Consider the following 57,671-nt stretch of genomic DNA (forward strand, 5'->3'; position numbering starts at 1 on the left):
CCACTTCTCCACATGCCCCAAGTCGGCCGGGATACCGCAGCGTTCACGCCGGGCCACCTTGTCCGGGTCGGCCTGCGGCGAGGCCGGGTCCCAGGACACGGGTAGGAACAGGCGCCAGTTCACGGGCGTGGAGGCGTGGTCGCGGGCCAGGTGCACCGAGACCCCGACCTGGCAGTTGGTCACCTTGCCCGCGGTGCCGGTGTACTGCCGCGACACACACGCGGACGCGTCGCCGTCCTTCAGGAAACCGGTGTCGTCCACGATCAGCGCGCTCGGTTTGATGGCCTCGTGCATCCGCCACGCCAGCCGGGCCCTCACCTGCGCGGGACTCCACGGACTGGAGGTCACGAAGTGCGCCAGCGCCTGCCGGTTGCCGTCCTTGCCCAGCCGGGCCGCCATCGGCTCCACCGACTTGCGCCGCCCGTCCAGCAGCAGCCCACGCACGTACGCCTGACCCCAGCGATGCTGATCCGCGCGCGTGAACGCCTCGAACATCTCCGCCGTGAACGCCTCCAGATCCGCCCGGACCTGATCCATCTCCCCAGGTGTCACACACCATCAACGCGCCAACCGGCAGCAAGACACGCCACCGGCGAGTACACCTGACCAAGCCCTACTAGTGCCTCCCCCGGCAAGGTTTGCCCCGTCGCGCCGCCCGGCGCGCACTCTCGCCGCACCGGAGCAAGACCCGAGTAGCTCCGCTACGAGGGCCTTTCTCCGGCACGCCGAGAGCACGCGCCCTCCTTGCCCGCCATCGGGCAGGAGGGGCCCTGAACGACGCTCCTCATGGGGCAAACCTTGCCGGGGGAGGCACTAGGTTGGGTGGTTTCTGTCCGCACGAAGGGCCGCCGGGGCCCGCACGGGGTGATTTCGCAGTGGAGCTGGTCTGCCGGAACTTCGGTGCGCCGGATCTGACGCGCCGTGGACTTACCGCCGGCACGGCCCCCTTGCCGGTGCTGTTGCTGGACATCGAGGCGGACTTGACCCTCGGTGACGACGGCCGCGTGCTGTGGAGCGAGGACCGCTTTCCGGTGGGCGAACTGGCCCGCGAGCTGGCGCTCTGGCTCCGCCTCCCGGACGCGGTGCGAAGCGATTTCACGTTCGACTCGATGACGTACGACGTGCCCGGCGCAGTCCGGATCACCTCGACCGAAGAAGGTTGGCGGGTCGGCTCGCTCTTTGCCGAGGGCGACCCGAGCAGCCCGGCGGCCTGGGAGACCCTGGTCCGGGACCTCGCCGCATTCATCGAACAGGTCCGGCACGAAGTCGCTGCCCTCGGGATCGACCCCGGCTTCATCCCGGCATTCTGACACCCGGACACCGTGGTCATCCCGGCTCCGCGACGTCGCAGCCCTCCTTCCTGCGCACGATGCTCCCGCAGCCGGCTCAGTACTCCACCGCCGCCGACGAAGGCCGCGACTTCAACGCGGCGGTCGGCAACTACACGTCGGCAGCCACCGACGCGGCACTGCCGACGGTCGGCCCCGAGCTCGCCGTGACCCGCAGCTACAACTCCCTCGACCCGCGCACCGACGGTGCGTTCGGGGCCGGCTGGAGCAGTCGCTGGGACATGCGCATCGAGGTGGAGTCCAGTTCCTGGCTGACGCTCCCGGGCAACGTCCTGCTCACCTCGTCGAACGGTTCCCGGGCACGGTTCGGCTGGGAGCCCGCCACCAACGGCTACGTCACGGGCGGCGGCATGGCCGCCGACCTCCGCAAGGCGGACGGTGGCGGCTGGACCCTGACCGACCGGACCGGGAAGGTGCACACCTTCAACGCGTCCGGCCGGTTGACCAAGGTCACCGACAACGCCGGGCACAGCCAGGAGCTGAACTACACGGACGGGAAGCTGAGCAGTGTCAAGGACGTGCCTTCGGGCCGCTCGCTGACGTTCGGCTGGACCGGTGGCCACGTCACCTCGGTCCGGGCGTCCGGCGCCACCGGGGCGTGGACCTACGTCTACGCGGGTGACAGGCTGGCCCGGGTCTGCCCGCCGGGTGTGGCGGTCACCGCTGTCACCGGGTGCACCGTCTACGACTACGGCACCGGTTCCCGCTACCGCACCGCCGTCCTGGACGCCAACCCCTCGGGGTACTGGCGGCTCGGCGGGGCCGAAGGCTCGGCGGTGCCCAACGAGGCCCAGGGCGACCAGCGTTCGCCGGCCATCACCTCGAACGTCGCCTGGGGCGCCGGTGCGCCGACCGGCAGCACTGACCGGTCGGCCGTGCTCGACGGCTCCGGCCACCTCGAGCTCCCGCGCGCCACGATCAGCTCCTCCGCGTCCCGCTCGGTCGAGTTGTGGTTCAAGACCTCGGGCTCCGGTGTCCTGATGTCGGCTCAGAACCGGCCGGTCGACCAGGGGCCCTGGGTCTTCACCCCGGTCCTGTACGTGGGCTCGGACGGCAAGCTGCGCGGACAGTTCTGGCAGGGCGGTGGCAACCCGATCACCACGGCCAACGCGGTCAACGACAACCAGTGGCACCACGTGGTGCTGTCCGGTGCCGTGACCACCCAGGCGCTGTTCCTGGACGGCGTGCAGATCGGCACCCTGTCCGGGACGGTCGATCACCTCGGTGCCGAGTACACCTACGTCGGCGCGGGCGAGATGCTCGGTTCGTGGCCGCTGTCCGGCAGCACCCCGAAGCGCTTCACCGGACAGATCGACGAGGTCGCGGTCTACGACTACCCGCTCACCGAGGGCGTCGCCGCCTCGCACTTCGCGCTGCGCACCGGCACCGCACAGCTGACCTCCGTCACCCTGCCCTCCGGCCGCACCAGCACGAAGATCGCCTACGACGGCGGCACCGAGCGGGTCACCACCCTCACCGACGGCGCAGGCAAGGACTGGACGCTCTCCGCGCCCTCCTTCACCGGCGGCTCCTTCCTCTACAACAACGCGGTGCGGGCCAACGAACCGGCCGGCTACTGGCGGCTCGGCGAGCAGGACGGGGCGCTCGCGGCCAACGAGATCGCGGGGGCCCCGGGCGGGACCTACGGCGCGGCCGTGGCCAAGCGGACGCCCGGCGTCTTCGCGGCGACCGACAACACCGCGGCCCGGTTCACCGGTGACGGTCAGTCATACGTCGAGCTTCCGGAGCAGGTCCTGCACGCGTCCAAGGACGTGGCGGTGGAACTCTGGTTCAACACCACCGCGCCCGGTGTGCTGCTCGGAGACCAGAGCCGCCCACTCGACCACGCGGACGGAGTGGGTGACGCCTGGTCACCGATCCTCTACGTGGGCACGGACAACAAGTTGTGGGGCCGTTTCTTCGGTGCGTCCGGCGAGATGAAGTCGCCGCGCGACGTGACGGACGGTGCCTGGCACCACGTGGTGCTGTCGGCGCAGGGCGCTGCCCAGACCCTCTACCTGGACGGCGAGCAGATCGGCACCACCAGCGGTGCCGTCGACCTCCAGCTGAACCGGCACACCTACCTCGGAGCGGGCTTCGCGAAGTGGTGGGCGGGTGCGCCGGCCAACATCAGCTTCTTCAACGGCAGCATCGACGAGACCGCGATCTACCAGCACCCCCTGACCGCCGCCGACGTGCGCGCCCACTACCAGGCACGCACCTCGCAGGTCGCCGGACAGGGCGTCAACTACCGCGGCGCGGTGGTGGTCGACTCGCCGGCCGGGTTCTGGCGGCTGGACGAGAAGACCGGGACGACCGCGGCGAGCGAGGTCGCCGCACAGGCGGGCAACGGGACCTTCGGGTCCGCCGCCCGGCTCGGCACCCCTGGGGTGTTCGGCAGCGGGGACGGGACGGCCGTCACCCTGACGGGCAGTGGTGACTCCTGGGTCCAGCTGCCGGAGCAGCTCCTGCACGCGTCCAAGGACCTGGCGGTTGAGCTGTGGTTCAACACGACCTCGCCCGGCATGCTGCTGGGCGACCAGAGCCGGCCGATGAACGACCCGGCGGGTGTGGGCGGCGGGTGGTCCCCGGTCCTGTACGTCGGTACGGACAGCAAGCTGTGGGGCCGGTTCTTCGGCTCCACCAGTGAGTTGAAGTCGGCGGCGAACGTCACGGACGGTGCCTGGCACCACGTGGTGCTCTCCGCCCAGGGCGGTTCGCAGACCCTGTACCTCGACGGCGTGCCGGTCGGAACCACCGCCGGCGCCGTCGACCACCAGGCGAACAAGTACACCTACCTCGGTGCGGGCTTCGGCAAGATGTGGCCGGCCACGCCGGGTGAGATCAGCCGCCTCAACGGCTCCGTCGACGAAGCCGCGCTCTACCAGCACCCGTTGAGCGCCGAACGGGTGTGGGCGCACTACCAGGCCCGCACGCTCTCGGCCGCCACCAGCCTGGCCTCCCGGGTCACCGTCACCGACCCGGCCGGCGGCGTCAGTACGGACGTGTACGACGCGCAGCGCGGCATGCGCCTGATCTCGCGCACCGACACGGGCGGGGGTACCACCACCTACTCGTACGACACCGGTGGCTTCCTGCACACCGTCACCGACCCCAACGGGCATGCCACCGTCACCGGCCAGGACGCGCGCGGGAACACCGTGTCCCGTACCACCTGCCGGGACAAGGACTCCTGCTGGACCAGCTACATCAGCTACTACTTCAACAAGGACGACGCCAAGGACCCGCGCAACGACAAGCCTGTCGCCAGCCGCGACGCCCGCTCCACCGGTCCGGCCGACGACCGCTTCCGTACCGCGATCGAGTACACGGCGCTGGGCCTCCCCGCGTCCAACACGCTGGCGGACGGCCGGGTCAGCCGGACCACGTACACGGCCGGCACCGAGGCTGCCGTCGGTGGTGGCACCGTCCCCGCCGGGCTGGTCGCCACCCAGCGGACGGCGGGCGGCCTGGTCACCGGATACGCGTACTACGCCTCCGGCGACCTCGCCCAGGTGACCGAGCCCAGTGGTCTGCGGACGGTCTACGCGTACGACGCGATGGGTCGCAAGACGACGGAGACGGTGTACTCGGACGCCCAGCCGGGCGGCGTGACCACCACCACGGAGTACGACGCGGCCTCGCGCCCCGCCACCGTGACCGGACCACGGACCACTGACGCCGTGTCAGGCACCGCACACCGGGCCAGGACCGTCCAGGTCCGGGACGAGGACGGCCGACTGCTGTCCACCACCGTCTCCGACGTGGAGGGCAACGACACCGCGCGCACCTCGACCCGCTCCTACGACACCGCGGGCCGGTTGAAGACCGAGACCGACGCGGAGGGTGGCACCACCGGCTACACCTACGACGGCCTCGGCCAGGTCGACTCCAGCACCGACGCGCTCGGGCAGGTCACCCGGTTCACCTACACGCTGCGCGGCCAGCGGGCCACCACGGTGGTCGAGGGGTGGAACGGTGACGGAGGGTCCGTTCGGAACGTGACCGTGGAGTCCCGTTCGTACGACCCGGCGGGGCGCCTGGCCTCGGTCACCGACGCCATGGGCGCGACCGTCGACCACACCTACTTCGACGACGGTCTGCCCGCCACCACCACTGCGCGGTCGGTCGGACAGGCCGACGGCACCAGCCACCCGGTGGTGCTGGAGCGCAACGAGTACGACGGCGCCGGACACCTCGTCAAGAAGACCACGGGGGGCGGCAGGACGACGGTCGTCAGCACGGTCGACGCCACCGGACGTACCACCCGCACCGTCGCCGATCCCGGAGGCCTGGACCGGACCACCGACTTCACCTACGACGCCGACGACCGCGTCACCGTGACCACCTCGAAGGTCAGCGCCACCGAGAACCGCCTGGTCACGACGGCCTACGACCAGGCCGGCCGCCCGGTCCGCAGTGAGCTGGCCTCAAGCCTGGGCGGCTCGACGGCCGTGACCACGACGGGGTACGACCAGCGTGGCCTGGTGACCAGCACCACCAGCCCCAACGGCAACGCGGTGGGTGCCGATCCGGTGAAGTACACCTCCAGGTACCAGTACGACAATCTCGGCCGTCAGGTGGGCACCACGCTGCCCGCCGCGGAGGCCGAGTCGAACGGCCAGGCGCCGGTTACCGTCAGCGCGACCGCGAGCACGGGGTACAACACCTTCGGCGAGGTCTTGTCGGTCAAGGACGCCCTGGGCCGGACCGCCACCCAGGCCTACGACCGACTTGGGCGAGTGACCGAGACCCGGCTGCCGGCGTACACCCCGCTGGGCGGGACCACTCCGGTAGGTTCGGTGGCGCGCACCGAGTACGACAAGCTGTCGCGCGTCACGGCCTCCTTCGACGGCGCGGGGCGGCGGACGGGCATCAGCTACGACCGCCTCGGCCACGAGATGCAGCGCGTCGAACCGAACTCGCTCGGCTACCTCCAGCCGCCGGTCGACGAGAACCCGCCGGTCTGGAGCGCTACCCACACGCCGACCGGTCTCAAGCTCTCCACGGTGAATCCGGTGGGCGGGCGCACCGAGGCCACCTACGACGAGCTGGGCCGCGCGCTGACCGCCACCGTGGTCGAGCGCAAGCCCACCCTGCAGAACCTCACGGCTCGGTTCACCTGGGACGACGCGGGCAATCAGACCTCCACCGTCTCGGCGGCGGGCAGCGTCAGCGGCTCCACGTTCAACGCGCTGGGCCAGCCGGTCACCAGCACGGACGCGGCCGGTCGGGTCAGTAAGGTCGAGTACGACGCCCTCGGACGGCCCGTCAAGACCACGGCGCCGCTGGGCGAGTCCGCCGCCACGGCTTACGACAGCCTCGGCAACGCGGTCCGGACCACCGAGTCGGGCCCGACGGGTACCGTGCTGCGCACGCGGACCAGCACCTACGACCTCGAGGGCCGGGTGATCACGGCCACCAGCCCGGCCACGGGCGCCGTCACGTCCCGGACCTACGACGTACTGGGTCGTCTGACCCGTCAGGTCGAGCCCACCAACGCGACGCAGTCGATCACGACCACCTACGGCTACGACGTCACCGGCAATCGGACCCGGCTCACGGACGGGCGCGGCAACTCCACCACCTACACCTTCAACACGTGGGGCCTTCCCGAGTCCACTGTCGAACCGGCCACCACCGCCTTCCCGGCGGTGGCCGACCGGACCTGGACCACGTCGTATGACGCGGCCGGTCAGGCGGTGAAGCTCACCGAGCCCGGCGGGATCGTCCGCAACCGCAGTTACGATCCGGCGGGCCGACTGATCCGCGAGACCGGTACGGGGGCAGAAGCCGCCACCGAGACCCGGACCCTCCGGTACGACAAGGCCGGCCGGATGATCGAGACCGGCGGGAACCTGCTCACTCCGCAGACCTACGCCTACAACGACCGCGGCCAGCTCACCTCGGCCACCATCTCCAACGTGAACCAGTCCTGGGTCTACGACCAGGACGGCCGACCGACCAACCACTGGGACAGCAAGTCGGGATGGGTCTCGTTCGGGTACAAGGCGGACGGTCAACTGGCCTGGAGTGCCGATCAGTTGAGTGGCGGAAACAAGTTCTGGTACGACTACGACGGCAACGGCCGGTTGAAGAGCCAGTACTACGTCACCGAGACCGTTGCCGGAAGCGGTAGCTACGCCCCCAACTCCGTCCGCACCCTCGGCTACGACGCGCTCGGCCGCACCACCTCAGACAAGGTGACGGTCGGCACCTCGGGTGCCGGTGCCGCCGTCACCGGCACCACCTACGAGTACGACCTGGACGACCGCCTCACCCGCAAGACCCAGAGCGCCGCCGCCACCGACCCGGTCACCGACAACACCTACACCTACGACTGGGCCGGGCGCCTCGCCTCCTGGACCACCGGTGGCACCACCACGGCCTACGAGTGGGACGCGGCCGGCAACCGCACCCGCAACGGTGCCGTCACCGCGACCTACGACGCGCGCAACCAGCTCGCCTCGGAGAGCAACGGCACCACCTACCGCTACACCGCCCGCGGCACGCTGGCCGGCACCACCTCCGCGGGGCATGAGAGCCCCCGCTCCTTCGACGCCTTCGGGCGGCCCGTCACCGACGTCAACGGCACTTACCTGTACGACTCGCTCGACCGTATGATCCAGCGTGGCAACGAGTCCTTCGCTTACGACGGCGGAACCAACAACTTGATCTCCGACGGCACTTGGACCTACACGCGCGACGCGTCCGGCACCCTGCTGACCGCCGACAGTGCGACCACCGACCCCAAGCGCGTCCGCACCGACCGCCACACCGACGTCACCGCCACCCTCAACGCCGCCGGCACCGCGACCGGCTCCACCTCCACCTACGACCCCTTCGGCAAGCCCACCGCCACCACCGGCACCACCACCAGCCTCGGCTACCAGAGCGGCTGGACCGACCCCACCACGGGCGACGTCAACATGCACGCCCGCTGGTACCGCCCGGGCGGTGGCTCCTTCACCTCCCGCGACTCCCTGCAGCTCGACCCCACCACCAACTCCGCCCAAGCCAACCGCCACGTCTACGCCAACGCCGACCCCCTCAACGGAACCGACCCGAGCGGGCACGCCTCGGCCTGTCTCGCTCCGGGGGTGTGCGTCCCTATGCCGGGCATCGACTTTGACACGGCATTCAAGGGGATCATCGACTTCAACTACGGGAAGGCCGCTAGCAAGGGCACACGCGTCGGTGGCAAGATCGGGCCGAAGTTCTTCGGCGGGATCGGCCTGGCCATCGGCATCATCGCCGATGCCCAGCCACTGGGGGACGACAGCTGCAGCGGGAACCCGGGCAAATGCGATTCCGGGTACACCTACGATGAACCCTCCTGGGACATGACCAAGGTCAAGCGCACTCCTCACCCTGGTCCTGGTCCTGGTCCTGGTCCTGGTCCTGGTACAGACGTCGGCGTCGGACCGTCGACTGCTGGAACGATCGGCGGTTCGGGAGCCGGCAGAGGCTGTACGTGGTCGTGTGTCATCACTCCGGTCAAGCTGAGGCCCCTCCCGCCCATCGACCCTAAGCCTGAACTGCCTGTCCCGAAGCCCGACTGGGACCCCGTCAGCATCAGGGACATCCTGAAGTTCGCAGTGACGACCTTTGACACCGCGGAGCTACTGCATCGGTTCTTTGGTGAAGACACTGGATATATACCGGTCGGAGTGAGGTTTTCTCAGCGGTGATCGTTCGTCTCGGGTGATCTGGTCCCGTGCAGGCTCAACTGAGGTTGTCGGTCGGTTCCCGGACCATGCGCACGTTCGGCAGTTTGCCTTGCCAGAGCTCTCGCTCGCCTGTGGCCCTGAACCCGTAGCGTTGGTAGAAGCGGATCGCGCGCTCGTTGTAGTCGGTGACCCACAGGCGCATAGGTGTGCCCCCTGCCCAGGTGAGGAACTCGCCCATCAGTCGGCCTCCGATTCCCCGGCCCTGGGCTTCCTCCAGCAGGTACATCGGCCCGAGGGTGACCACCTCGTCCCGGCGACCGCAGAGGAAGCCGACGATCTCCCTCTCGGAGCGGACGACACGGCAGAACAGCAGATCCGGCTGCTGCCTCGCCGCCTCGATGAACTCCCGCCACTGGGAGATTCCCACCTCCGAGGCAGAAGAGCCGCGGTGTTCACGGATCCAGTTCTCATCGATCCCCGCGTCCTCGCAGGGATAGGTCTGCAGCCAAACCCTCAACTGCAGCGGGCCCAGGGAGCCGGCGTCGTCGGCATCGGGAGCTTCGATCACGTGGGTCATGGGGACCATCCTCGACGAAGCTCCCCGAGCGGCTCGCGCGATTTTTCGATCCCGTCGCCGCGGGTCACAGCCCTGACTCGGAGCGGATCACTTCCAGACTCCATTGAGGACGAGGGCGGCGCGGGCGATGTCGCCGATCCGGCTTGGGCTGAGCGTGACGTACTGGAGGGTGCGCCATCGCTGCTTGAGCTCGGCGGCGGTGCGCTCGCCCAGGGCCCGGACGTGCCGGAGCAAGGTGTTGAACATGCGGATGTCGACGTGAAGTGCCTTTTCGGACTTGCCCTTTGGGCGGCGGACGGGGATCAGGATGCCGATGCCCGCGCCGATGTAGCCCTTGTCCGCCAGGGTCGGCAGGCCGTCGGCGGCCGCCCTGTAGAGGGCGGGGAGTGCGTGGATGCGGGCTGCGGTGATGTCGGGGACGCTGCCGGGCTCGACGTCGGAGACCCACAGCGGGGTGCCGTCCGGCGCGGACAGGAACTGGATGTTGCCGCCGAATGCCTTGTGCTTCTGGCTGAACCACAGATCGTTGCCGTTCTCGCGGACGCCCGTGAGGCGGTCCGATTCGATCAGGGTGCCGTCGAGGATCACGTGCGTCATGCCCTCGCGCTGACAACCGTTCAGGACGTCGTGCAGGTCGGGGGTCTGGTCGGCGAGGACGTCGATGCCCTCGTGCAGGTAGCGGTAGCCGGTGGCCTGGGAGACTCCGGCGTCGCGGGCCAGGCAGTGCACGCAGCCGCGCTCGCGGAACCAACGCAGCACCAACACAGCCTGTCGGAAGGGTCCGAGCGCCCGGGAGCCCTTCGGGGTGCCGATCCGGCGGCGGTGGGCGGCCAGGTGACGGGCGAGGAACTCGACGACGTGGCGTGGGACGTCGAGCGTGGCAGCATAGGTGACCAACGTGAGGCCTCTGGTTGAGTGGACGATCTTGTGAGAGAGACCTGTCCTACCAGGGGCCTCTCGTCTGTCCGCGACCGGGACCCCTGCTCCGTCCGCACGGTTCACATCACTTCGCGAAGATCATTCGTTGAGAAAACCTCACTGAGGTGGCGCTGACCTGGGTGTTTGACTCTGTAGTAGGCGCAACGCTCGTTCTCCGGTAGGGCCATCGGTCTTCCCTGGCTGGGTTTTGTCCCAGTGTCGGGTGTTGCGCGAGAGGGAGTTAAGTCCCACTTTTTGGCGGTTCGGTATCGCTCGATCGTGGGACTGGCTTCGATGTCGGCGAGTTACTCAGGGTGTCGATGGTGTCCTGTCGCACCTGAGACGGAGTGTGTATCGGACCGACCTGATGGATGGCTGGTGGGCGCTGATATAGCTGATGATCAGCTAGCCTCGATCTTGCTTGACGGCTCGTCAGCTTCGCTGGCGGGCCGTTTCTGCCTGTCTGGCTGGTGCTTCTGCTCTGTGGGCATGTTGAGGGCCCGGCTGCCGCGTCGGGTGGGCGTCGGGTTCCACGGCTCCGGAAGTGGTGTGCTGCTCGTCGGGGTGAGGCGGTGTCGCTGGTCAGCCGGGGTCCGGCAGGGCGTTCAGACGTGCGAACGCGCTGGTGATCACGTCGGTCCGGGGCCAGTGTCGGGCGAGGAGGAGGTAGTGGCGGCGGCTGGTGGTGACGAGTTGGGCGGCCGCGGAGAACAGCCGCAGCCGCAGGCGCTTGGGCTCCCACCGACGGGCCGTCCCGGTCAGCGCGAGCATGGGCAGCCAGGCGAGTAGGTCGAGCGCGAGCTGGACGATCTCCGGCCAGATCTGGTTCTGGGCGGCCTGGTGGAGGGGCAGGTTGCGCACGCCGGTGTCGCGGGCGGCGCGGATGCGGTCCTCAGCGCGCGCCCGCAGGCGGTGCTGCGGCTCCAGTCGCGCGATTGGGGTGCCGGTGGTGTTGGTGGCGACGTAGGTCAGCCGCATGCCGTCGGCGTCCGTGAAGCGCAACTGGGTGCCGGGGTGGGGTCGTTCCTTGCGGACGATCAGCCGCATCCCCTTCGGCCAGCCTTTGAGGACGTCGCCGGCGAGTTCGGCGACCCAGGCGCCGTCGCGGATTTCTCCGCCGGGTTCGACGGCCGGGGTCCATGCCTGGGCCGGTATCTTCAGCACGGCCTGGTGGACCTGGTCGGTGATGGTCATTCCGACCGAGTAGGACAGACATCGTCCGCGTGTGGTGAGCCAGTTGAGGAAGTCGTGGGTGCCGTCGGCGGAGTCGGTGCGGATCAGGGTTCGGCGTCCGCGCCGGTACTTCTTCGGCAGCTGGGCCAGTGCCGTTCGGGCCGCTTCGATGTGGTCGGCGGCCGTGTTGCTGCCCGCGTTCCCGGGCCGCAGCAGGCCGGCCACCGGTTCTCCGGACCCGCTCGGGCCGTGGTCGACGAACGCGAACAGCGGGTGGTGGCCGAACGTCCTCTTCCAGGTCTTGGCGGCGTCCTGTTTCTCGGAGTGCGCCAGGACCAGCACTCCGTCGATGTCCACGATCACCTCGCCGCCCGCGTCCGGGGCCGCCTCGCCGGCCAACCGCCACACCCGGTCGCGGACGTCGGCCCGTGCCCGGCGGATCGCCGCCAGTGCACGGGGCCCGGCCGTGGCGAGGGTGTCGACCAGGCGGGAGACGGTCGGGTCGGAGGCCACCGGCCCGAACACAGCGGGCTCGGACCGCAGCATCGCGACATCGGACAGGCAGTCCCCACCAAGGGCCACGGTGAGCGCGACGTCCAGCAGGGTCTTGCCCGGATCGTGCGCCGCACGCGGCTTGCGCCAGGGTTGGAGAGCCGCTGACAGCGCCGCATCCAGCCCGCTTTTGCGGACCGTCTCCGCCAGCAGAACCGAGCTGGCCTGAGAGACGATCCCTCGACCGTTGCTCTCGACACGGACACGCGGGTACGACCCGGTAGTGTTCACCTGAGAAGTGCTTCTTTCCACGCAGCTGACTGGACCCTAGACAAGTCCCATCGTTGCAGGTCAGGAGCACTTTTCTCCTTTCTGATCGTCCATCGGACAGCAGTCACCGTGAAAGCCCGAGGCTAGGATGCGAGAGTGTAATGCTTTCTCCGGGTGATGGGTGGCTCTGTGATGGCGATTGAGTGGATTGAGGAACTTGTCTCGGTGCGGCTGGATGACTACATGAGAGATCCGGACTCTGTGCTGGCCGCCGATCCGGGTATCCGGCCACCGGCTTCGAGTGGGCAGATCGCCGAGTTGGAGGGCTGGCTGGGACAATCTGCCGAAGATGACTATCGGACGTTCCTTTCATATTCCGATGGCATGGATAACTTTTATAAAGGGATGCCAATCTTGGGCTGGAGCGACTGGCCATTCAGTGGCCGCCTGGTGCGAGCAAGGGGGTTTCTGAATGTCATCGCTGGATAGCGAGGTCCATCTGGATGAGGGGGTGCCCGAAGTGGCTAATCCGGCGCCGATTTCAGTAAATAATGAAGGCAGTGTCGGCGTGTTTGTGGTGGATCATCCAGGTGAATTTGGGGGGCGATATCTTTGGGTTGGCAATGGTGACGCTGCTTCGTTTCGAAGTCTTTCTGAAGTTTTCGCATATGCCGCAGGGAGGCGACCGTGGGGTGATTTCTCAACGCAGTGATGCTTTGTGTGTGCAGAATAACCTCGCCCCTGCTTTCGGGGCGACGTGAACACCGCCCGTAATGCCGTGGCTTCGAGGCTGAGGTTGCGGCCACCCTGAAGTGATCTCCGGCTCCGAAAATCTCAGCAGTAGGATTCCCCAGAGCTTCATGATGATGACCTGCGGGAATTCCCCTGTCGATGTTCCCGGGCTGATTGAATTTCGATACGTTCCCGATGGGAAGTGCATCAATGGGAACCTTGTTCATTCCGGCAAGGAGAATAGGTCGGTGCGAGTTACGCTCATTGATCGAGTTCTGGCCATCATGGGACCTTCCGTAGGATCGGTTTCACCGGTGGCATGGGAGGCCGCTCACCGTGTGCCGTCTGCGGTGGTGATTCCTGTTGCTGCCGATGTAGCTACTGATCGGCCCAGCTGCGCGGGGCGGCTGTCGATGAGCTGGGGGCAAACGTGGAATCTCGGCACCTACACCTATGCCTACGACTGGGCCGGACGTCTGGCCTCGTGGACTGCGGGTGGCACCGCCTGTGCCTACGAGTGGGACACGGCAGGCAATCGCACCCGGAACGGTGCTGTCGCGGCGGTGCGGCAGGTGCTGGAGCGGTTGCCCCGGGCGGACGGTGAGGTGATCGCGCTGTGCGTGTGGGCCGGGCTGGACTACGTGGTGGAGCGGAGGTCTGTGAGGCGTTGGTGGAGGTGGTCCACCGGCTCTCGGAGGAGGACTGATCTGATGACGAGTTCGAGCAGGGTGGAGGCGCGGGCGTCGGAGGGACCGGGGTAGCTGTGCTCGGCGTTCTCGACCAGGGCGTGGGAGATCCGGTGGCCCTTGTTGGTCGTGGTGAAGGTGGCTTCGTAGATGCAGTCGCCGAGCCAGCTGCGGTGGAGGAAGAGCCGGTCGTTCTCGGTGAAGGCGTGCCACCGGCCGTCCATGTCCCGGCGGTGGAAGCCCTGTTGGATACGGTGCCACTGCTCGGGCGTCCAAGTGTGCGCCGGTAGTACCGAGAGGACTCGTGGCTCGCGGATCGGCTTCAGGCGGCGGAGGTCGGAGCGCAGTACCCGGGGGGACATGGGCGGATCCTATGGGCTGTCAGCCCCCGAGAGCGGGAAAGGGGGCAGGTTTGCGGCGGGAGGGGGTTCGGCCGGTGTCCGAGGAGGCGGTTGACGGACTGCGGTGGTTGGCCGTCGAGCGGGTGGCGGGCCGCTACGTCGGGGCGGGGCGGTTGATCGAGGCTGGGTGTGGCGGCGCTGGTCGGGGGTGTGGACTGCGAGCCGTGGCGGTTGCTGGCCGAGCAGGGGCGGAACGAGGAGTCCGAGGCGGGCGAGCTCTTCGAGCGGGTGTAGGGGGAGTTCGGGATCGGGAAGGGCCTGCTGGTCGATGAGGATGGGGCGTTCTGGGCGATGGCTCGTCGGTGGGCGGGCATGATCGTTGACGGGAGGCTCGATCCGTTCGGAGGGGCCGACCTGATCATGCGGTGGGTGTACGTGCCGTTGGGTGGGCCAGCGGAGTTCGATGCGCTGACCCACGGGGCCGTGGACCGTGACCCGGGGCGGGTGGTTCCGGAGCGGCGGAGGAGGGGCGACACCGTGCGGGCCGTGCGGGTGCCCGTGGGGGAGGACGGCGGCTGACGGTTCGTCCGCCGTGCGCGATTCGTCGGGGTCCGGGCGCTTGGTACGGTTCAGGTGCACGTCGTGGCCCGGCGGCGCGGCTCGTCGACCCCGGTGGTGTGGGTGGTCGGCGGCGGTTGTCCGGGGCCGTCGGCGGTGGCGGGGGCAACCATGACGACTCCGATTTGAGTAAGAGGACTGCGGTGCTGGTTTCTGTGGTGATGCCGGTTCACAACTCGGCGGCCACGCTCGGGGCGTCGGTGCGCTCCGTGCTCGCGCAGACCCACGGCGACGTGGAGTTGCTGGTCACCGACGACGCGTCGACGGACGAGTCGATGGAGATGCTGCGGGAGTTGGCGCGCCAGGACGAGCGGGTGAAGCCGGAGGCGGCGCCTGGGCAGGGCGGCGCGGCCAAGGCGCGGAACCTCGCGTTGGCGCGGGCACAGGGTGACTACGTGGCGTTCCTGGACAGCGACGACATGTGGCTGCCGGAGAAGCTGGAGAAGCAGCTGGCCTTCGCGGCGGAGGGGGACGCGCCGCTGACCTTCACCTCGTACTACAAGGTGGACGGGGACTACGTCGGCGAGGCCGCCGACTTCGTGCCGAACGGGCGGGTGGTCGAGGCGCGGGAGCGCGTGACGTACCGGGAGATGCTGCAGCAGGACCACATCGGGGCGCTGACCGCGATGTACGACCGGGCGGCGCTCGGGACGCGGCTGATGCCGGACATGCCGAAGCGGCAGGACTACGCGCTCTGGCTGGCGATCATGCGGGACGGGCGCCCCGCCCGGGGCCTGCGGGAGCCGCTGGCGGTCTACCGGGCCGGGCGGGCGGGGTCGCTGTCGTCGAACAAGCTCAACCTGGTGGGGCACAACTGGCGGCTGTACCGGGAGTTCGAGCAGCTCTCGCTGATGCGGTCGACGCGGGCGCTGGCCGGGGCGGCGTGGCACTCGGTGCGGAAGTCCCGCATCTAGGACCCCGTGGGGACCGGCGGCGCCATCCGGGTCGGGTCACTGCGACTGCGACCGGGATGGCGCGCCGGGTTGGTGCCGGCGGCGGTGCGCCGGTTGGATGTCATGGGACGTTCCCGCTCGACGGAGGCAGGGCTCGGCACATGACTTCTGACGACCTGTTCGACGAGATCGCCACCGACCTCGCCCCACGGGGTGCCACCGCCGGGGCGATGTTCGGCAAGCGCGCTCTCAAGGCCCACGGCAAGGCGTTCGTCTGCCTCAAGGGCGAGCTGCTGGCCTTCCGGCTGGGTGACGGGACCCCGGCGCACGCGGAGGCCCTCGCACTGCCCGGGGCCGAACTCTTCGATCCCTCAGGGAAGCACCGTCCGTTCAAGGACTGGGTGGCCGTCCCGGTGGCCGCTGCCGACGCCTGGCCGCACTACGCGGAGGCCGCGCTCGACAGCCCCGACGGCTGAGTGAGGAGAGGCAGGGGCGGCCGCGGGCCAGCAGGATCTCGTCGGCCAGGCCGCTGTCGAAGACGGCCTCCGGAGCCGGCTTCCACGGGACCGGTGCCGGGTGGTGGGTGGGCGGGCCCAGGAGCTCGGCCGGGCGGTGGACGGTGGCGTCCAGGTGGTCAGGCCTCGGGGAGGTGGTCGGCCACGAGGTCGGCGAAGGCCTCGGGGGTGAGGATGCGGATGTCGAGCTCTTCCGCCTTGGCGCGCTTGGAGCCGGCCTTGTCGCCGGCGACGAGGAGGGTGGTGCGCTTGGAGACGGAGGAGGAGGCCTTGCCGCCGGCGCGTTCGATGAGTTCGTTCATCTCGTTGCGGGAGAGGGTGGCGAGGGGGCCGGTCATGGTGCCGGTGACGACGACGGCTTCGCCCGAGAGGGGGAGGTCGGAGGCGGGGGCGTCGGGGGTGGCGGGGAGGACGGGCTCGGTGATCTGGGTGCCGACGTTCTGGGCCGTCAACTTGTCGAGGAGGGGGGCGAGTTCGAGGAGTTCGGCGGCGATGACGCGGGCCTTCTCGGTGCCGATGCCGGGGACCTGGGCGAGGGTGTCGGCGTCGGCGGTGCGGATGGCGGCGAGGGAGCCGAAGTGGGTGGCGAGGCGGCGGGACATGGTGCGGCCGGTGCCACGGACGCCGAGGGCGCAGAAGACCCGGTTGAGCGGCTGGCTGCGGGCGGTCTCCAGGGCGGCGAGGAGGTTGTCGGTGGAGGTCTCGCCCATCCGGTCCAGGGCGAGGAGTTGATCCCGGGTCAGGGTGAAGAGGTCGGCGATGTCGGTGACGAGGCCGGATTCGACGAGTTGGACGGCGCGGGTGTGGCCGAGGCCCTCGATGTCGAGCTGGTCGCGGCCGGCGGCGTAGATGACGGAGGCGACGGCCTGGCAGTCGCGGCCGCGGACGCAGCGCCAGCGCTGCTCGGAGGTGTCGATCTCGTCGCCGCAGCGGGGGCAGGCCGCGGGGAAGGCGATGGGGGTCTCGGCGCCGGTGCGCTGGTCGGCGAGCGGGGCCTCGACGCGGGGGATGACGTCGCCGGCGCGGTAGACGAAGACCTGGTCGCCGATCATCAGGTCGCGGCGGGTGATGTCGGCGGGGTTGTGGAGGGTCGCGTAGGTGACGGTGACGCCGTCGATGACGACCGGTTCGAGGACGGCGCGCGGGGCGATGATGCCGGTGCGGCCGACGTTCCACTCCACGTCGAGGAGGCGGGTGACCTTGTGCTCGGCGGCGAGCTTGCGGGCCACCGCCCAGCGCGGGGCGCGGGAGCCGGAGCCGGCCTGTCGGCGGTCGGCGGCGGTGTCGGCCTTGACCACGACGCCGTCGATGCCGAAGGGCAGGGCCGCGCGGAGGGCGGCGATCTCGTCGATCCGCTGCTGGGCGGCGTCCAGGGTCTCGCAGCGGAGCGGGGCGGCGGCGGTGGTCGCGGCGGTGTTGGCGCCGAGGGCGGCCAGGGTGGCGAGCAGGGTGCTGTGGGAGAGCTCGGCGTCGAGGCCGATAGCGTCGTAGGCGAAGAAGGTGAGCTCGATCCGGTACGGGCGGTCCTTGGCGCGGAGCGTCCCGGCCGCGCCGCTGCGCGGGTGGGCGAAGGCGGGTGCCTCGTGGGCGAGGCGGATCCGGTTCGCCTCCTCGAACTGGGCGGTGGTGAGCAGGACTTCACCGCGGAGCTCGATGTCGAGCGCCTCGGAGAGGGAGGAGGGGAGGCCGAGGACGGCGTCGGCGGCGTGGGTGATGTCCTCGCCGGCCAGGCCGTCGCCGCGGGTGAGCATCTGGACCAGCTTGCCGCCCCGGTAGCGGGCGGCGACCGCGAGGCCGTCCAGCTTGGGCTCGACGCACCAGGCGGCCACCGGGCGGCCGAGGCGGCGCTCCAGGCCGGCCGCCCAGTCGGTGAGCTCGGTGGCGTCGAAGACGTTGTCGAGGGAGAGCATCGGGACGGAGTGCGGCACGTCGCCCTGGACGGCGCCGCCCGCCACCTTGCCGGTGGGGGAGTCGGGCAGGACCTCGGTGGGGTGCTCGGCCTCGTAGGCGGTGATGGCGCGCAGGAGGGCGTCGTACTCGTCGTCGCCGAGCGGCGTCGAGCCGTCGGTGTAGTACGCGGCCGAGGCCGCGACGGCGGTGGCGACCGCGTCGGCGTAGTCGGTGGCGGAGAGCGGCAGCGAGGTGGTGTCCGTCATGGGAACCATCATCCTGACCAGCACTGACAATCGGGTGGAGCGGTGGACGGTGGCGAGCCCATGGTCTTCAACTGGTCTTCAACTGGTCTTCAACTGGTCTTCGACGTGGCCGAGCTGAGCCGACTCAACCGCGTGCGAGGGCTTCTGCTTCGGCGGTGTAGAGCTGGGCGGGGTCGAAGCCCATGCCGGTGAAGTGGCCCGCGAGTTCGAGGGAGAGCACGCCGTGCAGGCGGGTCCAGAAGGCGAGGGCGCGGCGGAGCTCTGACGGCGGGGCCGGGTGCTGTCCGGCCCAGGCCCGGTGCTCGGTCAGATGCTCGGTCAAGTGCTCGGTCAGGTGCGGGTCGAGTGGGGAGGGCGGCGTGCCGGGTGCTTGCCCGGCGGTGCAGGTGTCGAGGAGGACCGCCATGATCTCGGAGGCGATGCGGGTGGTGTCCTCGGGGGCGTGGTAGCCGGGCACGGGGGTGCCGTAGATGAGGAAGTAGCGCTGGGGGTCGGCCAGGGCCCACCGGCGCAGGGTGTGTGCGAGGCCGCCGAGGTCGGCGCCGGCTCCGGCGGCCTCGTGGAAGGCGTCGGCCAGGCTGCGGTAGGCGTCCTTGACGAGTTCGCTGATCAGCTCGTCGCGGTTGGCGAAGTACCGGTAGAGGGCCGGTCCGCTCATGCCCATCTGCTTGGCGATGGCGTTGAGGGACAGGGCGGAGGCCCCGGCGGCGGCGATCTGCGTCCAGGCGTGCTGCTTGATCTCGTCCTGCACCTGGGCGCGGTACCGCTCCCGCGGCGTTCTGGTGTCCACTTCGCTGCTCCCACCGGCTTCGGGTCATCGTTTGGTTAGAGGCTATCACCATCGCTCTTGACTCTCACTCGGCGAATGCGTTACAACTTCTAACGAACGCGAAAGCATCTACCGAAAGGGTCGTGGGGATCATGGGAAGCGCACAGCTCGTCGAGGTCGTCCTGCCGGGTGTCGTGGCTCCGGAGGGCTTGCAGATCCGCCAGGGGGCCGTCCCGGCGGCCGGCCCGGGGCAGGTCGTGATCGCCATGGAGGCGACCGGCGTGTCGTTCGCCGAGCAGCAGATGCGCCGTGGGCGCTACTACGACCAGCCGCCGTTCCCGTTCGTGCCCGGGTACGACCTGGTGGGCAGGGTCCTGACGACCGGTCAGGGCGTGGACCCGAGCCTGGCCGGCCGGCGGGTGGCCGCACTGGTGAAGGTGGGCGGGTGGGCCAGCCACGTGGTGATCGACGCGAGGGACGCGGTCCAGGTCCCGGACGGCCTCACGGCGGCGGAGGCCGAGACCGCGGTGGTCAACGGGATCACCGCCTGGCAGATGCTGCACCGCAAGGCCCGGGTGCGCGCCGGGCAGACCGTGCTGGTGCACGGCGCGAGCGGCGGCGTGGGCTCCGTCCTGGTCCAACTCGCCCGCGCGGCAGGGGTGAAGGTGATCGGCACCGCCTCTGCTCGACACCACGACGCCCTGCGGGAGTTGGACGTCGTCCCGGTCGACTACCGCGCCGGCGACGTGCCGGCCCGGGTCCGGGACCTGGCGCCCGGCGGCGTGGACGCCGTCTTCGACCATCTCGGCGGCCGGAGCGTCACCGACTCCTGGCACCTGCTCGCTCCCGGTGGGACCCTCGTCGCCTACGGAAGCGCCTCCACCCGTGACGACACCGGCTCCAAGCAGTGGCCCGTCCTGAAGATCCTCGCCCGCGTCTGGCTGTGGAACGCCCTGCCCAACCGGCGCCGCGCCCACTTCTACAACATCTGGGCCGGCCGGGCCCTGAGCGCGGACCGCTTCCGTGCCCGGCTGCGGGCCGACCTCACCGAGGTCTTCGCCGCCGTGCGCCGTGGCGACGTCACCGCCCGGATAGCCGCGACCCTGCCGCTCACCCAGGCCGCCGAGGCGCTGCGCCTGGCCGAATCCGGCACCGTCACCGGCAAGATCGTCCTCACCGCCTGACGCACCCGTGCGATCGCGGCACCGACGTGAGGAGGCGAGCGCCGAGCTGGTCCGGCGGGCGGTCGCCACTGGCAGGCCCGTGGACGCCTAGTGCCGTGCCCGGCCCGCTCGCGGTGGACGCGGCGGAGCTGACCGAGGAGTTGCCGGAGGAGTGCTTCGGCCCGGTGGCCACCTCGGGTGCCAACCCGCTCGGCGTCCTGCGGCGTGCCACCGGCTGACCGGTTCCGCCGCCATACCGCCTGGTCGGCGGCGGGGTCAAGTACTCGGACCGGTCGGGTACTTGAACGGTTTCGGTCTTTCTTGGACACGGATTGATCAAGATGCCCGAGTAAGGATGGCCTTCTTTGGCCGCTCACCGTCAAGCTCTGTCGCAGCTCTTCACAGCTACCCCGACTGGAGTCAGAGTGAGCCCCACCTCCTCTCAGCGCCGCCACCTCGCGGCCGGAGCCCTCGCGGTCACCGCCGCCCTCGTCGCCGTCACCTTCCAGACCGGAGCGGCCACCGCCGCCTCCGGCCGTGACGCCGCGATAGCCAACGCCAAGGCCAACGTCGCCCACGACCCGGGAAGCTTCGGCTTCGGGGCGGGCCAGGACCTGGTCGTCAAGGACGTCATCCTCGACGCCGACGGCACCCAGCACGTCCGCTTCGACCGCACCTACCAGGGCCTGCCGGTCATCGGCGGCGACCTGGTGGTGCATCAGAACGCCCACGGCAAGATGCTCGACAGCTCGCGCGGCAAGGCCCACGACCCCAAGGTCAAGTCGACCAAGCCGTCCGTGCCGGCGCAGGCCAGCGCCAGCGGCGCGCTCGCCCAGGCCGAGGGCATCACGGCCGCCACCTCCACCCCCGAGCTGATCGTCTGGGCCGCCGAGGGCACCCCGCGGCTGGCCTGGCGCACCACCGTCGCCGGCGTGGGCGACCACGGCCAGCCGGCCGGGCGGATCGTCGTCACCGACGCGAACACCGGCGAGCAGATCGAGGCCTACGCCGCCGAGCACCAGGCGGTGGGCACCGGGCACTCCGAGTACACCGGCGACATCTCGATCGACACCACCGCGCAGACCGGCGGCGGCTACGCGCTGATCGACCCGACCCGCGGTCATGTCACCAAGGACGCCAAGAACGTCTCCTCCTCGTCGATCAACGCGAGCTCCGGCACGCTGTACACCGACGCGGACAACGTCTGGGGCGACGGGAAGAAGTTCTCCACCGACCGCTCCACCGCCGCCGTCGACGCCCACGCCAACACGGCCTGGACGTACGACTACTACAAGAACACCTTCGGCCGGCAGGGCATCAAGAACGACGGCAAGGGCGCGACGGTCTTCGTCCACGTCGGCACCAAGTGGGACAACGCCCAGTGGTCCGACAGCTGCTTCTGCATGATGACCGGCGACGGTGACGGCGTCACCGACCCCGAGCAGGTCGACCTCGACACCATGGGCCACGAGATGACCCACGGCGTCACCAGCGCCACCGCCAACCTGCGCTACAGCGGCGAGTCCGGCGGCCTCAACGAGGCCACCAGCGACATCTTCGGCACCATGGTCGAGTGGTACGCCAACAACCCGGTGGACAAGGGCGATTACCTGTTCAGCGACCAGTCCACCCCGCCGTGGCTGCGCCGGATGGACAAGCCCTCGCTGGACGGCCGCTCGGCCGACTGCTGGACCCGCAAGGTCGGCCAGCTCGACGTGCACAACTCCTCGGGCGTGGGCAACCACTGGTTCTACCTGGCCAGCGAGGGCAGCGGCGCCAAGACCGTCAACGGCGTCAGCTACAACAGCCCGACCTGCAACGGCTCGACCGTGACCGGCATCGGCAACCAGAAGGTCGCCGCCATCTGGTACCGCGCGCTGACCGTCTACATGACCTCCACCACGGACTACAAGGGCGCGCGCACCGCGTCCCTGAACGCCGCCAAGGACCTGTACGGCGGCACCACCAGTGCCGAGTACAAGGCCGTGGCCGCGGCCTGGAGCGCCGTCAGCGTCAGCTGACCCGTCGGCAACACCCTTGGGGCCCCTGCGAGTCGGCCGGAGTCGGCCGATCTGCGGGGGCCTCGTCACGCCCGGTCGAAGGTGACCCGGGGGAGGCGGTCGCGGGCGGAGCGGTCAAGGAGGGTGACCGAGGCGGTCTCCGGGGCGGCGGCCGCGCCGTGCGCGCGCAGGGCGCTGACGAGGCGTCCGAGGCCCTGGTCGTGCCGGGCGAAGGTGCGGCGCGGGGCGGAGCGGCCCCGGGAGTGCTGGCCGGCCAGGGCCTCGGCGCTGCCCACGTCGAGGATGACCAGGTGGAGTTCGCGGCCCTGGGGCGTGAGGACGCGGGCCAGGTGGCGGCGGAGCCAGGAGCGGCTGCCGCAGTCGTGGACCAGGAGTTCGGCGCCGTCGCGCGCGCTGGTGTGCAGCCGGCGGAAGTGCCGCAGGCGGGCCCACGGGCGGTAGACCGGGTACGGGAGCCAGGCGGGCATCAGGGCCTCGCAGGCGAGGTGGGTGGTGCGCGGGTCCACCACCGGGGCGGCGTCCGCCCACTGGTGGAGCGCGGTGCTCTTGCCGCTGCCGGGCAGGCCGGAGACGACCACCACCGCGCCCGGCGGGTAGGTCAGGGTGAGCGGGATCGCCGCGCCCGCGCGCAGGTCGACGAGGCCTCGGGGGCGCAGCTCGCCGGGGGGTGTCCGGGGGGCCGGTACGGGGTGGTGCGGCACGGAGTCTGTCCTGTCCGGGGGAATCTACAGCGACGTAGATTATTGCGCGGCCGGTCGGGGAGGTCCGGAGTGGGGTGCCGCCGGGCCGGAGCGATCTACAGTGTTGTAGATTCACCGGTACGTACGGTGCCCGTGGTTCGACCTGCGGGCGGCACACACCTGGAGGGGCGACGTGGGAGTCACGCTGGCCAAGGGCGGCAACGTCTCACTGACGAAGGAGGCTCCCGGCCTGACCTCGGTCATCGTCGGACTGGGCTGGGACGTCCGGACCACGACGGGAGCCGATCACGACCTGGACGCCAGCGCGATCCTGTGCGACGCGGCGGGCCGGGTGCTCACCGACCAGCACTTCGTCTTCTTCAACAACCTGCGCAGCCCGGACGGTTCGGTCGAGCACAGCGGCGACAACCTCACCGGTGGCGGGGACGGCGACGACGAGCAGATCAAGGTGGACCTCGCGGCCGTGCCGGCCGCGGTGGTGAAGGTGGTCTTCCCGGTCTCCATCTACGACGCGGACAGCCGGAACCAGAGCTTCGGCCAGGTCCGCAACGCCTTCATCCGGGTGGTGAACGAGGCCGACGGCCGCGAGATCGCGCGCTACGACCTGACCGAGGACGCCTCCACCGAGACCGCCATGATCTTCGGCGAGCTCTACCGGCACGGCGCCGAGTGGAAGTTCCGCGCCATCGGCCAGGGCTACGCCTCCGGCCTGCGCGGCATCGCCCTGGACTGCGGGGTCAACGTCGGCTGACGGCCGGGAGAGCGGGCCTGGACGTCACGGTGTCCGGCCCGCCGCTTGTCAGGTCCCTCCGTGGGCATCTACAGCTGTGTAGAGTTTCCGAACCGGGCCGAGGAGGGCGAACCATGACGGACAGTCAGCAGAACGGTGCCTGGCAGCCTCCGGAGGAGGAGGTCGAACCGGCCTACCAGCCGGTCGAGGTCGACTTCGCGGACGGCGACTGGGCGGTCGGGCGGATCAACGCCTGGTGGCGCCCGGCGGACGGTCAGTCCTGGTGCCGGGTACGGCTGTTGGGGCGCGGCGAGGAGCCGCGCTGGATGCCGTTCGACCCCGACCGCCTGGTGCTGCTCCCCGCTTCGGGGATCTGACCGGGGGTCGGGGCCGTAGGGCTGGCGCCGTCGGGCCGTGGTCAGCCGATCAGGTCGAGGGCGGCCAGTGCGCCGATGCCGCCGAGACCGGCGAACACGGGCATCAGGACCTTGAGTTCGACCCAGCTGCCGGCCCGGAAGCGGATCGCCTTCGGCGGGCCGATCGGGTACCAGCGCTTGCGCCCGATCGGGATCGGCCACAGCACGGGGCAGCCGGAGACGGTCAGCGCGTCGCCGAGGCAGTGCACCAACGCGCCCAGGGCGACCGGCAGTCCGACCCACATGTACTGCTGCCCCGCGCCCTCGAACAGCCAGCCGGAGCCGTTGCCCGGCCGGTCCAGCACCTCGGCGAGCATCCAGGCGGAGGCCGCGCCGAGCAGCCAGACCAACACGTCGCTGGAGACCCGGGCATGACGCCACAGCAGGCCCTCGATGGCCAGCACCATGTGGACGAAGAGCACGGCGAGCACGCCCCAACGGCCGCCGTACACGCAGGCCGCGGCCGCGCCCGCGCCGCACAGCAGGGCCCACGGCCAGGTGTGGGTGAGGGTGCGGTGGCCGCCGGAGCGGCGTGGGTCGGCCTTGCTCCGGGTGGCCTTGTACGTGGCGTACGAGAGCCGGTCGATGATCTCGCACAGAGTGCGGGAGACCGGTCCGAAGGCCCGGGATATCGTCGCCGCCTTGTGGTCGAGGTCCGGGGCGAGGGCCGCCCCGGCGCAGATCAGCGCTCCGGCGAGCAGGACCGGCCAGGGCATCGGCTGGTCCATCAGGGCCGCCGCGGCGCCCACTCCGAGCCAGGCGGCGGCGCCCGACAGCGAGTGCGCTGGTCCCATCATGCTGGTGTCCCCCTCGGCCCGTCGGTGCGGGCTGGTACGTGTGTTCGGTGTCCCCGCAGCATACGGCAAACGATCTTTACAGTGGTGTCGACGGCGGTGCCCCGCGGACGGCCCGTCGGTCAACCCGGTGGTGGCGGCCCGCCACCCCGGCGGGTGACGGCGGGAAGGTGGTCGGGGCCCGAACGGCCGGTCGCCGGACGGAGCTTGGACCTGCCGGGGTAGCGTGCTCGGGCCAACGGCGGTGTGATGGGGGTGCGGTGGTGTTGAGGCGGCTTCGCGGTCGGGTCCGGTACTGGTTCGACGGCACGATGGACCGGGGCACGCCCGCCCTGATCGGCTGGCTCGGGCTGGCCTCGCTGCTGCTGATCACCTTGGTGTCCGCCTCGGTGGTGCTCTTCACCGACACCGACGCGGAGAGCAACGGCGGTTGGTCCGGCGTGGCCTGGATGAGCCTGCTGCGCACCCTGGACCCGGGCACCATGGGCGGGGACACCGGAGGGCCGTTCTTCCTCTTCCTGATGCTGGTGGTGACCATCGGCGGGATCTTCCTCGTCAGCGCCCTGATCGGCGTGCTGACCACCGGACTCGACCAGCGGATCCGGCAGTTGCGCAAGGGCCGCTCCCCGCTGATCGAGAGCGGGCACACCATCGTGCTGGGCTGGTCGGACCAGGTCTTCACGGTGATCGCGGAGCTGGTGGAGGCGAACCAGAGCGAGCGCCGCTCCTGCGTGGTGGTGCTGGCCGACCAGGACAAGGTGGCGATGGAGGAGGCGATCCGCTCGCGGATCGGCGACACCGGGCGCACCCGGGTCATCTGCCGCTCCGGAAACCCGCTGGTGCGCGGGGAGTTGGAGCTGGTCAGCCCCGACACCGCCCGGTCGATCCTGGTGCTGCCGCCGGTCGGCGACGACGGCGACATCGACGTGGTGAAGATCCTGCTGCTGCTCAGCAGCCGCCCCTGGGGCGCGGCCCGCCCCGGGCTGGTGGCCGCGGTGCAGGACTCGGAGAACCTGCCGGCGGCCCGCCTGGCTGCCGGGGAGGGCGCGTTGGTGATCGACGGGGACGACATCGCGGTGCGGCTGATCGCCCAGGCACACCGCCAGCGCGGTCTGTCGAGCGTGCTGAACGAGCTGCTGAGCTTCGTCGGCAACGAGTTCTACCTGCGGGCCGAGCCCGCGCTGGCCGGCCGGACCTACGGCGAGGCCCTGCACGCCTACGAGGTCGGGGCGTTGGCCGGGCTGTGCCGGGGCGCCGGCGGTGAGGTGCTGCTCAACCCGCCGATGGGGACGGTGCTGACGGCCGAGGACGAGCTGATCGTGGTGGCCGAGGACGACCTGATGATCCGCCTCGGCCACGGGAAGCCGCCCGTGGCCGAGAGCGCGATCACCTCGGCCCCGCGCCAACTCCGGGTCCCGGACCGGACCTTGCTGATCGGTCAGAACTCGAGGTCGGCGAAGCTGATCGGACTGCTGGACAGCTTCGTCCAGCCCGGCTCGGTGCTGGACGTGGCCGCCCCCTGGGAGCCCAGGGAGACCGTCCGCGACCTCGCCAACCTGACGGTGGGGTACCGGCGGTGCGAGCCCACCCGGCGGTCCTCGCTGGAGGCGCTCGGGCTCGGCGACTACCAGCACGTGGTGGTGCTCACCGACGAGACGGTGGCACCCCACGCGGCGGACGACCGGACCCTGGTGACCCTGCTCCACCTGCGCGACATCGAGGACAGCCTCGGTGACCCGTACTCCATCGTCACCGAGATGAACGACGACGCGAACCGGGAGGTGGCCCAGGTCACCAAGGCCGACGACTTCATCGTCTCCACCAAGGTGATCACCCTGCTGCTGACCCAGCTGGCCGAGAACCCCAAGCTGCACGCCGTCTTCACCGACCTGTTCGACCCCGAGAGTTCGGAGATCTACCTCAAGCCGGCCACCGACTACCTGCGCCCCGGCCACCCCGCCGACTTCACCACCCTGGTCGAGGCGGCCCGCCGGCGGAACGAGACCGCGATCGGTTACTGGCGGGCCGACCGCGGCCACGAGCCGCCCTCCTACGGGGTCTTCCTCAATCCGGTGCGGCGCGCTCCGCTGGTGCTCGGGGCGCAGGACGCGGTGGTGGTGCTGGCGGAGCGCTGAGGGCCGAGGGTCACGGCCTCAGGCCGCGAAGCCGCCGTCGACGGCGAGTTCGGCGCCCGTGACGTAGCGGGCGCTCTCACCGGCCAGGTACGCGACGGCGTCCGCGACCTCGGTGGTGGTGGCGAAGCGGCCGAGGGCGGTGAAGCCGTGCTGGAACGCGGCGGACTCGCCGTCGGCCGGGTTCAGGTCGGTGTCGACCGGGCCCGGGTGGACCAGGTTGACGGTGACCCCGCGCGGGCCGAGCTCACGCGCCAGCGCCTTGGTGAGCCCGGAGAGCGCGGCCTTGCTGGTGGCGTACAGCGTGCCGCCGGGGAAGGCGGCGCGCCGGGCCATGCAGCTGCCGATGCTGACGATCCGTCCGCCGTCGGCCAGGTGACCGGCCGCGGCCTGGGCGTACAGGTACGGCGCCCGGACGTTCACCGCCAGCACCCGGTCTATCTGATCCGGCGTCATCTCCCCGATCGGGCCCACGGCGCCGGTGCCGGCGTTGTTGACCAGCACGTCCAGCCGCCCGAACCGGTCGGCCACCGCCGCCACCGCCGCGCGCACCGCCTCCGGGTCGCCGCTGTCGGCCCGGACCGCCAGCGCGGTGCGGTCCATCGCCGCGATCTTGGCGGCCACCTCCTCGGCCGCCTCGGCCGAGTCCTGGTAGGTCAGCGCCACGTGCGCGCCCTCCCGGGCCAGCCGCAGCGCCACCGCCGCGCCGATCCCCCGGCTCCCGCCGGTCACCAGGGCCACCTTGCCGTCGAGCGGCAGCACACCGTTGTTCATCGTCATCTCCATCGAACTCCCCGTTCCGGTCTCGGACATGACTCGATCCTCGGCCAGGGCGTGCGGCGGAGCTGGCGCTATTCAGACGTGGCGTTGAACGTTCAACGAGTGGTGGAGTCGTCGCCGCGGAGCGGGAAGGCCATCAGGCTGACGCCGACCGGCTCGGTGCCCGGGGTCCGGGCCGGGCGGGCGGCGGCGTGGAGTTCGAGCGCGAGGGCGGCGAGGCGGGACCTGACGTCCTGCCAGGTCTGCGGGTCGACCCAGAGTTCGGCGTCGACGGTCACGCCCTCGGCCTCCGGGGCGCGCCGGGCGGCCCGTTCGCGCAGGGTGAGCGCCATGGTCTCGGCCAGCAGCGGGTCGGCGTCCCGGCGGTCGGAGAGCGGGGTGCCCCGGACGGTGCGGTAGCGGCGCTCCTTGCCGCCGCGGCGGACGCGCTCCTCGGCCAGCTCGACCAGCCCGGCCCCGTCGAGCCGGCGCAGGTGCTGGCTGGCCAGGGCGTGCGAGACGTCCAGTTCGCGGGCCAGCTCGGCGGCCGACAGCGGCCCCGGCCACATCAGGCTCAGCATCCGCAGCCGCAGCGGATGGGCGAGTGCGCGCAGGACGGGATCGGTCTCGGTCATGCGGGCCAGTAAACCGTGTGTGAGGGCCGGGCCGTGATCCGTTCTACTCCCAATCAAATGATTGGGGGTAGGGTGTGCGCGATCACCGGACCACGAGGGGGAACTGATGGGACGACAGCTGACGGCTGTGCTGCGCGACCGCGATGCGGCGCTCTACCTGGGCGGGGTGGTGGTCTCCGGCTTCGGCGACACGGCCATGGCGCTGGCGGCGGGGGTCTGGGTCAAGACGCTCACCGGATCGGACGCGCTCGCGGCGTTCGTCGGTTTCGGCCTCTGGCTGCCCACCCTGTTCGGGCCGCTGATCGGCCCGCTGGCCGACCGGGTCCGGCGCCGCCCGCTGCTGGTCGCCGTCCACCTCGGCCTCGCGGTAGTGATGACCGCGCCGCTGGCGGTGCGCTCGGCGGACCAGGTCTGGCTGCTGTTCGCGGTGCTGGCCTTGGTCGGCGGCGGCGTGGTGCTGGCCGACGCCGCCGAGAGCGCCCTGGTCGCCGCCGTGGTGCCCGAGGAGCTCCGGGGCGACTTCAACGGCCTGATGTACACCGCGATGGAGGGCATGAAGCTGATCGCACCGCCGGTCGGGGCCGCGCTCTTCACCGCCTTCGGCGGCCCCGCCGTGGCGGTCGTGGACGCCTGCACCTTCCTGCTGGCCGCGGCCGCCTACCGCTGCCTGCGGGTGAACGAGGCCCGGCCCGCCCCGGCGGAGCTGCGCGGCTGGCGGGCCGAGACGGCGGAGGGCGCGCGGTTCCTGTGGCACCACCCCGTGCTGCGCCCGCTGGTCCTCACCGGCGGGGCGGCCATGCTGCTGGCGGGGCTGAGCAGTTCGGCCACCTTCGCGCTGATCGACGGCGGGCTGGGGCGGGGCCCGGCGTTCTCCGGCGTGCTGATGCCGATTCAGGGAGCCGGCTCGGTGGTGGCCGGGCTGGCGGCCGGCCCGCTGATGCGACGAATACCCGAGCGCGCCTTCGCCGCGGCGGGCCTCGCGGTGTTCGCCCTCGGCGTGCTGGCCCGGGCGACCCCGTGGCTGCCGGTGGTGCTGGGCGGCAACCTGGCCATCGGGCTCGGGCTGCCCTGCGCGCTGATCGTCGCCATGACGGCGGTTCAGCGCGAGACCCCCGCCGAGCTGTTGGGCCGGGTGGCGGCCACCGCCAACACCCTGCTGTTCGCCCCGACCGGCCTGGCCCTGCTGCTGGGCGGCGCGATGGTGGCGGGCCTGGACTACCGCGTCCAGACCGTCCTCGCCGGAACGGCCGGGCTGGTGGTCGCGGGCACGCTGGCACGCTCGGGGAAGCGGGGAGGCGGTGGCGGCGGCCCGAAGGAGAGCAGCCGGGAGCGGAGCAGCCGGGCGGCGGCCTGACCCGTCGGCCGGCCCTGCGGTATGACGACCGGTCAGGCCCGGGGCGAGGTCAGATGGCCGGGCGGTAGAAGAAGGTCTTGCGGTGGGTGATCTTGCCGTCGACCAGGACGTAGGTGTCGGCGAACTGCTCGTCGAGCGGGGCGCCGCTGACGGACTCGCCGCGGAAGCGGCCCCAGCAGGCGGCGGCCTCGCGGCCCTCGGTCACGTGGTCCACCGCGTGCCGGCCGGAGGCGATGATCCGCTCGTGGGTGTAGAAGCGGCTGATCCGGCCGAGGCCCACCAGCGGTTCGTAGCCCGGGCGTTCGTAGACGGCGTCCTCGGCGAAGACCTCGCCCAGGCCGTCCCAGCTGCGGCCGTCCACGACCTGGAACAGCCGGCGGATCAGGCTCTCGGCGGCGGGGGTGTCGGGCAGGGGTCTGTCGGGCACGGGGGTGCTCCTCGGTCGGAGGTCGTCACGGATCACGGGGTCGGCTCCGGAGTGCGGACCGTCAGGCCGAGGCGCTCCAGGGAGGCGAGCAGCTCGTTCAGGCCCGCCCGGTCGTCCGGGCCGCGGCGCATGGAGGTGAGGACGGTCGCGGTGCCGCCGGCCTCCTCGACGCTCTGCCACAGGGCCGGGGCGAGCACCGGGTGGGCGCTGATCTCGACCAGGACGTCGTGGGAGGTGAGGAGTTCGGCGGTCGCGTCGGCCAGCAGGACGGGCTGACGGAGGTTCTGGGCGAAGTACCACGCGGTGGCGTCCCGCCAGTCGAGCTCCTTCCCGGTGACCGAGGAGATCATCGGGACCAGGCCGGGCCGGGGCGTGAGTTCGCCGATGGCCTCCTCCAGGTCCGCCAGGATCGGGTCGATCCCCGGGCTGTGGGCCGGCAGGTCCACCCGGACCATCGCGCAGAGCACGTCGGCGGCCTGGAGCGCGGCGACGATCGACTCCAGCGCGGACCGGTCCCCGGCCAGCACGGTGGTGCGCGGGCCGTTGCGCCCGGCGACGGAGACGGTCCCCTCGTACCCGCGCAGGTGCTCCGCGAGGTCGGCGGCCGAGAGCTCCACCACGGCCATGCCGACGGTCGGTCCGGCCACCCGGCGCTGCTGGTCGCTGTAGTGGTGGACCAGCCGGGCGGCGTCCGGAAGGTCGAGGATGCCCGCGATGACCGAGGCGGCGACCTCGCCGATGCTGTGCCCCGCGACGGCGTCCGGCCGCACCCCCGCCGCCTCCAGCCAGCGGGCGATGCCCACCTGGACGGCGAAGACGACGGGCTGCATGACGCCGACGTCGCCCGTCCGGGCCTCGGGCTCGTCCAGGAAGAGCTCGCGCACCAGCGACCAGCCGGTGTGCGGGAGCAGCGCCGCGTCGCACTCCTCCAGGGCCGCGCGGAACGCGGGTTCGGTGCGGAAGAGCGTGCGCCCCATGCCGACCCACTGCTGGCCGTACGGCGAGCAGACGTAGGCGATCCGGGGGCCGTCCTGGCCGGTGGCCGCCGTTCCTCCGGCGGAGGGCAGCTCGGTGCCCGGCCCGGCCGGGACGCGGCCCAGCTCGGTCAGCCGCTGCCCCGGCGCGGCGGCCACGGCGTCGAGCAGCTCGGTGAACTCCCGTGCCAGCCGCTCGGCGTCCTCGGGGAGGAACAGGTCGAGGGCGTAGGTGAGACTGCCGTCGATGCCGTCCGGCGTGCGCTGCTCGGTGAAGCCCTCGAACAGCTCGAAGCGGAGGTCGAAGCGGGTGATCCCCTCGGCCACCGGCTCGGCCCCGACCTCCAGCCCGGGCAGGCGCAGGTCGGTGCCGGCGTTGTTCTGGAAGGCGAGCATCACCTGGATGAGCGGGTGCCAGGCGGGCGAGCGCGGCGGGTTGAGGGCCTGGACCAGGTGGTCGAACGGGACGTCCTGGTGGGCGAAGGCCGCCAGGTCCGTGCCGCGGACCCGTACCAGCAGCTCCCGGAAGGTCGGGTCGCCGTCCGTCCTGGTGCGCAGCACCAGGGTGTTGACGAAGAATCCGACCAGGTCGTCGAGGCCCTCGTCGCCGCGCCCGGCGGTGGGGATGCCGATGGCGATGTCGGTGCCGGCCCCGCGCCGGGTGAGCAGGGCCGCGAGGGCGGCCTGCACCACCATGAAGACCGAGGCGCCGCTCTCCCGGGCCAGTCGGTGCAGCGCCCGGTGGGTCTCCGGGGTGATCCGGAAGGGGGCCCGCCGGCCGCGGTGGGAGGGGGTCTCCGGACGCGGGGCGGCCACGTCCAGCCGCAGCCGGTCCGGCATGCCGGCCAACTCGCCGCGCCAGAAGGCGAGCTGACGGTTGACCAGGCTGTCCGGGTCCTCCGGGTCGCCCAGCAGCTCGTCCTGCCAGAGGGTGTAGTCGACGTACTGGACCGGGAGTTCGCTCCAGGAGGGCTCCAGGCCGAGGTGGCGGGCGCTGTACGCGGCGGCCAGGTCGGCCTGGAGCGGGAGCAGCGACCAGCCGTCGCACGCGATGTGGTGGACGGTCAGCAGCAGGACGTGCTCCTGCGGGGCCAGCCGGAACAGCTGGGCCCGCAGCGGCGTCTCGGCGGTCAGGTCGAAGGGGTAGCCGGCGGCGGCGCTCAGCGCCCCGGGCAGCTGCGCCTCGGTGACGGCGTCGACCGGAAGGTCGACCGGGGCCTCCTCCGGCTCCAGCACCACCTGTTGGGGCCGGCCGTCCCAGTCGGGGTAGGCGGTGCGCAGGCTCTCGTGCCGGGCGGCCAGGTCACCCAGGGCCGTCCGCAGGGCGGGCAGGTCCAGGGCGCCGCGCAGGCGGTGGGCCATCGGCATGTTGTAGTGCCCGGCCGCGCCGTGCAGGCGGTTGAGGAACCAGAGCCGGCGCTGGGTCTGCGAGAGCGGGACATCCTCCGGGCGCTCCAGCCGGCGCAGCGCGGGGCGCCGGCTGCCGGAGCCCTCCTCCAGGTGCGCGGCGAGCCGGGCCACGGTCGGCGCCTCGAAGACCGTCCGGACCGGGACCTCCAGGTCCAGGGCGGCCCGGATCCGGCCGGTCAGCCGGGTGGCCAGCAGGGAGTGGCCGCCCAGGTCGAAGAAGGAGTCGTCGATGGTGACGTGGTCGATGCCGAGCACCTGGGCGAAGACCGCGCAGAGGATCTCCTCCCGGTGGTTCCGCGGCGCCCGGCCCTCGCGCTCGCTCACGCCCGGCCCCCGCAGACCGCGGTGCGGACCCGCTCGGGCCAGGCGGCGGTGTCGAGGCCGTACTGGCAGAGGAAGGCGTAGACCAGCCGCTCCAGGCCGAAGCCGACGCAGCCGCTGCGGGTCGGGCCCTCGGTGCCGTGGTCGATGCCGAAGACCTTGCCGAACAGGTCGTCGTGGAAGTTGAAGGAGCCGACGGCGATGTCCCGCCCGGGGCCGACGTCCAGCCGGAGCTCGTACTTGAGCTCCAACAGCCGCTGGGACCAGATGCGTTCGGAGGTGTCGGTGCCGCAGAAGAACGGGTCGTTGCCCACCTCGCACCGGCCGCTCAGGCCGAGCTCCTCGACGAAGGCGAAGACCTTGCGCATGAAGCGTTCGCGGGAGTCCAGCACGTCCTCCCGGGCGCCCATGAAGACCATCTCGCGGATGGTGAAGTCCCAGAGCCGCTCCAGGCCGGTCGCGTAGGCGGCCTCGTAGCGGAAGGACTTGCCGCGCGAGGTGACCACGTGCAGCCGGTCGCCCTCCAGGGTGCGGCGGCTGTACTGGTGGAAGGTGTGGTAGCACATCGTCGGCGGCAGGCAGTAGTCCACGTTGCCGCAGGAGTCGAGCACCGAGGGGTCGATGCCGGTGACGGCCTGGTTCTGCTGGAAGCCGCGGTAGACGTCGAGGTCGTTGCGGAGCCGGGTGACGAACATCAGGTGCTGCGGGAAGGACTTGAAGTAGCCCGCCGTCTCCAGCGCCTTGGTGCTGATCAGGGTCGGGTACTGGTACTCCCGGACCTCGTGGTCCTCGGCCAGCAGCTCGCAGACCGCCCGGTCGAAGAAGGAGAACAGCGAGATCAGCGGCTCGCCGAGGGCGACCTGGCCCTCGCCGACCTCGGTCACCGCACCGGTGGCGGCGAGGAGTTCGAAGACGTCCTGGTGGAGGGGGCGGCCGTGCGGGGAGGTCCAGACGGCCTTCGGCGCGGTCACCCACTGCTTGCGGACGTCGTTGTCCACCATCGAGTTGACCTTCTCGGTCAGCGCCTCCCGCGCGAGCGGCCGCTCGGAGCGCAGCGTCACGCAGCGCACCTCGCCGCCGTCCGCGGTCACCTGGTAGCCGGTGATCTCGGGCGACACGAAGAAGAGCCGGCGCTCGATCTCGGCGGCCAGCGCCTCGGGGATCGGGCTGTGCAGGTCGATCCGGGTGAGGACCTCGTCGGTGTGGGTCATGGTGGGTCGTTTCCTCGCCGGTGGGATTGCGGTGGGACGGGCCGGGGGGGGGGGGGGGGGGGGGCCCCCCCCCCCCGGGGGGGGGGGGGGGGGGGGCGCGGGGGGGGGGGGGGGGGGGGGCGGGGGGGGGGGGGGGGGGGGGGGGCCCCCCCCCGCGCCCGGGGGCTGACTAGGCGGTGGCCGCCGCCGTGCGGGAGGTGACCAGGCGGACCAGGCCGTCGACGGTGCGGAAGTTGTCGAAGTCCATGTCGGCCGGGCCGAGGGTCAGGGCGAACTCCTTCTCCACGAAGAGCGCGAGCTGCATCGCGAACAGGGAGTTGACGTAGCCGAGGGCGAAGAAGTCGTCGCCGTCGGCCAGCGGCTGGCCGTTCAGCTGCGGGGCGAGGAACTCACGGACCCGGGCGCGTGCGTCGTCGTTCGTCATCTCAGGTGTCTCCTTGGGTGGTTGAGGGGGAGTCAGTAGCTGTAGAAGCCCTGGCCGGTCTTGCGGCCGAGCAGTCGGGCGTCGACCATCTTCTGGAGCAGCGGGGCCGGGCGGTACTTGCTGTCCTTGAAGCTCTCGTACATGACCGTGATCGAGTTCAGGATCGTGTCGAGGCCGATCAGGTCGCCGGTCTCCAGCGGGCCCATCTTGTGGCCGAAGCAGCCGCGGAACATCTTGTCGACGTCCTCGGCCGAGGCGATGCCCTCCTGGACGCAGAAGACGGCCTCGTTGATGGTCACCATCAGGACCCGGTTGGTGATGAAGCCGGGGGCGTCCTGGACGACGATGCCCTCCTTGCCCATCTCCGCCAGCAGACCGAGCGTGGTGCTCATGGTCTCCTCGCTGGTGAAGTGGCCGTTGACCACCTCGACGGCGGCCATCATCGGGACCGGGTTCATGAAGTGCAGCCCGAGGATCTCGCCCGGACGGCCGGTGACCGAGCCCACCCGGGTGATCGGCACGGCCGAGGTGTTCACGCCGAAGATCACGCCGGGGCGGCAGATGGTGTCGATCCGCTGGTAGACCTCGCGCTTGACGTCCCAGTTCTCGGTGACGTTCTCGACCACGAAGTCGACCTCGGCCAGCGCCTCCAGCTCGGTGGCGGTGGTGATGCGGGCCGCGATGGTGGCGGCGTCCTCCTTCAGCGGCCGGCCGAGCAGCATCGGCTGGACCAGCAGGTCACGGCGGATCTGGCCGACCGCGCTGTCGAGTTGGGCCTGCGAGATGTCCACGAGGACCACCTCGAACCCGGACTCCGCGAAGGACTGGGCGACGCCACGGCCGATCGTGCCTGCGCCGATCACGCCTACGGTTCGGATGCTCACGGGGGTTACCGCCTTTGTGCGTTGGAAGGGGGGTGGGAGGGGCGGCCGGTCAGCCCTGGGGGTCCCTGGTGTCCAGGTGGACGGCCAGGTCCGCGATGGTGGTGTACCGGAACAGGTCCACCATGGAGACCCGGAGGTTCATGGTCTTCTGGATGCTCTGGGCGATCCGCAGGGCGGCCAGCGAGTCCACCCCGAGGGCGAACGAGCTGTCCCGCACGTTGAGTTCGGTGAGGTCCAGCTCGCGGGCCCAGATCCGGGCCAGCGCGCGCTCGGTGTCGCCGTACTCGCCGCTCTCGTTGCCGAAGAGCTTCGGAGCGCCGTCGGCCGGAGCGTCCTGGGCCGCCGGGGCGGACCCGTCCGCGCCGCTCCGGGCGGCCGCCAGGGCCTGCCGGATCGGGGCGGCCAGCACCAGCGGTGCGCGGCCGAGCAGCTCGGTGAGACCCTGGGAGCCGCCCAGCTTCGGGTAGTTGATCTCGCCGACGATCACCGTGGTGCAGTCCGCGGCGAGGATCTCCTCGAAGCTGGCGAGACCGTCCTCGACCGACACCGAGCGGAAGAAGCCCTGGTCCCGCCGGACACCGTGGTCGAAGGCCATCCCGGTGTCCAGCCAGTCGCTCCAGTCGACCGTCACCGTACGCCGGCCGCGCGCGGAGCGCTGCTCGGCGAAGTGGTCCAGGTAGCTGTTGGCGGCAGTGTAGTCGCCCTGCCCGGCGGCTCCGAAGACCGCCACCGTGGAGCCGAAGGTGACCATGCACTCCGGCGGGTCGTCCTGGGTCACCAGGTCCAGCACGGTGGCGCCGAGCACCTTGGGGTTCAGCGTACGCCGGAAGGTGTCCGGCTCCTTGCGGAACAGGAAGCCGTCGCCGGCCACCCCGGCGGCGTGCACGACGCAGCCGATCGGACCGAGCTCGGCCCGGACGGCGGCGACCACGGCCCGCACGGCCTCCGGGTCGGTGACGTCGGCGGAGTAGCCGCGCACCTCGGCGCCGTCGGCGGCCAGGGCCCGCAGCGCCTCGATCTGCCCGCGCAGCCTGGCGTCGGTGACCTCGTCCCACCGCTCGCGCGGCGGGAGTTGGGTGCGGCCGACCAGGGCGAGGCGCACGCCCGGCACGGTCCGGCTCAGGTGGCGGGCGACCGCCAGCCCGAGCCCGCCCAGGCCGCCGGTGACGAGGTACACCCCGTCCTGACGGACCGGCAGGGCGCGCGGGCGCTCCCGCAGGTCGACCGGCGCCAGTTCCGCGACGTACCGGAGCCCGTCGCGCAGGGCGACGGTGGCCGGTGTCCGGGAGCCCAGCAGCTCGGCGCAGACCGCCTCGGCGCCGGTGTCGGCCGCGATGTCGAGGCAGAACACCTCGGTGGAGTCGTACTCCTGGCCGATCACCTTGGCCAGGCCGAAGAGCGTCGAGTGGACCGGCGCGGTCTCCCGCTCGGTGCCGGTCACCCTGGCCACCGAGGGCGCGACCACGCTCAACCGGCTTGGGGCCAGGCCTCGTTCGGAGAGACCGCGGGCCAGGTGGAACAGGCTGTGGACGCCGTGGTCGAGCCGGGTCTCCAGCAGCGCCAGGTCCTGCTGGACGGCGCCGTCGGCGGGGGCCGCGACGTGTACGACCTCCTCCGGGAAGTCCGCGCCGAGGGCGTCCAGCAGCCGGCCGAAGCCCTCCGGGGTGGGCGGCAGCTCGTACCGGCCCGCGGCGTCCTGCCGCCAGTCGGCGGCCAGCAGCGCCTCGGTGACGGTGATGCCGCGAGCGCGCAGAGCCTCGCTCAACTCACCACCGACACCGCCCTGTTCGCCGATGACCAGGACCCGGGCAGGCGTCGTCGAGGGCGCCGAGTCCGCGGCTGCGTCCGCCGGAGCCGGCACCCAGCGGAGGCCGTGGTGACGGGAGTGCGGGCGCAGCCGGGCGACGGTGCGCGCGGCGTCGGTGACCCGCTTGACGGTGAAACCGCGGATCTCGGCGGCGGTGGCCCCCGACTCGTCGAAGATCACCACGTCGACCTTGCGGAACTCCGCGTTGGCCTCGTAGCCCGGGTGCGGCCGGGTGAAGCTCAGCCCCCGGGCCGGCAGCGGGCCGTGCAGCAGCAGCGAGTCGTAGCCTACCGGAAGGAAGAAGTCCCGGTCGCCCAAGGCGAGTTGGCGATCCTCGGCGGTCTCCAGGACGGCGAAGCCGCTGAATCCGGTGGCCTGGTCCAGCAGGGCCGGGTGGAGGGGGTGGTCCTCGCACTCGGACAGGTACCGCGCGGGCAGGTCCAGGACGCCGAGGGCGGCCCGGACACCGACGTGCACGGTCGGCAGGCTGAGCCGCCAGCGGTCGCCGAAGTCCATCACCTTGTGCTCGCTCTGCCGCAGGGCGATGTCCACGCTCTCCAGGGAGCAGAGCGCGCGCAGGGCTTCCACGTCCTGCTGCGGAGCGGGCGCGGTGTGCGGCCGCACGCCGACCGTCCCCTGGACGTGCACCGTCCAGCGGTCGCCGACCGGGTCGTGGCTGGCGACGGTGAACTCGGCCTCGGTGTCGTCGAGTTCACGGACGGTGGTGTGCGCGGTGCGCGGCACGCCCTCCTGCACCAGCAGCGGGACCAGGAAGGTGACGTCCCGGAGTTCGGTGACCGGCCGGCCGAAGTGCGTGGTGGCGGCGGCGCGGGCCATCTCCAGGTAGGTGGTCCCGGGGACGATGGCCTCGCCGAGCAGCTTGTGCTCGGCGAGCACCCAGTGCCGCTCCAGCGAGAACTCGGTGAGGAAGACCGACTGGCCCATGGTGCGGAGCAGCACCTGGTCCAGCAGCGGATTCGGGCCGGGTGAGTCCTGGACCACGGCTTGCGGGGCCTGGGGCTCCAGCCAGTAGCGCTTGTGTTGGAAGGGGTAGGTGGGGAGGGGGATGCGGCGGCGTTGCTGGTCGGCGTGGTAGGTGGTCCAGTTGGGGGTGGTGCCGGTGAGCCAGAGGGCGGCGAGGGTGCGCTGGATGGTTTCGGTGGGGGTGCGGCGGTCGCGCTTGTGGGGGAGTGAGGCGAGGGTGGTGGCCTGGGTGTCGGTGCCGGCGAGGATGCGGCGGGCGAGGCTGCTGAGGGTCTGGCCCGGGCCGATCTCCAGCAGGACGGCGCCCGGCTCTGCGGCCACCGTGCCGACGCTGGTGGCGTATTCGACGGTGGTGAGGATGTGGTCGGCCCAGTAGTGGGGGTCGGTGGCCTGCTGGTCGGTGATCCAGGTGCCGGTGAGGTTGGAGACGAAGGGGATGGCCGGTGCTTGGCGGGGGACGTCGGCGACGGCCGCGCGGAACTCCTCGGTCATGGGGGTCATGAGGGTGGAGTGGAAGGCGTGGGAGGTGGCGACGGGCTGGGTGGCCCAGCCGCGTTCCTCGGCGAGGGTGGTGAATGTCTGGATGGCGTGGTGGGGGCCGGAGACGACGCAGTCGCGGGGGCCGTTGTGGGCGGCGAGCGAGAGGTCGGGTGTGAGGGCCGCTTCGATGCTGGTGCGGTCGGCCATGATGTTGAGCATGGCGCCGGGGGCCTGGGCCTGCATCAGGCGGCCGCGGAGGGCGACGAGGCGCAGGGTGTCGGGGAGGGTGAAGACGCCGGCGACGCAGGCGGCGGTCCATTCGCCGAGGCTGTGGCCGAGCATCGCGGTGGGGGTGATGTCCCAGGAGGCCCAGAGCCGGGTGAGGGCGTACTCGATGACGAAGAGGGCGGGTTGGGCCCACCGGGTCTGGTTGAGGCGTTCGTCCTTGCCGAAGGCGATCTCGCGGATGTCCTCGCCGTCGAGTTCGCCCTTGAGGAGTTCGGCGCACTCGTCGACGCTCGCGCGGAACACGTCCTCGCGCTCGTAGAGGTCACGGGCCATGCCGCTGTGCTGCGAACCCTGACCACTGAAGAGAAACACCAGGGGCCCGGCGCCACCCGTGACCTGACCGGTCGTCACATTGCCCGGGTCACGCGCCTCCAGCGCGGCCGCCGCGCTCTCGACGTCCCCCGCCGTGACGGTGCGCCGGTGAGCGAACTCGCGGCGGCCGGTGGCGAGGGTGTGGGCGGCGTCGGCCAGGTTGGGCCGCTCGCGGCGCAGGTGGGCGGCGAGGCGGTCGGTGGCCTGCTCCAGCGCCTGCGCGGTGCGGGCCGAGAGCACCAGCGTCTCGGTCGGACGCGAGCCGGCCGGGGAGGGCTCGACCTCGGGCGCCTCCTCGACGACCAGGTGGGCGTTGGTGCCGCCGAAGCCGAAGGCGCTGATGCCGGCGCGCCGCACGCGCCCCTCGGTACGCGGCCACGGCGCCGCCTCGGCCTGGACCCGGAACGGGCCGCCGGCGAAGTCGATGTCCGGGTTGCCCCGGACGTGGTTCAGGGAGGCGGGCAGCAGTTCGTTCCGCAGGGCCAGGGTGGTCTTCAGCAGACCGGCGATCCCAGCCGCGGCGTCCAGGTGGCCGACGTTCCCCTTGATCGAGCCGATCGAGCAGGACCCGCCGTCGCTGAAGGCCCGGGAGAGGGCCTGCACCTCGATCGAGTCACCGATCACCGTGCCGCTGCCGTGCGCCTCGACGTAGTCGATGTCCTCGGGCTCGAGCTCCGCGACGGACATCGCCTCGGCGATCACCGCGGCCTGGCCGCTGACGGTCGGCGCGGTGAAACTCGCCTTGACCCCACCGTCGTTGTTGACGGCCGAACCCCTGATCACGGCGTGGACGGTGTCGCCGTCGGCGAGCGCGTCCTCCAGCCGCTTGAGGGTCACCACGCCGACGCCGTTGCCGAAGACCGTGCCCCGGGCGTCCGCGTCGAACGGGCGGATGTGCCCGTCCGGGGAGAGGAAGGCACCCTCCTGGTAGAGGTAGCCGGTGTTCTCCGGCACCTTGTAGGAGACCGCGCCCGAGAGGGCCATGTCGCACTCGTAGTTCAGCAGGCTCTGGCAGGCGGTGTGCAGTGCGACCAGCGAACTGGAGCAGGCGGTCTGGACCGGGAAGCTCGGCCCCCGCAGGTCCAGCTTGTACGACACCCGGCTGGTCAGGAAGGCGAGTTCGAAGCCCAGGCCGACGTTCTCGCCCTTGATCGCCTCGCCCTGCTCCAGGTTGCTCAGGATGTTCCCGAGGTAGGCCGTGGTGCTGGCGCCGCCGAAGACGCCGACGGTGCCGTCGTAGCGGGCGGCGTCGTAGCCGGCGTCCTCCAGGGCGGCCCAGGCCGTCTCCAGGAAGAGCCGGTGCTGCGGGTCCATGATCTTGGCCTCGCGGGCGGTGTACCCGAAGAACTCCGCGTCGAAGAGACCGATGCCCTCGAACTTCGGGGCGGCCTTGACGTAGTGGGACCGGCCGAAGAGCTCGGGGTCGACCCCGGCGGCCGCCAGCTCCTCGTCGCCGAGCGGGACGATCGACTCGACGCCGTCGCGCAGGTTGGACCAGAACTCGGTCAGGTCCCCGGCGCCGGGGAAGCGCCCCGCCATCCCGACGATGGCGATGCCGTCCCGGGCCGGGAGGTCGGTGAAGTCATCAGTGGTCATCATTCGCCCTTTGCCGTGCGACGCCGCTGCTGCTGGTGCTGACGCCGCCGCTGCATCTTCTCTCTGCGGTCCTCAAGTGCCTTGAGGTCGTTGCCTGTTGTCTGCTGGACGGGCTTCTCGGTCAGGCCCGCCAGATGGGCGGCCGTCAGGCCCTCGTACAGGTCGCCGAGGGTCAGCCGGGTACCCAGCCGGGAGTTGACGGTGCCGACCAGCTGGATCGCGATCAGGGAGTTGCCGCCCAGGTCGAAGAAGCTGTCCTGGATGCCCACCCGCTCGATGCCGAGCAGGTCCTGCCACACCTCGCAGATCGTGCGCTCGGTCTCGGTGCGCGGCGCCACGAACTCGGTGAGGATGTCCGGCCGTTGGTGGGTGGCGGCGGCCGTGCGGGCCTCCGCGGCGGGCTCCCGGTCCAGCGAGAAGGCGTTCGCGAACAGGGCCGAGAGCTCGGCGGGCGACACGATGACCTGCGACCCCGGGACACCGGCCAGGACGGTGTCCAGGGCCCACAGCCCCTCGGCGGCCGACATGGCGCGGTGCGCCGAGTCCGCCTCCTCGAAGCCGGAGGGTGTGGTGGTGCCGGCCGCCATGCCGATCTCCCGCCACGGGCCCCAGTCGATCGTGACCACCCGCCGGGTGCGGCCCCGGTCCTGGGCGAAGGCGTCGAGGAAGGAGTTGGCGGCGCAGTAGTCCACCTGCCCGACGCTGCCGATGTTGGCACCGTTCGAGCCGAACAGGACCAGGAAGTCCAACTCCTGCCCCGCCAGCACCTCTTCGAGCACCAGGGTGCCGGTCACCTTCGGGCGCAGCACCTCGGCCGCCGCCCGGAGGTCCTTGAGCTGGATCAGGCCGCCGCCCGCCACCCCGGCGGTGTGGAAGGCGCCGTGGACGGTGCCCCAGCGCTCGGTGATCCGCCGGACCGCCTCGCCCATCGCCGCCCGGTCGCCGACGTCGGCCTGCAGCACCAGGAGCTCCGCACCCGCGTCCCGCAGTCGGACCAACTCCCGTACGGTGCGGACGAGTCGGCTGGTGCCCGGGTTGCGGGCCAGCCAGGAGTCCCACTCGGCGGCCTCGGGCAGCTCGGTGCGCGAGGTGAGGGCGATCCGTGCCCCCGCCGCCGCGAGGTGCCCGGCCAGGGCCAGGCCGAGGCCGCCGGTGCCGCCGGTGACCAGGTAGACCCCGCCCTCGCGCACCACCGGCGCGCGGTCCTGGCGGGGCAGCGGCTGCGGCAGGTAGTGCTGGGACCAGCGGTGGCCGCCGCGGTGCGCCACGGTCTCGGTTCCGGGCTCCGGCTCGGCCGCCAACTCTGCCATCAGGAGAGTGAGTTCGCCGACGGTGGGGGCCGTCGTGCAGTCCAGGTCCACGCTGCGGCAGGTGGTGCCCGGCAGCTCGCGGGGCAGCACCCGGCACGGGCCGAGCAGGGTGGCCTTGAGCGGCGAGAGCCGCTCGGTGCCGGTGACGTCGTGCAGCCCGTTGCTGAGCACCCAGAGCCGCCGCGGCTCCTCGTCCGGGTGCCGGACCAGGGCCTGGGCGAGCAGGATCAGGCTCTCGAACCCGTGCCGGAGGGAGCCCTCCTCGCCCGGCGCGGTCACGCTCCATCCGTGCACGATCCGGGTCGGCAGGCCGGCCGGGCCGTCCCGCAGCGCGCCGATCAGCCGGTCGTAGTCGGCGCCCTCGGTCGGGTCGACGGCATAGCGGCCGTCGCCCCGGTCGGCCCAGGAGCCCTCCGCCGTCACCACGCTGACGGTGGCTCCGGCGGCGCGCAGCCGCTCGGTCACCGCCTCGCCCACGCCCAGGCCGTCGGCGAGCACGAGCCAGTGCCGGGTCGCGTCCGGCTGCTCCCCGGCGGGGAGGGCCGCCCGCTGCCAGGACGGGGCGTAGAACCACTCCCGGAGGTCTTCCCGGCGGGCGGTCGTGGCGACGGCGGCCTGCGGCGCGCTCTGCCGGTTCAGCCAGTAGCGCTTGTGTTGGAAGGGGTAGGTGGGGAGGGGGATGCGGCGGCGTTGCTGGTCGGCGTGGTAGGTGGTCCAGTTGGGGGTGGTGCCGGTGAGCCAGAGTGCGGCGAGGGTGCGCTGGATCGCCTCCGACGGCGTGCGGCGGTCGCGCTTGTGGGGGAGCGAGGCGAGGGTGGTGGCCTGGGTGTCGGTGCCGGCGAGGATGCGGCGGGCGAGGCTGCTCAGGGTCTGGCCCGGGCCGATCTCCAGCAGGACGGCGCCCGGCTCTGCGGCCACCGTGCCGACGCTGGTGGCGTATTCGACGGTGGCGAGGATGTGGTCGGCCCAGTAGTGGGGGTCGGTGGCCTGCTGGTCGGTGATCCAGGTGCCGGTGAGGTTGGAGACGAAGGGGACGGCCGGTGCTTGGCGGGGGACGTCGGCGACGGCCGCGCGGAACTCCTCGGTCATGGGCGCCATGAGGGTGGAGTGGAAGGCGTGGGAGGTGGCGACGGGCTGGGTGGCCCAGCCGCGTTCCTCGGCCAGGACGCTGAAGGCTCGGATGGCGTGGTGGGGGCCGGAGACGACGCAGTCGCGGGGGCCGTTGTGGGCGGCCAGCGAGAGGTCGGGTGTGAGGGCCGCTTCGATGCTGGTGCGGTCGGCCATGATGTTGAGCATGGCGCCGGGGGCCTGGGCCTGCATCAGGCGGCCGCGGAGGGCGACGAGGCGCAGGGTGTCGGGGAGGGTGAAGACGCCGGCGACGCAGGCGGCGGTCCATTCGCCGAGGCTGTGGCCGAGCATCGCGGTGGGGGTGATGTCCCAGGAGGCCCAGAGCCGGGTGAGGGCGTACTCGATGACGAAGAGGGCGGGTTGGGCCCACCGGGTCTGGTTGAGGCGTTCGTCCTTGCCGAAGGCGATCTCGCGGATGTCCTCGCCGTCGAGTTCGCCCTTGAGGAGTTCGGCGCACTCGTCGACGCTCGCGCGGAACACGTCCTCGCGCTCGTAGAGGTCACGGGCCATGCCGCCGTGCTGCGAACCCTGACCACTGAACAGGAAGACCATCGGCGCCGCCTCCCGGGTCGCGTGACCGGTCGTCACATGAGCCGGGTCGCGGGTCTCCAGGGCGGCGGCGACGGCCTCGGTGCCGAGACCGGTGACGGTGCGTCGGTACGGGAACTCGCGGCGGCCGGTGGCGAGGGTGTGGGCGGCGTCGGCCAGGTTGGGCCGCTCGCGGCGCAGGTGGGCGGCGAGGCGGTCGGTGGCCTGCTCCAGCGCCTGCGCGGTGCGGGCCGAGAGCACCAGCGTCTCGGTCGGCCGGGTCCCCGGGGCGGACGGCGCGGTGGCCGGTGCCTCCTCCAGGATCAGGTGGGCGTTGGCGCCGCCGAAGCCGAAGGCGCTGATGCCGGCGCGCCGCACGCGCCCCTCGCCGCGCGGCCACGGCGCCGCCTCGGCCTGGACCCGGAACGGGCCGCCGGCGAAGTCGATGTCCGGGTTGCCCCGGGTGTAGTTGAGCGAGGCGGGGAGCAGCTCGTTCTCGAGCGCCAGGGTGGTCTTCAGCAAGCCGGCGATCCCGGCCGCCGCGTCCAGGTGGCCGACGTTGGCCTTGATCGAGCCGAGCGCCCAGGAGCCCTGGGTGCCGAATGCCCGGGTGAGGGCCTGCACCTCGATCGGGTCGCCCAGCGAGGTCCCGGTGCCGTGCGCCTCGACGTAGTCGATGTCGGCGGGGGTCAGGCCCGCGCTGTCGAGGGCGGCCGAGATGACCGCGGCCTGGCCGCTGACGCTCGGTGCGGTGAAACCGACCTTCACCGCACCGTCGTTGTTGACGGCCGAACCCCTGATCACGGCGTGGACGGTGTCGCCGTCGGCCAGCGCGTCCGCCAGCCGCCGGAGCACGACCAGACCGACGCCGGAGCCGAAGACCGTGCCCCGGGCGTCCGCGTCGAACGGGCGGACGTGCCCGTCCGGGGAGACGAAGGAGCCGTCCTGGTGCAGGTAGCCGGTGCCCGGGTTCGGGTCGACGTGGACGCCGCCCGCCAGGGCGAGGTCGCACTCCCCGGCGAGCAGGCTCCGGCAGGCCGTGTGCGCGGCGACCAGGGCGGTCGAGCAGGCGGCGCGCAGCGAGATCGCCGGGCCCTTGAGGTCGAGCTTGTACGACACCCGGGAGGCCAGGAAGCCGAGTTCGTTGGCGACCAGGATCTGGGTCTGCCCCAGGGTGTCCACGATCTGCTGCTGCGAGTAGACGTGCTGGACGTAGCGGTTGGCACCCGCGCCGCCGAAGACGCCGACGGTGCCGTCGTAGCGGGCGGCGTCGTAGCCGGCGTCCTCCAGGGCGGCCCAGGACGTCTCCAGGAAGAGCCGGTGCTGAGGGTCCATCACCTCCGCCTCGCGGGCGGTGTACCCGAAGAACTCCGCGTCGAAGAGCTCGCTCCCGCGGAAGGCGGGCGCGGCCTTGACGTAGTCCGGCCGGCCGAAGAGCTCGGGGGCCACCCCGGCGGCCGCCAGCTCCTCGTCGCCGAGCGGGAGGATCGACTCGACGCCGTCGCGCAGGTTCGCCCAGAACTCGGTCAGGTCCCCGGCACCGGGGAAGCGCCCCGCCATCCCGACGATGGCGATGCGGTTGTCGCCGGCCATCATCGCGCCGCCCTCAGGTCGTCGACGAGGGCGCCGAGGGTGCGCACGGTCGGCCCCTCGTACACGATGGTCAGCGGGACGGCCACCGCCAGCTCCTGACGCAGACGGTGCACGACCTGGAGGCCGAGGAGCGAACTGCCGCCCAGCTCGAAGAAGTTGTCCTGGACGCCGACGCTCTCCACACCGAGCAGCTCCTGCCAGATCTCCGCCACCCGGTGCTCGGTCTCGCCGTTGGGGGCGACGTAGGGGTTGCGCAGGGTGGGGCGCTCGTGGCGGGCGGCCGGGGCCGGGGTGTCGGCCACCGGGTCGGTCCAGAGCTCCTGGCGCAGGGTCAGGTCACCGGTGGAGGTGACGATCTGCGGCTGCGGCACCGCGTCGAGCAGGGCGTCGAACACCTGTCGGCCCTCGGCCGGGGTGAGCGCCAACTCGCGGACCGCGACGCCGAGTTCCGAGTCGGCCCGGTCCGCGTTCGAGAAGTACCAGGCCTCCCAGTCCACGCTGGTCCAGGGCAGCGCAGGGCTGTGGTTGCGCTGGGCGAAGACGTCCAGCGCGGCGTTGGCGGCGGCGTAGGCGCCGAAGCCGAGCCCGCCGAGCAGGGCGGCGATCGAGGAGCTGATGATCGCGAAGTCCAACTCCTGGTCGGCCAGCACCTCCTGGAGCACCTGGGTGCCGTAGAGCTTGGGCCCGAAGTGCCAGGACGCCTCCTCGGCGCCCAGCACCGCGACCTCGCGGTGGGCCGCCGTGCCGGTGGTGCCGGCGCAGTGCAGCAGGCCGGCCACCGGGCCGAGCTCCCGCAGCACGCGCTCCTTGAGCGCGGTCATCGCCGCGAGGTCGGAGACGTCGGTGGCGGTCACCAGGACGGTGGAGCCGAGCGCCTCGATCTCCCGGACGGCACGGATCGCCGAGCGGACGGCCTCCGGGTGGTGCGGCTCGTCCCAGCTCTCCCGGGGCGGCAGGCCGGTGCGGCCGAGCAGTACCAGCCGCACCGCGGCCCGGTCAGCGAGGGCACGGGCCATCAGCAGGCCGATCTTCCCCAGGCCACCGGTGATCAGGTACACCCCGTCCGGGCGGACGGCGGCGTCGGCCCGCACGGCCGGTGCGCCGCTCACGTAGGCCGGCGCCCAGCGGTGCCGGCCGCGCAGCGCGAGGGTGCGCTCGCCGGGTGCGGCGGCGAGGTCGGCCAGCAACTGGTCGACCACCCCGGCCGCCGCCTCCGGGCCGTCCAGGCGCAGGTCGAACCGGACGCAGCTGAGCGAGGGGTACTCCTGCGGCAGCACCTTGCACAGGCCCTGCACGGTCGCCTTGGGCGGGCTGAGCGGCTCGTCGCCGAGCACCGAGCAGACCTCGGTGGAGAGCACGTCCCAGCGCTGCTGACGCGTCATCAGCTCGGCCTCGGTGGCCTGGACCCAGTGGACCAGGCTGTCGAAGGAGCGGTGCAGCAGGGCCCGCACGTCCTCGGGCGCGGTGGAGCGGCCGGCGTCCTCGCCGACGCTCCAGCAGTGCACCGTCCGGCCGGGCAGCGGGCCCTCGGCGCGCAGCGCCTCGGCGAGCCGGACGAAGTGCTCGGGCCGGGCCGGGTCGAGCACGTAGGCGCGCTCGCCCGGGCGGCTCCAGTCGGTGCCGCGCCGGACGGTGTGCACGGTGGCGCCGAGGCCTTCGAGGCGCTCGGCCAGTGCGCGGCCGACACCGGACTCGTCCGCGAAGACCAGCCAGCTCTCGGCGGCGAGGACCGCCGGGTCGGGCAGCGGGGCGGCGGCCAGCCGCTGCCAGGACGGCGTGTAGAACCACTCGGGCAGGGTGCCGCGCCGCTGCTGGGCCGAACCGCCGGCCGGCTGCGCGGCGCCGGGCTCCAGCCAGTAGCGCCGCCGCTCGAACGGGTAGGTCGGGAGCGGCACCCGCCGGGCGTCCCGCACGGGCGGGAAGGGGCGCTCCAGCCCGGCCAGCCAGAGCCGGCCGGCCGCCCGCAGCAGCGAGGTGCGGTCGCTCTGCCCGAGGAAGGTGCCGGGCAGCGAGGAGACCACCACCCGGTCGGTGCCGGCCGCGGCGGGGTGCTGGAGGGCGCCGGGGGTCAGCGTCGGCGCGGGGCCGACCTCGACCAGCACGACGTCCGGGACGGACCACAGGGTGGCCAGGCCGTCCGCGAAGCGCACGGCCTCCCGGACGTGCCGGGCCCAGTACTCGGGGCTGGTGGCCTCCGCGTCGGTGATCCAGGTGCCGCTGAGGTTGGAGACGAAGGGCACCTTCGGGGCGTTTAGCCGTACCGAGCGGACCAGTTCGGCGTAGGGCGCGACGACCGGGTCCATCATCGGGGAGTGGAAGGCGAAGCGGGTGGTCAGCTGCCGGGCGGCGATGCCGGCCTCCAGCAGTTCGCGGGTCACCCGGTCGATGCCCTCGACGGTGCCGGAGAGCACGCAGGTCTGCGGCCCGTTGACCGCGGCGAGGCAGACCTCGGCGTCCGTGTACTTGGCCGCGGCCTCCTCGGAGAGCGGCACGGCCAGCATCGCGCCCTCGCCCTGAGCCTCGATCAGCCGGGCGCGCTCGGCGACCAGGCGCAGCGCGTCGGGCAGCGAGAAGACCCCGGCCACGCAGGCCGCGACGTACTCGCCGAGGCTGTGACCGATCATCACCTGGGGCTCGACGCCCCAGGAGGCCCAGAGCCGGACCAGCGCGTACTCCAGGGCGAAGACCGCGGGGTAGCCCAGACGGGGCTGGTCCAGCGGGTGCTCGCTGCGCTCCGGCTGGAGGAGCAGCTTGCGGAAGTCGAAGGCCTGGCCGGGAGCGGCGGCCTCGGCCGCCGGCGCCTCGGCGCTGAGCAGCAGCTCGCGGATGTCGGTGCCGAGCAGCGGCTCCAGCAGCTCGGCGCACTCGTCCAGGGCATCCCTGAACTCGGGCTCCTGGGCGTGGAGTTGGCGCGCCATGCCGGGGAACTGGGTGCCGAAGCCGGTGAACACGAAGGCCACCGGGCGGTGCGCGGCCGCGGAGGCGTTGGCGCTGAGCAGCCGGCCGTCGTCGCGGGCGTCCAGCGCCGACAGCGCCTCCTCGGTGCTCCCGGCGATCAGCATCCGCCGGAACGGGAACGCCCGGCGGCCCTGCTGGAGGGTGAACGCGACGTCCGCCAGCGGGATTTCGGGGTGGGCGCGGAGGTGGTCGTGCAGCCGGTCGGTGGCCGTCTCCAGCGCCTCGGGGCTCTTGGCGGAGAGCACCAGCAGCTGCTCGGTGCCCTCGGCGCCGTCGGCGGGCCGGGGCGCGCGCGGCAGCTCGGGGGCCTGCTCCAGGATGACGTGGGCGTTGGTGCCGCCGAGACCGAAGGAGCTCACCCCGGCGCGCCGGGGGCCCTCGCGCTCCGGCCAGGGCAGCAGCTCGGTGTTGAGGTGGAACGGGCTGCCGTCCAGCTGGATCCGGGGGTTGGGCTTCTCGAAGTGCAGCGTGGGCGGCAGCTGGCCGTGCTCCACGGCCAGCACGGCCTTGATCAGCCCGGCGACACCGGCCGCCGAGTCGAGGTGGCCGATGTTGGTCTTGGCCGAGCCGAGGGCACAACTCCCCGGCGCCACACCGGAGTAGGCCGAGGCCAGGGCGGAGAACTCGATCGGGTCGCCGAGGATGGTGGCCGTCCCGTGCAGCTCCACGTAGCCGATGCTGTCGGCCGGCACGTCGGCGTTGGCCAGCGCGGTGGAGATGGCGGCGGCCTGGGTGGCGGCGCTGGGTGCGCTGAATCCGGCCCGGCGCGAGCCGTCGTTGTTCAGCGCGGAGCCCTTGATCACCGCGTGGATGTGGTCGCCGGCGGTGACCGCGTCCTTGAGGCGCTTGAGCACCACCATGCCCACGCCGTCGCCGCCCACCGTGCCCTGCGCGGCGGCGTCGAAGGTGCGGCAGAGGCCGTCGGGGGAGAAGATGCCGTCCGGGCGGTAGACGTAGCCCTTGCCCCGGGTGCCGTCGACGGCGACGCCGCCGGCCAGTGCGGTGTCGCACTGGTAGGCCAGCAGGGCCTGGCAGGCCTCGACCACGGCGACCAGCGAAGTGGAGCAGGCGGACTGGATGTTGAGGGCGGGGCCCTCCAGACCGAGCTTGTAGGAGACCCGGCTGGCGAGGAAGTCCGGGCGGTTGCCGATGACCGTCTGCTTGTCGCCGAGCAGCTGCGCGGCGCCGGGCTGGGTGGCGATGTTGAAGAGCAGGTAGGTGTTGTTGCCCGCGCCCGCGTAGACGCCGACCAGGCCGTCGTCGCCCTCGGCGTCGTGGCCGGAGCTCTCCAGCGCGGCCCAGGCGCACTCCAGCAGCACCCGGTGCTGAGGGTCCATCAGCTCGGCCTCGCGCGGGGAGTAGCCGAAGAAGGCGGCGTCGAACTTCTCGCCGTCCTCCAGCACGTAGCCCGCGCCGACGAAGTCGGGGTCGGCGAGGGTGGCGGCGTCCACGCCCCGGGCGGCGAGCTCCTCCTCGGTGAAGCGGGTGACGGAGCAGACCCCCGCCTTGAGGTTGCCCCAGTACTCCTCGACCGACCGGGCACCGGGGAAGCGGCCGGCCATGCCGACGACGGCGATGTCCAGCCCGTCCTCGTACTCGTACTCACTCATGGTGACCTCGCTTCGCTTCCAGCTGCTGACGGCGGCGCTTCAGCAGGGCGTTCTGCTGAACTCCCCTGCCGCGCGCGGGGGCGGCCGGGGCCGGCCCCTGGCCCCGGCCCTGCTCGGAGAGCAGCTCGGCCTGGGCCCGGACGGTGGTGTGTTGGAACAGGTCGAGCAGCTCGATCTCGCGGCCGGTGGCCGCCCGGAGCCGGTGGTGCAGCTCGACCATCAGCAGGGAGTGCCCGCCGAGGTCGAAGAAGTTCTGGTCGGTGCCGACCGCCTCGGCGCGGAAGACCTCCTGCCAGACCCGCGCCACCAGCCGCTCCAGCTCGCCGCGCGGCGGCAGCGGCGCGGAGACGGCGGCGGGCGCGGCGGGCTCGGGCAGCCGGCCGCGGTCGACCTTGCCGTGGCCGGAGAGCGGCAGCCGCTCCAGCACCACGACCGCCTGCGGGACCATGTGCGGGGAGAGCCGCTCCCGCAGGTGCCGGTCCAGACCGGCGGTGTCGAATGCGGAGGGGTCGAACGCGGTGGGGTCGAACTCCGGTTTGCCGGAGGGGAGTTCGTGTGGCTCGACGTACGCCACCACCCGGCGGTCGCCGGGGGTGTCCTCGCGGACGACGGCGATGGCGTGGCGCACCCCGGGGTGGCTCTTCAGCGCGGCCTCGATCTCGCCCAGGGTGACCCGGAAGCCGCGGACCTTGATCTGGTCGTCGCGCCGCCCGAGGAAGGCGATCGTCCCGTCGGCCAGCCGGCGGACGATGTCGCCGGTCCGGTAGAGCCGGGCGCCCGGCCCGCCACCGAGGGTGTCGGGCACGAAGGCGGCGGCCGTGAGGTCGTCCCGGCGGTGGTAGCCGCGGGCCAGGTTGTCGCCGCCGATCAGCAGCTCGCCGGCCACGCCGACGGGCGTGGGGCGGCCGGCCGGGTCCACCACGTGGGCCCGGGTGCCCGGCAGCGGGACGCCGATCGGCGCGGTCTCCCACCCGGCCTCCGGGTGGTCGGCCACGGCGAGGGTGAGCACGCCGACGGTGGTCTCGGTCGGGCCGTAGTGGTTGAAGACCCGGCAGTGCGGCACCAGGCGCTGGAGCGCGCGCAGCCAGCGCCAGTCGGAGGCCTCGCCGCCGATCACCAGCAGGCGGCGCGGCAGCAGCTCGGCGAAGCGCGGCGAGGACTGCAGGGCCCGCAGGTGGGAGGGGGCGATCTTCAGGACGTCGACGCCCCAGGTCTGCGCCCAGTCGGCCAACTTCCCGGCTTCCAGGGCGGTTTCACGGGACATCAGGTGGACCTGGCCGCCGGTGAGGAGCGGTGGGGCGAAGGCGGTGACGCTGGAGTCCACGGTCAGCGGCTGCACCATCGCGAAGGAGAGCGGCCCGTCGACGCCGAGCCGGCGGAGCACGGCGCGGGTGTAGGCGACCAGCTGGCGGTGCTCGATGACCACGCCCTTGGGCGTGCCGGTGGAGCCGGAGGTGTAGAGCAGGTAGGCGGCGTCGTCGGCGACCGGGAGCCGCCCGGGGAGCCGGTCCTCGGCCGGACGGCCCGTCAGCACCTCGAAGCCGGCGTCGAGTTCGACCACCCGGTGCCCGGTGCCGCCCAGCGGGGCGGTGGCCACCACGACCCGGACGGCGGCGTCCGCCAGGATGGCGTCCCGCCGGGCGGGCGGGTCGTTCGGGTCCACCGGGACGTAGGCGCCGCCGGCCTTGAGGATGCCGAGTACGGCCACCAGCAGGCGGACGTCGCGGTCGGCGCACAGTCCCACCGTCACCTCGGGGCCGACCCCGAGCTCGGTCAGGAGGTGGGCCAACTGGTTGGCGCGCTCGTTGAGTTCGCGGTAGCTGAGGGCGGCGCCCTCGGACCGGACCGCGACCGCGTCGGGGGTGCGGGCGGCCTGCTCCTCGAAGAGCTGGTGGAAACCCAGCTCGGTGGGCTCGCCGGGGACGCCGTTCAGCGCGGCGACGGTGGCCTCCTCCTCGGCGGTGAGCAGCGGGAGGCTGTCCACCGGCGCGTCCGGGGCGGCGGCCGCCCCGTCGAGGAGGCGGAGCAGGTGCTCCACCGCGCGGCGGGCGGTGGCGGGGTCGAGGACGTCGGCGGCGAAGACCAGACGGCCGGTCAGCCCGCCGTCCGCTTCGCGGAGCCGCAGGTCCAGGTCGTACGCGGTGGTCTCGGGCCCGGCCTCCGGGTCGCTCTCCGGGGAGGTGCTCGGCGCGGGCAGGTAGTGGAAGCCCGGCGCGAGCTGCCCGGCGGTGGTGACGGTGGCCTGCTCGGCGCGCGACAGCGCGGTGGCCGCCACCCGGACCAGGTCGCGGAAGCTGCCGTCGGCCTCGGCGCGGACCGCCGTGGTCACCCCGGTGCCGTTGGTCACCGCGACGGTCAGCCCGGACTGGCCGCCGTACCGGTGCAGCAGGGTCAGGTAGAGGGCGAGCGCGGCGGCCGGGAGACCGGCTCCGCACTCCTCACCGAGCTTGCGCAGCACGGCCGTTGAAGCGGCCGGGAGGGCGAGGGGGACCGAGCCGGCGCGGAGGTCGCGGTGGGCGGGGTGCGGCCGGTCCAGCGGCAGTTCGGCGGCGGCCGGCTCGGCGGGGGCCGGCACAACGGCGGTCGGCTCGGCGTCGGCCGGCTCGGGCGTGGCGGCGGGCTGCGGGAGTGTCATGAGGCTGCCTCGGGGAGCTCGGGGCGAGGACGCGCGTCGGCCGACGCGGAGGGCGTGGTGGGCGACGGGTGCCCGGCCCGGTGGACCTCGCCCGGGCGGGCCGGGCCGGAAGCCCGGGCCCAGGGCGCTTGGGTGTTCACTGTGTCGATCCCCCGTGCTGCTGGCGTGCTGATGGAACGGCCCGGCCGCGACGGCACCAGGGGTGCGGTCCTGCGGCGGTGGCGGGTGGCGAGAGAGGGCGGGGCGCGTGCCGGGAGGCGCCGGACCGGGGCCGACTGACGGCGTATCGGTACTTCGGCTCGGTACTTCGGCGGCCGGAGGGTGGTCCGGAAGTCCGTTCCAGGGCCCCGCAGTTGCGATCCTATGGCCTTCGACACCCTTCTGACCAGGGCGGACCGTGGAATTCGGCGGTGTGCGAAGTGACGAACGTCTCGTAGGCCGGGACGGGCCCGCGCGGGGCGGACCACGCCCCGGCACACGAGGGGTGAGGGCGGCTCAGAAGGCCGCGCCCTCCTGGGACTCGGTGTCGTAGGAGGCCTCGGGCCCGAACATCCGGGCGTGCTTGGCGGCGGCGAGCGCCAGGGTGCCGCTGGCGTCGCGGGCGGCGCCGACCTCGGCCAGCTGGTTGACCATGGCGGGCGTGGCCAGCGAGCGGTCGCGCAGCTCGGGGGAGCGGGACATCAGGACCAGGGCGGCGGTGCTGTACCCCTCCTCCGCCAGCGAGTTCCAGATCGCGTCGCGGTCGGGCTCCTGGCCGGCGAACAGCTCCTCGCGGCGGGGGTGACGGTGCGTGGGCACCGCGGCGCCGTTGGCGGGCTCCGTGCGCAGCTGGACCCGGCGGCCGGCCAGGTAGGCCACCGAAGCGCCCTTGCGGATGGCGAAGTTGAGGGCCTGGGCGGCGGTGTCGACCACCGGCTCGCCCTTGTCGTTCAGCGAGGTGTTGCAGACGATCGGCACGCCGGTGGCCGCCCGGAAGGCGTCGATCGCCCGGTACAGCAGCGGGTTTGTCGCGGCGTTCAGGGTCTGGCGGCGGGCCGAGTCGTCGAGGTGCAGGATGGCGGGCACCAGCTCGCGCTTGGACTCCACCACGGAGGTGGTCTCCAGCATGTAGGGCGAGGGCCACGGGTCCTCGAACCATTCGCCGCTGTGCTCCTCCAGCACGATCGGGGCGACCGGGCGCCACCACTGCCGGCTCTTCCAGACGTTCAGCACGTCCTTGGAGCGGGGCGAGCGCGGGTCCGCCAGGATGCTGCGGTGGCCCAGCGCGCGCGGGCCGATCTCGGCCGCGCCGTCGGCCCAGACCAGCGGCCCGGCCGAGAGGTCCTCGACGAACTGCGCCTCGCTGAACTCCCGGACGTCCTCGACGAAGTCGGCGAAGTGCTCCAACGCCTGCTCCACGTCGGTGAGTTCGGAGCCGTGGTAGGCGGACTCCAGCCGGAAGCCGCCGGCCGGCAGCAGGCCCTCGCCGAGCAGGCCGAGCAGGCCGATGCCGAGGGACTGCCCCGAGTCGTTGGCGCTCGGCGGGGTGAGCAGGCCCTTGAAGCCGTAGCGGCGCAGCAGGAAGGAGTTGGTCGGGCAGTTGAGGGCGAAGCCGCCGCTCAGCGAGAGGTGGGCCTGGGTCGGGTCGACCCCGGCCGAGGCGAGCAGCCGGTCGACGTTGCGCACCATGACCAGTTCGCAGGCCTGCTGGACGACCTTCATGACCGCGGACTGCAGGTTCTCCTGCTCGGTGAAGCGTCCGTCCAGCTCCAGGCCGGGGAGCTGGGCCTCGGCCGCCTCGATCACCGCGCGGACGAACGGGAGCGTGTCGACCAGCGGAATCCGCCGGCCGCCGAAGAGTTCGAGCCCGCTGACCGCGGCCTCGGTGTCGAAGACGATCGCGGTGGGGCAGGCTTCGGCCAGCGCCATCAGGGTGCCGGGCTCCTTGCCGAACTCGGTCGACGCGGCGTCGTAGATCGGTGCCGGAGACTCGACGGCGGAGAACTCGACCTCGCCCGCGGTGGAGACGCAGCCGGTGTACCAGTACTTCTTGCCGGCCGTGTCGAGGCCGAAGTCGGGCCGGCCGTCCAGGGCCAGGCCGACGATGGTCCCGGTGCGGAAGACCTCCGAGTCCAGCAGCAGCCCGCTGTAGAGGTGGGCCAGGCTGTGCACCGGGAACTCCTCGGCGCCGGACGGGAGTCGGAGGTCCGCGTGGTTCGGCAGACCGGGCGTCCCCCAGGACACGCTCACGTCCTCCGGCGACAGCCCCTCGGCGGCGAGCAGCTCGCCCAGCACCTTGGTGAAGCGGTCCACGGTGAACATCGGCCAGTAGTGGTGCTTCTGGCCGCTGAAGCGCTCGACCTCCCAGACCCTGAGCAGCTCGACCCGGGAGTCGAGGCTGCGCCAGAGCGCGATGTTCTGGTCGTGGCGCGGGGCGATGACGGACAGGTCGCCGGGCGGAGAGAGGTAGCTCGACAGGAAGTACTTCGCATCAGGGTGCGCGGTCACGGGGTCCCCATTCGGCGGTTGTGCAGTGGCTTGCTGGTTCTTCGGGGCCCGAGGGTCCGTGACGAGCAGTCAGGACGGGCCCCGGCGCGCACCGGCGACATCAGGTGCGGCAGGATGCCCCGCGCGGGGCGGCGGGGTGGGAACGGCTGGGTGGAGACGGCTGGGCGGAAGCGGCGGGGACGGACTGCGGCCCCCTCATCCGGACCTGACGGCCGGGCCCTGCGGGACTACTTGGAAGCGGCGATCCGCTCGTCCACGAGCTGCACCAAGTCACCGACGTTCTCCACGGTGAACATGTCGACGACATCCAGATCGACGTCGAACGAGCTCTGGATCGAGACCATCAGCCGGAGAAGCGAAACCGAGGTGGCTCCGAGGGCGTCGAAAGTGCTGTCCTTCGAGACCTCAAGGGGGGCGAATACTTCGGAAATCACCGACATAAGGTCGTTCGACATTTCGTGTACCCAGGTCTCTGTTCTATTTCAAGGTCTATCTGTCAATCGACCCTAGGTGTGTGACCGGGCAGCGTCAAGAGTCCTCGGTGGATCAGTGTGTTATGCGTGGTAATGTCCGATTCATCCCGCGCCGAGCTGGGCAAATGCACAGTGCTTCACGCGTGAAACGGACATCTGGTCACGAACTACCGTGGAGTTGCAATTCCCCCAGGTAGGGGGTCGACAACTCGCACCTACCCTGGGGTACGCTGCCCCGAGTTTCACCGCACAGTCTCAGTACTGGGGGTACTGGTGTCAGAAATGAGCTTTCGGCCTCTCACTCCAATCACTGGCGCGGAGGTGGAGGGCGTGGATCTCGTCGCGGATCTGTCGCCGGCCGTCGTGGCCCGCCTTCGTGAGGCCCTGCTGCATCACAAGGTCCTCGTTTTCCGCAATCAGCCGATGAGCGACGCCCAACACGTAACCCTGACGAACGCCTTCGGCGGAGCCACTCCGGCCCACCCGATCGTCAACGGCCTTCCCGAGGAGCCCGCGGTGCTGCGCACCGCGCTCTCGGAGGAGCGCAAGGCGCTCGCGGAGGCGGAGGCGGGTCTCAGCCACCCCCTGAAGGGGGCGGCGCCGCGGCGCATCCGCACCGAGTGGCACGTCGACAGCACCTTCGTGGTCAACCCGAACGCGATCACCATCCTGCGGGGCGTCGAGATCCCGCAGGCCGGCGGGGACACGCTCTTCGCCAACCTGGAGGCACTCTACGACGGCCTGTCGCCCTCGTTCCGGGGGTACCTGGACACGCTTCAGGCGATACACTCCCGGCATGCACCGTCGGCGCCACCGCGCCTCGACGGCCGGTCGGCCGGTCCGTTCGCCGCCGTCCACCCGCTGGTGACGGTCCATCCGGAGACCGGCAGGCGCAGTCTGCTCGTCAGCACCGTGTTCCTGCAGACCATCCGCGGGCTCAAGGCCCGTGAGAGTGCGGCCCTGTTGGACTTCCTGCTCGACGAGCTCGCCGGGCGCGACGAGATCCACGCCCGGGTCCGCTGGGACCAGGACACCCTGGTCATGTGGGACAACCGCTCGGTGGCCCACGCCGGCCCGGTGGACGGCCTGATGTTCCAGGAGGAGCGGATCGTCCACCGCACCACCGTCGTCGGCGAGGCCCTGACCGGCCCCGGCGGATTCGTCTCGCGCGCCCTCATGGGCGGCCGCTTCGAGGCGCTGGCCTGAGCGCCGCCGCCGGGCCGCCGGCGTTGACGGGTCGCCGGGTCGTCCATGTACAGTCAACCCGTCTCCGGGAACTTTCGTAGGGGAAGCACAGCAATGCCGTTCACCAAGCACCGCGAAAAAACTCATGCACCACCCAAGTACCGTCTGTCGTGCGTGAGTTGCGGATGGCAGTCCGACCCGGAGTTCCGGCTCCGATGTCCGAGGTGCACCGGGGCGCTGGACCCCGTGCTGAACCTCGAGAACGTCTCCAGGGGAGAGGGTGACCAGCCCGAGCTGAGTTACCTCGACTTCCTCCCGGTCGAGTCCGGGCACCACCTCGACGCCGACGTCAGCGTGAAGACCCCCTGCCGTCCGGCCCCGCACCTCGGAGCGGCCATCGGTCTGCCCCGCCTCTGGGTGAAGGACGAGTCCCAGCAGCCGACCGGCACCACCAAGGACCGGCTGGCCTCCGTGGTCCTCGCCGTGTTCCGGCAGTTCGGGATCAGCGAGTTCGTCGCCTCCAGCACCGGGAACAGCTCCACCGCCCTGGCCCGCGCGGTCCGGCGCGACCCCTCGATGCGCGCGCACTTCTTCTGCGGCCGTGACTTCACCGGCGACCACGACATCGAGACCGACGAGCGGGTGACCCTCACCGTCGTCGACGGCAACTACGCCCGGGCCACCGAGGCGGCCCAGGAGTTCGCGGCCCGCAACGGGCTGGTCTGGGAGGGCGGGTTCTTCAACTGGGCCCGCCGCGAAGGCCTGAAGCTCACCTATCTGGA

The 57,671-nt window shown here is 71.8% G+C and carries 37 protein-coding genes (1 of these 37 running past the window's edge); 15 read left to right on the forward strand and 22 right to left on the reverse strand.

All coding sequences use genetic code 11. The annotated features are described in order from the left end of the window. Window positions 1–537 (reverse strand): IS701 family transposase (locus ACZ6ZR_RS08650; RefSeq protein WP_465640776.1); only part of this gene is annotated, 537 nt, incomplete at its 3' end. A 338-nt stretch (window positions 538–875) separates the two neighbouring features. Between ACZ6ZR_RS08650 and ACZ6ZR_RS08655 the strand changes: the two genes are divergently transcribed. Then, the gene (locus ACZ6ZR_RS08655) at window positions 876–1,310 is read left to right on the forward strand and encodes a DUF7878 domain-containing protein (RefSeq protein ID WP_465640778.1); all 435 of its coding nucleotides are present in this window, start codon (window positions 876–878) and stop codon (window positions 1,308–1,310) included. 59 nt (window positions 1,311–1,369) lie between these two features. After that, window positions 1,370–9,040 carry a LamG-like jellyroll fold domain-containing protein gene (locus tag ACZ6ZR_RS08660; RefSeq protein ID WP_465640780.1) on the forward strand — a complete coding sequence of 2,557 codons (7,671 nt, stop codon included), beginning with the start codon at window positions 1,370–1,372 and terminating at the stop codon, window positions 9,038–9,040. Between the two features lie 34 nt (window positions 9,041–9,074). On the opposite strand, the gene ACZ6ZR_RS08665 is transcribed toward ACZ6ZR_RS08660, so the two are convergent. The 3 genes from ACZ6ZR_RS08665 to ACZ6ZR_RS08675 all read right to left on the reverse strand — a co-directional run bounded on the left by ACZ6ZR_RS08665 (window position 9,075) and on the right by ACZ6ZR_RS08675 (window position 12,470). Beyond that, window positions 9,075–9,596, reverse strand: coding sequence for a GNAT family N-acetyltransferase (locus ACZ6ZR_RS08665; protein WP_465640782.1), 522 nt, complete (start codon window positions 9,594–9,596; stop codon window positions 9,075–9,077). Between the two features lie 87 nt (window positions 9,597–9,683). Further along, on the reverse strand, window positions 9,684–10,493 hold the full coding sequence (locus tag ACZ6ZR_RS08670; protein ID WP_465640784.1) for a transposase family protein: 810 nt from the start codon (window positions 10,491–10,493) through the stop codon (window positions 9,684–9,686). Window positions 10,494–11,096: 603 nt separating this feature from the next. After that, complete coding sequence (locus ACZ6ZR_RS08675) at window positions 11,097–12,470, reverse strand: IS1380 family transposase (protein WP_465640786.1); 1,374 nt, start codon at window positions 12,468–12,470, stop codon at window positions 11,097–11,099. Between the two features lie 171 nt (window positions 12,471–12,641). Between ACZ6ZR_RS08675 and ACZ6ZR_RS08680 the strand changes: the two genes are divergently transcribed. Beyond that, window positions 12,642–12,938 (forward strand): hypothetical protein, encoded by a 297-nt coding sequence (locus tag ACZ6ZR_RS08680; RefSeq protein WP_465640788.1) that lies wholly within the window; start codon window positions 12,642–12,644, stop codon window positions 12,936–12,938. Further along, window positions 12,922–13,161, forward strand: coding sequence for a hypothetical protein (locus ACZ6ZR_RS08685; RefSeq protein WP_465640790.1), 240 nt, complete (start codon window positions 12,922–12,924; stop codon window positions 13,159–13,161). Before ACZ6ZR_RS08680 ends, ACZ6ZR_RS08685 begins: the two co-directional genes overlap by 17 nt. 657 nt (window positions 13,162–13,818) lie before the next feature. Here the strand turns inward: ACZ6ZR_RS08685 and ACZ6ZR_RS08690 are convergent. Then, entirely contained in the window at window positions 13,819–14,229 is a 411-nt protein-coding gene (locus ACZ6ZR_RS08690; protein WP_465640792.1) for a hypothetical protein, read from the reverse strand. Window positions 14,230–14,987: 758 nt separating this feature from the next. Between ACZ6ZR_RS08690 and ACZ6ZR_RS08695 the strand changes: the two genes are divergently transcribed. Further along, a complete protein-coding gene (locus ACZ6ZR_RS08695; protein ID WP_465640794.1) occupies window positions 14,988–15,740 on the forward strand; it encodes a glycosyltransferase family 2 protein in 753 nt (250 codons plus the stop codon). Between the two features lie 140 nt (window positions 15,741–15,880). Beyond that, window positions 15,881–16,195 carry a hypothetical protein gene (locus ACZ6ZR_RS08700; protein ID WP_465640796.1) on the forward strand — a complete coding sequence of 105 codons (315 nt, stop codon included), beginning with the start codon at window positions 15,881–15,883 and terminating at the stop codon, window positions 16,193–16,195. A 158-nt stretch (window positions 16,196–16,353) separates the two neighbouring features. Here the strand turns inward: ACZ6ZR_RS08700 and ligA are convergent, their stop codons facing one another. Together ligA and ACZ6ZR_RS08710 are read right to left on the reverse strand one after the other, a co-directional pair. After that, window positions 16,354–18,399, reverse strand: a complete 2,046-nt coding sequence (ligA, locus tag ACZ6ZR_RS08705; RefSeq protein ID WP_465641064.1) for an NAD-dependent DNA ligase LigA — start codon at window positions 18,397–18,399, stop codon at window positions 16,354–16,356. 115 nt (window positions 18,400–18,514) lie between these two features. Next, window positions 18,515–19,180: a TetR/AcrR family transcriptional regulator gene (locus ACZ6ZR_RS08710; protein WP_465640798.1), complete on the reverse strand. Its 666-nt coding sequence runs from the start codon at window positions 19,178–19,180 to the stop codon at window positions 18,515–18,517. Window positions 19,181–19,311: 131 nt separating this feature from the next. Here ACZ6ZR_RS08710 and ACZ6ZR_RS08715 point away from each other — a divergent pair, with 131 nt between their 5' ends. From ACZ6ZR_RS08715 to ACZ6ZR_RS08725, 3 genes are all read left to right on the forward strand, one after another. Then, entirely contained in the window at window positions 19,312–20,343 is a 1,032-nt protein-coding gene (locus ACZ6ZR_RS08715) for a medium chain dehydrogenase/reductase family protein (RefSeq protein WP_465640800.1), read from the forward strand. Window positions 20,344–20,438: 95 nt separating this feature from the next. Further along, the gene (locus tag ACZ6ZR_RS08720; protein WP_465640802.1) at window positions 20,439–20,561 is read left to right on the forward strand and encodes a hypothetical protein; all 123 of its coding nucleotides are present in this window, start codon (window positions 20,439–20,441) and stop codon (window positions 20,559–20,561) included. A 186-nt stretch (window positions 20,562–20,747) separates the two neighbouring features. Beyond that, window positions 20,748–22,343 carry a M4 family metallopeptidase gene (locus tag ACZ6ZR_RS08725; RefSeq protein ID WP_465640803.1) on the forward strand — a complete coding sequence of 532 codons (1,596 nt, stop codon included), beginning with the start codon at window positions 20,748–20,750 and terminating at the stop codon, window positions 22,341–22,343. A gap of 65 nt (window positions 22,344–22,408) precedes the next feature. On the opposite strand, the gene ACZ6ZR_RS08730 is transcribed toward ACZ6ZR_RS08725, so the two are convergent. Then, on the reverse strand, window positions 22,409–23,044 hold the full coding sequence (locus ACZ6ZR_RS08730; protein WP_465640805.1) for an AAA family ATPase: 636 nt from the start codon (window positions 23,042–23,044) through the stop codon (window positions 22,409–22,411). 172 nt (window positions 23,045–23,216) lie between these two features. Here ACZ6ZR_RS08730 and ACZ6ZR_RS08735 point away from each other — a divergent pair, with 172 nt between their 5' ends. Together ACZ6ZR_RS08735 and ACZ6ZR_RS08740 are read left to right on the forward strand one after the other, a co-directional pair. Beyond that, window positions 23,217–23,795, forward strand: a complete 579-nt coding sequence (locus tag ACZ6ZR_RS08735; protein ID WP_465640807.1) for a TerD family protein — start codon at window positions 23,217–23,219, stop codon at window positions 23,793–23,795. A 113-nt stretch (window positions 23,796–23,908) separates the two neighbouring features. Further along, complete coding sequence (locus ACZ6ZR_RS08740) at window positions 23,909–24,151, forward strand: hypothetical protein (RefSeq protein WP_465640809.1); 243 nt, start codon at window positions 23,909–23,911, stop codon at window positions 24,149–24,151. Window positions 24,152–24,192: 41 nt separating this feature from the next. Here the strand turns inward: ACZ6ZR_RS08740 and ACZ6ZR_RS08745 are convergent, their stop codons facing one another. Beyond that, a complete protein-coding gene (locus ACZ6ZR_RS08745) occupies window positions 24,193–24,987 on the reverse strand; it encodes a metal-dependent hydrolase (protein WP_465640811.1) in 795 nt (264 codons plus the stop codon). A gap of 263 nt (window positions 24,988–25,250) precedes the next feature. Here ACZ6ZR_RS08745 and ACZ6ZR_RS08750 point away from each other — a divergent pair, with 263 nt between their 5' ends. Beyond that, window positions 25,251–27,119 carry a CASTOR/POLLUX-related putative ion channel gene (locus ACZ6ZR_RS08750; protein ID WP_465640813.1) on the forward strand — a complete coding sequence of 623 codons (1,869 nt, stop codon included), beginning with the start codon at window positions 25,251–25,253 and terminating at the stop codon, window positions 27,117–27,119. 18 nt (window positions 27,120–27,137) lie between these two features. Here the strand turns inward: ACZ6ZR_RS08750 and ACZ6ZR_RS08755 are convergent, their stop codons facing one another. Then, window positions 27,138–27,929, reverse strand: a complete 792-nt coding sequence (locus ACZ6ZR_RS08755) for an SDR family NAD(P)-dependent oxidoreductase (RefSeq protein ID WP_465640815.1) — start codon at window positions 27,927–27,929, stop codon at window positions 27,138–27,140. Between the two features lie 62 nt (window positions 27,930–27,991). Further along, on the reverse strand, window positions 27,992–28,510 hold the full coding sequence (locus ACZ6ZR_RS08760) for an ArsR/SmtB family transcription factor (RefSeq protein WP_465640817.1): 519 nt from the start codon (window positions 28,508–28,510) through the stop codon (window positions 27,992–27,994). Between the two features lie 106 nt (window positions 28,511–28,616). Between ACZ6ZR_RS08760 and ACZ6ZR_RS08765 the strand changes: the two genes are divergently transcribed. Further along, a complete protein-coding gene (locus tag ACZ6ZR_RS08765) occupies window positions 28,617–29,864 on the forward strand; it encodes an MFS transporter (RefSeq protein ID WP_465640819.1) in 1,248 nt (415 codons plus the stop codon). Window positions 29,865–29,913: 49 nt separating this feature from the next. Here the strand turns inward: ACZ6ZR_RS08765 and ACZ6ZR_RS08770 are convergent, their stop codons facing one another. The 11 genes from ACZ6ZR_RS08770 to ACZ6ZR_RS08820 form a co-directional block, all read right to left on the reverse strand. After that, a complete protein-coding gene (locus tag ACZ6ZR_RS08770; protein WP_465640821.1) occupies window positions 29,914–30,291 on the reverse strand; it encodes a nuclear transport factor 2 family protein in 378 nt (125 codons plus the stop codon). A 32-nt stretch (window positions 30,292–30,323) separates the two neighbouring features. After that, the gene (locus ACZ6ZR_RS08775; RefSeq protein ID WP_465640823.1) at window positions 30,324–32,999 is read right to left on the reverse strand and encodes a condensation domain-containing protein; all 2,676 of its coding nucleotides are present in this window, start codon (window positions 32,997–32,999) and stop codon (window positions 30,324–30,326) included. Then, window positions 32,996–34,207: a class-II aminoacyl-tRNA synthetase family protein gene (locus ACZ6ZR_RS08780; protein ID WP_465640825.1), complete on the reverse strand. Its 1,212-nt coding sequence runs from the start codon at window positions 34,205–34,207 to the stop codon at window positions 32,996–32,998. Before ACZ6ZR_RS08780 ends, ACZ6ZR_RS08775 begins: the two co-directional genes overlap by 4 nt. A 169-nt stretch (window positions 34,208–34,376) precedes the next feature. After that, a complete protein-coding gene (locus ACZ6ZR_RS08785) occupies window positions 34,377–34,631 on the reverse strand; it encodes an acyl carrier protein (protein WP_465640827.1) in 255 nt (84 codons plus the stop codon). A 32-nt stretch (window positions 34,632–34,663) separates the two neighbouring features. Then, entirely contained in the window at window positions 34,664–35,515 is an 852-nt protein-coding gene (locus ACZ6ZR_RS08790; RefSeq protein WP_465640829.1) for a 3-hydroxyacyl-CoA dehydrogenase family protein, read from the reverse strand. Between the two features lie 49 nt (window positions 35,516–35,564). Next, window positions 35,565–40,985, reverse strand: coding sequence for an SDR family NAD(P)-dependent oxidoreductase (locus ACZ6ZR_RS08795; RefSeq protein WP_465640831.1), 5,421 nt, complete (start codon window positions 40,983–40,985; stop codon window positions 35,565–35,567). Continuing rightward, the gene (locus ACZ6ZR_RS08800) at window positions 40,982–45,544 is read right to left on the reverse strand and encodes a type I polyketide synthase (protein ID WP_465640833.1); all 4,563 of its coding nucleotides are present in this window, start codon (window positions 45,542–45,544) and stop codon (window positions 40,982–40,984) included. Before ACZ6ZR_RS08800 ends, ACZ6ZR_RS08795 begins: the two co-directional genes overlap by 4 nt. Continuing rightward, entirely contained in the window at window positions 45,541–50,109 is a 4,569-nt protein-coding gene (locus tag ACZ6ZR_RS08805) for a type I polyketide synthase (RefSeq protein WP_465640835.1), read from the reverse strand. The genes ACZ6ZR_RS08800 and ACZ6ZR_RS08805 overlap by 4 nt, the downstream gene beginning before the upstream one ends. Further along, a complete protein-coding gene (locus ACZ6ZR_RS08810; RefSeq protein ID WP_465640837.1) occupies window positions 50,102–52,744 on the reverse strand; it encodes a non-ribosomal peptide synthetase in 2,643 nt (880 codons plus the stop codon). Before ACZ6ZR_RS08810 ends, ACZ6ZR_RS08805 begins: the two co-directional genes overlap by 8 nt. A 495-nt stretch (window positions 52,745–53,239) precedes the next feature. Beyond that, complete coding sequence (locus ACZ6ZR_RS08815) at window positions 53,240–55,231, reverse strand: carbamoyltransferase C-terminal domain-containing protein (RefSeq protein WP_465640839.1); 1,992 nt, start codon at window positions 55,229–55,231, stop codon at window positions 53,240–53,242. A 227-nt stretch (window positions 55,232–55,458) separates the two neighbouring features. Next, window positions 55,459–55,686, reverse strand: a complete 228-nt coding sequence (locus ACZ6ZR_RS08820; RefSeq protein ID WP_465640841.1) for an acyl carrier protein — start codon at window positions 55,684–55,686, stop codon at window positions 55,459–55,461. Window positions 55,687–55,986: 300 nt separating this feature from the next. On the opposite strand from ACZ6ZR_RS08820, the gene ACZ6ZR_RS08825 reads away from it, so the two are divergent. Both ACZ6ZR_RS08825 and ACZ6ZR_RS08830 read left to right on the forward strand, forming a co-directional pair. After that, window positions 55,987–56,910: a TauD/TfdA dioxygenase family protein gene (locus ACZ6ZR_RS08825; protein WP_465640843.1), complete on the forward strand. Its 924-nt coding sequence runs from the start codon at window positions 55,987–55,989 to the stop codon at window positions 56,908–56,910. 225 nt (window positions 56,911–57,135) lie between these two features. Continuing rightward, on the forward strand, window positions 57,136–57,671 hold the beginning of the coding sequence (locus ACZ6ZR_RS08830; protein WP_465640845.1) for a threonine synthase. The gene runs 541 nt beyond the window's last position; 536 of the gene's 1,077 nt are visible here — the first part of the coding sequence; the start codon lies at window positions 57,136–57,138; the stop codon falls past the right edge of the window.

The organism is Kitasatospora sp. NPDC088742 (assembly GCF_055584905.1).

Coding starts and splice junctions, on each gene's coding strand:
- ACZ6ZR_RS08665 (WP_465640782.1), bottom strand. CDS start 9,596: ATGACCCACGTGATCGAAGCTCCCGATGCCGACGACGCCGGCTCCCTG.
- ACZ6ZR_RS08740 (WP_465640809.1), top strand. CDS start 23,909: ATGACGGACAGTCAGCAGAACGGTGCCTGGCAGCCTCCGGAGGAGGAG.
- ACZ6ZR_RS08765 (WP_465640819.1), top strand. CDS start 28,617: ATGGGACGACAGCTGACGGCTGTGCTGCGCGACCGCGATGCGGCGCTC.
- ACZ6ZR_RS08805 (WP_465640835.1), bottom strand. CDS start 50,109: ATGAGTGAGTACGAGTACGAGGACGGGCTGGACATCGCCGTCGTCGGC.
- ACZ6ZR_RS08785 (WP_465640827.1), bottom strand. CDS start 34,631: ATGACGAACGACGACGCACGCGCCCGGGTCCGTGAGTTCCTCGCCCCG.
- ACZ6ZR_RS08755 (WP_465640815.1), bottom strand. CDS start 27,929: ATGTCCGAGACCGGAACGGGGAGTTCGATGGAGATGACGATGAACAAC.
- ACZ6ZR_RS08745 (WP_465640811.1), bottom strand. CDS start 24,987: ATGATGGGACCAGCGCACTCGCTGTCGGGCGCCGCCGCCTGGCTCGGA.
- ACZ6ZR_RS08825 (WP_465640843.1), top strand. CDS start 55,987: ATGAGCTTTCGGCCTCTCACTCCAATCACTGGCGCGGAGGTGGAGGGC.
- ACZ6ZR_RS08820 (WP_465640841.1), bottom strand. CDS start 55,686: ATGTCGAACGACCTTATGTCGGTGATTTCCGAAGTATTCGCCCCCCTT.
- ACZ6ZR_RS08690 (WP_465640792.1), bottom strand. CDS start 14,229: ATGTCCCCCCGGGTACTGCGCTCCGACCTCCGCCGCCTGAAGCCGATC.
- ACZ6ZR_RS08700 (WP_465640796.1), top strand. CDS start 15,881: ATGACTTCTGACGACCTGTTCGACGAGATCGCCACCGACCTCGCCCCA.
- ACZ6ZR_RS08780 (WP_465640825.1), bottom strand. CDS start 34,207: ATGACCCACACCGACGAGGTCCTCACCCGGATCGACCTGCACAGCCCG.
- ACZ6ZR_RS08695 (WP_465640794.1), top strand. CDS start 14,988: ATGCCGGTTCACAACTCGGCGGCCACGCTCGGGGCGTCGGTGCGCTCC.
- ACZ6ZR_RS08760 (WP_465640817.1), bottom strand. CDS start 28,510: ATGACCGAGACCGATCCCGTCCTGCGCGCACTCGCCCATCCGCTGCGG.
- ACZ6ZR_RS08715 (WP_465640800.1), top strand. CDS start 19,312: ATGGGAAGCGCACAGCTCGTCGAGGTCGTCCTGCCGGGTGTCGTGGCT.
- ACZ6ZR_RS08795 (WP_465640831.1), bottom strand. CDS start 40,985: ATGATGACCACTGATGACTTCACCGACCTCCCGGCCCGGGACGGCATC.
- ACZ6ZR_RS08810 (WP_465640837.1), bottom strand. CDS start 52,744: ATGACACTCCCGCAGCCCGCCGCCACGCCCGAGCCGGCCGACGCCGAG.
- ACZ6ZR_RS08800 (WP_465640833.1), bottom strand. CDS start 45,544: ATGATGGCCGGCGACAACCGCATCGCCATCGTCGGGATGGCGGGGCGC.
- ligA (WP_465641064.1), bottom strand. CDS start 18,399: ATGGTTCCCATGACGGACACCACCTCGCTGCCGCTCTCCGCCACCGAC.
- ACZ6ZR_RS08660 (WP_465640780.1), top strand. CDS start 1,370: ATGCTCCCGCAGCCGGCTCAGTACTCCACCGCCGCCGACGAAGGCCGC.
- ACZ6ZR_RS08685 (WP_465640790.1), top strand. CDS start 12,922: ATGTCATCGCTGGATAGCGAGGTCCATCTGGATGAGGGGGTGCCCGAA.
- ACZ6ZR_RS08680 (WP_465640788.1), top strand. CDS start 12,642: ATGGCGATTGAGTGGATTGAGGAACTTGTCTCGGTGCGGCTGGATGAC.